Here is a 56483-nt window from a genome sequence, read left to right on the forward strand (position 1 = left end):
ATCCGCGCCTTCATCAACGGCTGGAACCAACGCTGCCACCCATTGGCCTGGACCAAGACCCCCGACGAGATCCTCACCAAATGCCAACCAAAAACAAACTAACGACACGCGACACTAGACTGGTTGGGTGCCAGCCCCAGACCTCCCGCGACGCCGCTCGCCGCTCGCGCGCGCCATCACGGGACTGACCGTGTTCATCGTGGGGATGGGTACCGTCGTCGGATTCGCCCCGGATCCTTACGGGCGCGCCCAGATGACGGTGCTGCTCATCATGGCCGGCCTCGTGGCCGCCTCCCTGTGGCTGCGGCGGCGGGACCGTCGTGTCTACGAGTGGCGCCTGGCGCAGGCGACGGCCGCGCGCGCCGTCGCCGAGGACCGCCTCGTCATCGCCCGTGAGCTTCACGACGCCGTCTCCGGCAACCTCGGCGCCATCACCGTGCGCTGCGCCGTGGCTCAGCGCCTCGAGACCACCCCCGAGGGCCTGCGCAGTGCCCTCAGCGACGTCGAGACCGCCTCCCGTCAAGCCACCGACGGGCTGCGGCGCATGCTCGCCGTCCTGCGCGACGAGAGCACGCCCCCGACGCCCGGAGCCGTGGCAGAGGTTGCGGCGGTCTCGGCAGCTGCGACGGCCGCTGTGGCCGGCGCGGACTCAGCGGGCGCAGCGGACGCGCCGGGCGGTTCGGGATCCCGGCCGGGTGAGCGGCGTGCCGAGGTGATCGCCGCCGACCTCACCGAGGTCGTCGACCGGGCTCGACGTGCCGGCGTCACGGTCGAGATCGATGCCGACGCCGGCGCAGGTGCGGGGGCGGACACCGATCCGAGCTCGGCGGTCCTTAGCCGTCTCCCCGCCCCAGCAGCCCGGGCCGCCGTCCGGGTCGTGGCCGAGGCGCTGGCCAACACGGCCCGCCACGCCGGCCCAACGTGTGCCCGCGTGACCCTCCGTCAGGGGGCGGGACTGCTGCGCATCGCCGTCGTCGACGACGGTCCGGTCGCCGACTGGAAACCCCAGCCCGGGGCCGGTCAGGGGCTGCGCGGGCTCCACGAGCGCCTGACCGCACTCGGCGGGACGCTGGCCGCCGGCCCCCGCACCGACGCCCCCGGCTTCGCCGTCGAGGCGTCGCTGCCTGATCTCGCGGTCAATGGCGGTCAGACCGTCGGGAGCGTCGGGCTGCCCGATCGGGGGCGGGTCGGGCCGGGGCGCCCGATTAAGGAGCCGCCGGGCTCCAGGTCCGTGTACGAGGAGAGATCCCATGACTGACCTCGTCCCCGGATCGACTGCCGTCCCCATCCGGGTCCTCATCGCCGAGGACCAGGCCCTCCTGCGCTCCACGCTGGCCGCCCTGCTTGAGGCCGAGCCCGGCATGAGCGTCGTCGGCCTGGCCGAGGACGGGGCGCGCGCTCTCGCCCTGGCCGGCGAGTTGCGCCCCGACGTCGTCCTCATGGACATCCAGATGCCCGGCCTGACCGGGATTGAGGCCACCACCCGGATCTGCGCCGACCCGGCGCTGAAGGCCACGCGCGTTCTCATCCTGACCATGTTCGAGATCGACGACTACGTCCTGGGCGCCCTGCGCGCCGGCGCCTGCGGCTTCCTGCTCAAGGACACCGACCCGCAGTCCCTCGTCGACGCGGTGCGCACCGTGCACGAGGGCCAGTCGCTGCTCAGCCCCCAGGTCCTGGCGCGCCTCGTGGCTCGCATGCCGCGTACGGCGGCCGGGGCCTCCGGCAGCGCCCGGGCCGAAGACGTCGAGGCTCTCACGCCCCGCCAGCGCGAGGTGCTCCTGCTCATCGCCCAGGGCCTGTCCAACAGCGAGATCGAGGCCGAGCTCGGCATCACGAGGGCCACCTGCCGCAGCCACATCACCGCGCTCCTGGCCCGCCTGGGTGCCCGAGACCGCGCCCAGCTCGTCATCGCCGCCTACGAGGCGGGACTCGTCAGCCCTCGCTGAAGCCGCCGACCGGTACCGTGGACGCGTCTCCCGACCCTCCGCACCCCGCAGCATGCCTTGCGGTCGTAGGGTAGGGCGCGCGGTCGTACCCTCTACCCCTCGAACGCGCGACCTACCCTACGAACTCAAGCATGAGAGCGCCGCGTCCTCGGGGCGACGCCGGCACATCGCCTCCGAGGACCCGGCCGCCCCAGGAGTACCCGCCGGGAGAGCCCGGCCGGTCGATCTCACCCCCGCTCTTTGAAGACCAGCCGGCGCTGCGCCACATAGCTGGCCACGTAGATGGCCCCGTCGCCCAGGATCTTCGCGATCCCCAGCGGGATCCCAATCGTGGTGAGCGCCTCGAGCATGAGGTAGCTGGCCGCCAGCAGGCTCACCGCCAGCACCACGTAGCGCACCGCCGTGCGCACCACGGTGCCGCGGCGGGCCCGGAAGACCCGGCGGTTCATGAAGAAGTTCGCGGTCCCGGAGATCAGCCGGGCCCCCACGACCGCCGCAAGCAGGTTGCCGGTCATCGCGAAGATCACCATGACGCCCAGCCAGTCGATCCCGAAGCTCGCCAGCGACGCCCCCATGAACCGCAGCAGCGGGGCGTAGATCCGCGCCGAGTCCTGCAACGGCCTGAAGTGCGAGGAGGTGTTGCCCGGCTCGTAGACCGTGGCGATCTCCACCTGCTCCACCACCAGCCCCAGCTCGTGGGCGCGCAGCAGGGCGGAGAGCTCGTACTCGTAACGGTCGCCGGGCACGCTCTGCAACCAGGTCAGGTGCCCGGCTGGGTAGCCGCGCAGCCCCGTCTGGGTGTCGCCCAGCCTCCAGCCGGTCGCGCCGCGGAACAGCAGCGCGGTCACGTCGTTGCCGATCCGGCTGCGCAGCGGCACCGGCCCGGTGAACCGGCGCACCCCCAGGGTCATGTGCCCGGTCTCGCGCACTCTCGCGGCCACGGCCTCAATGTCCGACGGCGTGTGCTGCCCGTCGGCGTCGGCGCACACCACGTCAGCCTCCGGCCAGGTGGCGGCCGCATGAGCCAGACCCGTGCGCAGCGCCTGCCCCTTGCCCCGGTTGACCGGGTAGCTGACCACCTGGGCGCCGCGGGCGCGCGCGGCGGAGAAGAAGGGCGCGTACTGCGGCCCCGAGCCGTCGTCGACGACGAGCACCGCACAGTCCGAGCGAGCCCCGCGCAACCGGGCCACGAGCTCGGCCAGACGCTCGTCGGGCTTGTAGGCCGGGATGAGGACCATCAGCGTCACCGCCGTCCGGGGCCGGGGCGCGCTACCTGTGCGCGGCGCCGCCTGGCTGCCGGTTGCCTGCTTGACGGCGGTCCGGTTGCCGGCGGTCCGGTTCGCCGGGGCGATGACCCGGGGCAGGATGCGCGGTGCCCGGTGAATGCTCGTTCGGGTGTCGGTGCCGTTCATCTCAGGATCCGTTCGCGATGTAGAGGATGTCGGAGGTGTCGCGCTCGCCCCCGTTGGAGGGCTGGTTGATGATCGAGCCGTTGAAGTACATGGCCGAGGAGCCGCCGCCGTCGATGTTGTAGGCGCAGGCGCACCCCAGGTCGGCCATGATCTGGGCGAGCTCGGTCATGGTCACGCCGCGCGAGTAGCCCTCGCTGCGGCCGTCGACGACGACGAGCTTCAGGTGGTTCGTCTCTACCCATCCCACGGCGGTGCGCGGCTGCTTGCCCTGGATGGAGTGGTTGCCGACGTTCGTGTCGACCTCGACCTGGTCGATGCCCGAGAGCACCTGGCCGCCGTTGACCAGCGCCGGCCCGAAGGACAGCGTGTTCCACACGCCCGCGTCCAGGAGCGTCTGCGCGTTGGTGGTGGTCTCGTCGTAGACCTCCACGCGCCCGTCGGTGTAGAAGGCCATGCCGTCGCGCTTGCCGCTGTCGCGGTAGACGACGCCGTTGCGGATGAGGATGCCGTCGCTGCGGAAGCCGTAGTAGTCGCCGTTGATGGCCAGGATCGCGTCGTGCTCGGAGGCGATCACGGTGGGCTTGGCGGTGATGTTGGTGCCGAAGGAGTTGTTGGCGAAGGCGCTGCGCAGGTCGGTGGCGTTGGTGAGCTTGACGTCGGCCACGTAGTAGGTGACCGTGTCGCTGCCCGAGCCGGTGGAGACCTGCTGGATCTCGATGCTCGTGTTGGACGAGGAGTAGGAGTTCTCCCCGACCGTCACGTTGGTGGCCGGGGCGGCCGAGGAGCCGGCGACGGCGCTCTGGGCCTTGGCCTCCAGGGCGGTGACGTCATCGACCTCGACGTGGTCGATGACGAAGCGGTTGAGCGCCCAGGCGCTGGTGCCGGTGGCGGCCAGACCCAGGACTGCGGCGCCGCCCAGGAGGAAACGACGGCGCGGGTGCTTGCGGGACGTCGCCGAACGACGGTTCCGGCCGGACTGGGAGTCCTGGTCCGCCTGGGGCGGCTCGGCCGGGCTGAGGGTGTCGGAGCTGTGCATGGCTCAACCGTGTCGAGGCCATGTGTGCCAGGCGTAGGTTGTCCTTGTGGGTCTCCTGTGAAGCTGTGCGGCTCGGGCCGATCCGTCATTGAAGGCCTCCCAGCCATGTCAACCTGTCCGTCGTCGCACCGGCTGGTCCGAGAGCCGGCGGCACGACGCAGGAAAATGACAGTGCGTCAGGTGTCAATACTTCCAGGGGGTGAGATCTGCGCGCCGAAGTAGTCCTCGAAGTGCTCTGATGTGGCGCGACCTGGGCCTAGGGTGGAGGGTGGGTGCGAGCAGCCGGCGCCCGCGACGTGAGCCTGTGAAGGAGGGGACCGCCGTGTTTTCGGATCGGGGTCGACGTATTTTTCGGATCTTCATCGTGGTGCTCAACTGCGTGGTGGCCGTCATCTCCTTCAGGCGGGGAGACGTGGCGATCGCGGGCCTCTTCATCGCTGTTGCCGCGCTCATCCTGTATCAGCTGATCCGCTCGTCCTCCGACGGCGGTGACGACGGTGACCGCCGTCCTCCCTCGGCCTCATGAGCGCCGTCGACGACGCCCCGGCCCCGCTCCTTGAGGTCGAGGGCCTGTCCGCCTGGTACGAGCGCGACCGACCGGTGCTCACCGACGTGTCCTTCACCCTTGAGCCCGGCGAGGCTGTGGGGCTCGTCGGCCTCAACGGTGCCGGCAAGACCACGATGCTCACCTCCCTGTGCGACGTCCATCGCGGGGCGCGCCTCGGCGCCCTGCGCTATCGGGGGCGGGACGTGCGCCCGGGCGACGAGCGCTTCAAGGCCGCCCGCTACCTCAGCCTGGCCGACGACGACTCCTTTCCCACCTGGAACCTGGAGGCCTTCATCGGCTTCCTGGAGCGCGCCTACCGCCAGCGCCCGGAGCGCGGCCGACTCGAGGAGCTGATCGAGGGCTTCGACTACGGCCGCTACCGAACCACCTCCTTCTCCCGGCTCTCCAGCGGCTCACGCAAGAAGGCCGGCCTCATCGCCGCCTTCTACCTGAGCACGCCCCTGCTCCTCCTGGACGAGCCCGTCGACTTTCTCGACTTCACCGCCACCGAGTTCCTGTACCGCGCCATCAACGAGGCCGCAGCGTCCGGCCGCTCGATCCTGCTCAGCTCCCACATCGCCGAGTCCTTCACCCGCTGCACCCGGCGCCTCTACGTGCTCTCCGCCGGCCGGATGACCGGCCCCTTCGCCACCCCCGAGGACTCCGATGCCGTGGCGTCGCTGGTCGGTTAGCCGGGCCGCCCTGACGGCGGTGACCGGCCAGTTCGTGGGGCGCCGGACCGCCCTGGGCGCCGTCATCCTGTGCGCCCTGGCCGCCTGGTTCGGGGTCTCGACCGGCGTGAGTGTCGATTCCCGCGTCGCGGTCACGGGGCTCGTCCTGGCCGCCGTCGGCCAGACGGCCACAATCACCTCGGCCTGGATCGGCTCCGGACGCTGGGACGAGCTGGCCCGCTTCCCGCTCCGGCGCGGCGAGCTCGCCCGAGCCACGTGTCTCGTGGCCGACACCGTCGTCCTGCTCGAGGTGACCGCGCCCATCACCCTGCTCGTCCTGCTGGCCGGGCGCGGTGGGGCCGGCGGGAGGCTCGACGCCGGCGCCGCGCTGCTGGCCGTCGAGATGCTCGCCGTCGGACTCGGGGCCGCGGCGCTGGGACTGACCCTGTGGGCGGGGGAGTCGAGCGGGCTGCGCGCCGCCGCCGGCGGGGCCCTCGCCGCAGGGGTGGCCGCCTGGTGGGTGGTTCCCGCGGCCTCGGCTGCTCTCTTCCTAGGTGCCGGCCTCGCCGCGATCACCTGCGCCAGTGGACTGCGGGCGCGGCGCACGCAGGTGGGCACCGTCCGGGGTGGTCGCCGCAGTCTGCTCCTGGGCGAGCTGGCGACCGTGCGCACTACGCAGGTCAACACCCTGGTCATGCTCGTCGTCGCGCTCGTCTTCACGTACACCATGACCGATCGCGGCCTGACGCTCCCGCTGCCCCTGGCCTTCGTCGTCGTCAACACGCCACTGAACGCCTACTTCTCCCGCTACCTCAACACGCGCGCCGTGGTGCTGGCCGCGCCCGGCTCACGGCGGGTCCTTGCGGCCTACGCCAGGGACCTCACGCTGTTGTATATGGCGTCCAATTGTGTTGTGGGTGCACTGCTCGTCTGGCGGGGCGGCAGTCTTGCTGAGAGCGTTGCGGCCGCAGTCGCGGCCTCGCTCGCCGGAGCGACGACGGCGGTCCTCCTGGAGGTCTACCGGCCGCTGACGAGCTGGAAGTCCGAGCGCGACGTCATGCGCCACCCGCGCAAGTACCTCCCGCCGCTCGCCGCGCTGCTCGCCGTCCTGGCCGTCCGCGCCGTCTGCTCCCTCGCGGCGCAGTAACGGGGCGTGTCGCTCGTGCTGCCCCCCGGGGGAAACATCCAGATAGTCCCTGCGTTATTTGTCCTGTCTTACTAAATTGAAGTTTATCCCTTGGCAAATTAACTGAGGTAACCCTAAGGTCCTAGGCGATCCGCTTCCGCCTTCGCGTCACCAAAGGACTCCTATGCGCCGTCGTACCCTGCTCATGGCCCTTCCGCTCACCGCCGTGCTCGCCGGCTGCGGAGTCACCTCCCGCGCCGGCAAGGGTTCCAGCAGCGGCGTGTCCGCAGGCGCCTCAGGCGGTGGCTTCGAGGTCACCGACGTCACCGGCCGCAAGGTCGCCTTCGAGACCCAGCCCACCAACATCGTCCTGAGCGAGTCCCGGCACGTCTACTCCCTGGCCTTCCTCAACAAGGCCAACCCCATCGACAAGGTGGTCGCCTGGGGCGAGGACCTGCAGAAGGCCGCACCGGACTTCTACGACAAGGTCGTCGCCGTCGCCCCCAAGGCCGCCGAGCTGCCGACCATCGGCTCCATCGCCAAGGACAACCTCCCCATCGAGACCCTCGTCAAGTACAAGCCCGACGTCTTCGTCATGACCCTGGACGTCTACAATGCGGCCAAGGAGAAGGGCTACCTCGACAAGCTCGACGGCCAGAAGATCACCTACGTCGTCACCGACTTCCGCCGCGACCCGGTCAAGAACACCGTCCCCTCGGTCACCCTCCTGGGCGCCCTGTTCGACAGGCGCAAGGAGGCCGAGGCCTTCGTCTCGTTCTACAAGCAGCACGTCGACCCCGTCGTCGAGAAGGCGAAGTCCCTGACCACCAGACCCACCACCTTCCTGTGGCGCGGCCCGGGAGTCAACGACCCCGGCTCCACCTACTCCACCGCCAACATGGGTGCGATCGTCACCGCCACCGGCGGCACCAACATCGCCGACAGCCTCCTGTCCGGCGAGGAGGGCGTCCTCACCCCCGAGCAAGTCATCGCCTCCAACCCCCAGAACATCATCGCCACCGGCGGCGAGTGGCAGAACCAGAAGATCAAGGACACCGCCCAGACCAGCTACGTCCACCTCGGCTACAAGGCCGACGACGCCTCCGCCAAGGCCAGCCTGGAGCAGCTGAGGAATCAGCCCGGATACGACCAGATCCAGGCCTTCACCGATCGGCGCGTCTACGGCATCTACCACCAGTTCTACGACGCCCCCTACAACTTCATCGCCTACCTCACCTTCGCCAAGTGGCAGAACCCCGAGGCCTTCGCCGACATCGACCCGGAGGCCGTCTGGAAGGACTTCCACGGGCAGTACATGCCGTGGAAGGCCGAGGGCGTCTTCTTCACCTCCATCTGATGGGCACCCCGAACACTCAGGTCCCCTCCGGTGACGCCGCTGGCGATGCCGACGACGTCGACGCCGCGGCCTCCGGGCTCGACGGCGCGGCAGCCGGCGCGGCCGAGCCGCCTGCTCAGACGACCGGGAGGGAGGCCGCCCCTGCGGACGGGTCGACCACTGCGTCGTCGGCCTACTCCGCCTACCGGCGTCGGACCCTGCGGCGCATCGCGACGCTGACCGGTCTGACGGGGCTGCTCCTAGCGGTCTTCCTGACGGCCCTCATGGTAGGGCCACTGGGGTTCGGCCCCGGACAGGTGCTCGGCTCCCTCTTCTACGCCGACTACGACCCGTGGGTGGCCAACATCGTCGTCAACCTGCGCCTGCCCCCGGCGCTGCTGGCGGTGCTGGTGGGCGGGGCGCTGTCGCTGGCCGGTGTCCAGATGCAGACGATTCTCGACAACCCCCTGGCCGAGCCCTTCACCCTGGGGATCTCGGCGGCCTCGGCCCTGGGGGCGGCGCTGGCGATCGTCACCGGGCTCGTGCTGCCGGTGGCCACCGGGGCGACCCTGCCAATCGCGGCGATGACGGCGGGGCTGGCGGCCTCCCTGGCCATCGCGATGGTCTCGCGCCTGCCCTCGGTGACCAAGGAGATGACGATCCTGCTGGGCATCGCACTGGTCTTCAGCTGCCAGGCGCTCCTGGCGCTCGTGCAGTACCGCGCCTCCACCGAGAGCCTCCAGCAGATCGTCTTCTGGTCGATGGGCTCCCTCATGCGCGCCACCTGGCCGGCCGTCATCACCGTGACGGTGGCGCTGCTCGTGGCCACCCCCGTCTTCTGGGTCAACGGCTGGCGGCTGACCGCCATCACCCTGGGGGAGGCCCGCGCCGCGGCCATGGGCATCAACGTTGCGCGCGTGCGCTCCTGGACCCTGGTCGGGGTGGCGCTGCTGGCCGCCCTGTCCGTGGCCTTCGTCGGGATCATCGGCTTCGTGGGGCTCGTGGGCCCGCACATGGCTCGCGGCCTGGTGGGGGAGGACCAGCGCTTCCTCGTACCCGCCTCGATCCTGGCCGGATCCACCCTGCTGACCGCCGCCCACGCCGCCAGTCAGATCATCGTGCCGGGCGTGGCCGTACCCGTCGGCATCCTCACCGCGCTGGTGGGCGTGCCGGTGTTCCTCGCCATCATCTTCGGACGCCAGCACTCGGCCGTCAGGAGCGGATCATGAGCCTGACCCTGGACAACCTCACCTTCTCCTACGGCAGGCGGGCGGTCCTCAAGGGCGTCGACGCCACCTGGGAGACAGGACAGATGGTCGGCCTGCTCGGCCCCAACGGGGCCGGCAAGTCCACCCTGGTCACCTGCGTGGCCCAGCTGCGCCGCTACCTGGGGGAGGTCACCTTCGAGGGCCACCGGGGCCGGGACCTGCGCGGCATGATCGGCTACATGCCGCAGGGCCTGCCCGGCGACGCCGCCCTGACCGCCCTGGAGTCGGTGCTCACCGCCTCACGGCGCGGCATGACCTGGCACACGAGCCGGGCCGACATCGACCTGGCCTGGGGCGCCCTGGACGAGCTCGGCGTGGCCGAGCTGGCCGACCGGCCGCTGGGCCAGCTCTCCGGCGGGCAGCGCCAGCTCGTCGCTCTGGCTCAGACGCTCGTGCGCCGCCCCGGGCTCATCCTGCTCGACGAGCCCACCTCCGCCCTCGACCTGCGCCGCCAGGTCTCGGTGCTCTCCCACGTGCGTCGGATCTGCCACCGGGATACCGGACGCCTCGCCGTCGTCGCCCTGCACGATCTCAACCTGGCGGCCCGCTTCTGCGACCGCCTCGCCGTGCTCGCCGACGGGAAGGTCCTGGCCGAGGGGCCGCCCGCCGAGGTGCTCCAGCCCGACACCCTCGCCGAGGTCTACGGCCTGCGGGTGCGGATCGTGCCCGACGGCGACCACGTCATGGTCGCCCCCGAGACCGATCAGGGTGCCTGAGCCGGAGGGCTTCTGCGGTCAGCTGCTCCGGCGTTGAAGGAGAGGCGCCAGCAAGATGCCGGCCCAGCCGAGCGCCAGGTGGGCAAGGCTGGCTCCTGCGACGCTGACGAGAACGACGTCGTCTCCCTGCATTGCCCGGATGACGCCGATGACGAAGCCGATCCAGAGCATCGGAACCGCTACGCCCCACAGCGCGAGATACCGATGCTGCCGAATGCAGGCGCGAAGCATCCGCAGGCAGCGGCCCCTGAAATAAAGATGGAAAGTCTGAATCCGCGTGATGGTCGCCCAGCATGTGAGGGTCGCCGTCAGAACCAGAGGGAGAAGAAGGATCCCGTTGGGTAGATTCGCCAGTCTGACCGGAACCAGGAGCGTCACTGCCAGTAGGGCGCACCAGAACTGCCCGACGTGAGGCACGCTCATGAACTTGATGAGGAAGGAGTTAACCGCGGTGCTTGCCCTGGCGGGGTTGGGGGCGTGGGCGGTGTAGGCGGCGAGGGCTTTGGCGGCCTCACGAGGGTTCACACCGCGATTGAGCATGTCGAACTGAAGCAAGAGGGCATCCTCGCACCGGGGATCGAGCCTGAGTGCCTCCTGCAAGGAGAGGTTGGCCGCCTCGGGATCGGACGATCTCAGTGCGGCCGCAAGGACCGCGTGGTTGTCGGCACTCTCCGGTGCGAGCCTGAGCGCCTCGCGGGCGTAGAGCAGGGCCTCCTCCGTACGTTCCATCCTGGTCAGCGCCGTGGCCATGAGGTAAAACGGTGAGTCATTCTCGGGGGACAGTTCCAGGGCGGTTCTCAAGGGTCGCTCCGCCTCCGCCTCCCTGTCCTGGTGGACCAGGGCGTAAGCGAGAAGCTGGTGGGCTTCGGACGCATGCGGTAGCTCCGCGATTGCTCTACGGGCCGCGGTCTCCGCATCCTCGAGTCGACCCGCCCCGCTGTAGGCGTATGCCAGAGCCATGTACGTGGCTCCAGCGTTGCTCGGGTGACTAGCAAGCAGGCGGGTGAGGATCTGCGAGGCCCGCTCATCCTGGCCGGCCTCGATCAGCCGGCTGGCCCGAGTGATTTCCTGGGTGTACACGTCATCGCTCATAGCAGGCGGTGCCGTTTCATCCACTTGCGCAGCTCCTCATACTCCCCGGAGGCATCGGAGTACTCGACGACCGCACGCGCCGTCTCGAACCAGGGGCCGGACGAGGGGCGGATCTCCTTGAGCGCCGCGTACATGTCCTGCATGGTCATGAGCCGAGGCCGGCCGGTGCGCACCGAGTCCATCAGCGCCTTCTCCGCAGCGGAGTCGCACACGTGCGACAGGTCCGCGCCGGTGAGCCCCTCGGTCTTGCGGGCCAGGGCCCGCAGGTCGATGCCCTCCACGGGGCGCTCACGCAAGTGGGTGTGCAGGATGGCGGCGCGCGCCGGCTCATCCGGCGGCAGGACGAGCAGCGTGCGGTCCAGCCGCCCCGGCCGGCGCAGCGCCGGGTCGATGTCCCAGGGGGCGTTGGTCGCCGCCAGCAGGTAGACGCCCTCGTTGTTGCTGCTCACGCCGTCGAGCTCCTCGAGAAGCTGATTGACGGTGCTGCGCATGCTCGAGCTGCGTGCGAGCGAGCGCTTGATGCCGATGGCGTCGAGCTCGTCGAGGAAGAGGACGCAGGGAGCATGGGCGCGTGCCTGCTGGAAGATGCTGTGGAGGTTGGCCTCGGAGTTGCCGATATAGGGGTCGAGGATGTCGGAGATCGTCACCGACAGGAATCCCGCCCCCATCTCACCGGCGATCGCGCGGGCGATGAAGGTCTTCCCCGTTCCCGGCGGACCGTACAGGAGCAGGCCGCCGCGCAGGCTCTTGCCGTAGAGGCGGCGCAGCTCGGGATTGCGCATGGGCGCCAGGAAGGAGGCCTCCAGCCGGTTCTTGACCTCGGTCATGCCGCCGACGTCGGCCAGGCAGACACCGGCGCGCTCCACCTCCCAGTCCGCCGGGCGGCTGTGGCCGTCGGCACTGACCGGGCGAGGCTCGGAGAGAGCCGGGTCAGAGCCGGAGGATCCGGACGGCACGGAGGATCCGGACGGCACGGAGGACACGAAGGGCGCGGCCGGTCCGCCGTCGAGGTCCTCCTCGGCCCGGCGCCAGTCGAAGTCCCCGGTGCCCTCCGATGGTGGCGAGCTGCTGGGAGCCGGAGCCTCCGGCGACCCGGACTCCGGGGGAACGGCGACCTCCAAGGGCGCCGGGGCGCCGGACGGCGCCTGCTCGCTGGGGACCTGAACGGCCTGCGGCGAGAGTGCCCTGGTCATGAGGGCGCGGGCGGCGTCGTCGGTAGGGGCGTGCTGAAGGGCGATGGCGCAGTGCGTGACCGCCTCGGCGTTGCGGCCGGCCCCGATGAGGAGCTCGGCCAGGTGGGCTCGTAGCCGGACGTCGTCGGGAGCGGCCTCGACGGCGCGTGTCAGAGAATCAATAAGCGGGTCGGTCACCGAGTCAGTGTAGGGGCGGGCAGTGACACGAATACCGGCCAGTACCTGTGGCGCTCGCCCGCTCCTGGCGTGCACTGCATCACGTGCTCGCGCACTGACGCACCGGCCGGAGACCTCCCTACCCTCGGGGCATGACACCATCGCCGGGCGCCCCCGCCGACAGTGGGCTGCGGGCGACCTTCCCCACCACGCTCCTCATCGCCCTGGCCGCGCTCGCGGCCGTCGCGCCCCTGGCCACCGACGCCTACCTGCCGGCCTTCGCCCAGATGGCCGACGACCTGGGCGTCTCCGCCTCCAGCGTCCAACTGACGATGACAACCTTCCTCGTGGGGATCGCGCTGGGCCAGCTGACCATCGGGGTCCTGTCCGACCGCTTCGGCCGGCGCCCCCTCCTGCTGTGGGGCAGCGTGCTGGCCCTGGCCGCCAGCATCGGCGCCGCCCTGGCCCCGAACCTGCCCGTTCTCCTGGGAGCCCGCCTCCTCCAGGGGCTCGGCGGGGCGGCCGGCATGGTCCTGGGGCGGGCGGTCATCTCCGACCGCTCCCGCGGGATCACCGCCGCCCAGGCCCTCAGCGTCGTCATGGCGATTCAGGGGATCGCCCCCGTGGTCGCGCCGATCCTCGGCGGGGTGCTCGTCGAGCCCATCGGGTGGCGCGGGATCCTGGGGGTCGTCGCCGCCTTCACCGGGGTGCTCGTGCTCATGGTCGCCCTCTGGGTGCCCGAGTCCCTGCCCCCCGAGCAGCGCCACGACGGCGGCCTGAGGATCCTCCTCGACGGCACCCGCGAGCTCGCGCGCGACCACGTCCTCGTGCGCCTGCTGCTCATCAACGCCCTGTCCTTCGGGCTGCTCATGGCCTACCTGTCCGCCGCGCCCTTCGTGCTGCGCAACGTCCTGGGCATGGGGACGGTGGCCTACACGGCGGTCTTCGGCCTGTGCGGGGCGACGGTCACGGTGACGATCGCGGTGGCGGCCTCCCTGGTGCGCCGCTTCTCCCAGGCCCGCCAGGTGCGCGTCGGGCTCATCGCGGTGCTGGCCGTCGACGTCGTCTTCGCCGCCGTCTGCCTCATCTGGCTGCGCGAGCCGGTGACGGGGGCGGGGCGGGTGCCGCTGACGGTGGCGGTCGTGGCGCTCTTCCTGGCCCACGTGGCCTGCCTGGGGCTGTCGATGGGCAACGCCCCGGCGCTCGCACTGGACCGCACCGGCCGGTGGGCGGGAACCGGCAGCGCGCTGCTCGGCTTTCTGCAGTTCGTCGTCGGCGGGCTCGTCAGCCCGCTGGTGGGACTGACCGGGGAGGCCAGCGGCGTCGCCTTCGGCGTCGTCATCGTGGTCCTCGGTGTCCTCGCCAACGCCCTGGCTGTCTTCGGGGTGCGCGACCGGGGCGAGAAGGAGCGCCTGGCGGCCCAGGAGTCCGAGCGCCGCACGCGCCGCCTGGGGCAGTGACGGCTCCGGTCCGTCGGCGCCCATCGACTGCATGAGGTTCTGTGCGTATGTCCGGCTGGAGGGGGCCTCTCCAGCCGTCGACGTCGCGGTCGTGCCTTAGGTCGTGCGGTCGAGGGGTAGAGGGTGCGACCGTGCGACCTGCCCTACGAACACGCGGACGCTCAGGGCGCTGCGCGCAGCCGCGTCGTCGGCAGAGGCAGCTCGATGGCGCCGACGAGGTCCACGGACTTGGCGATGCCGGCCGACAGGTCCTCCATCGCCCTGGACACGATCACGCGGTCCCGGTGGATCTCGCGGATCCTGACTCGCGCCCAGGTCTCCTCGCCCGTCTGCGGATCCTGCTCCTGAAGGAGCCAGTCCTCCGCCAGGAGCCGCAGACCGATCGCGTCCAGGACAGCCTCGGCCTCGTCGAGGTCCATTGCCGCGCCCCTGCGGATCCACAGCAGGTCGTACGGGACGAACCGGCCGTCACCGGTCATCTCGATGTAGCCCACGTGCTCGCCGTCCTCGCGGCGCAGGTGCTCGAAGATGTCCTCGGGCGCGGGAAGGTCGGCCTGTGCCTCGGACTGGGCGCTCATACCCGCGAGGCTACCGGACCCCATGAGTATGAAGCTGGTGACATGAAAGAAAGGAGGGGATGTCAGTGGGAGCCGGCCATGATCTCGACCCGTGCCCGGTGCCCACTTGTGTCGAGCTTCCGATCGCAGGTCACCAGAGGCGGGGCGAAGACGATCATCGCCTTGAGGTCCGCAGCACGTTGACAATGCGCTCGGCATCGGGACCCTCGGTTCGGTCCTGATGCCGCAGGCGGTCGGCGACCTGTGCATTGGTGGGACGGGCGGCAAGTGCGGCGACGTCGACCTCATCGATCATGACCGGCTCGTAGTCCTCGAAACGAGCGGCCAGCTCGTCGGCGTGCGCCAGAATCTCGGCCTCTCCCAGGCCGTGCTTCAGTGCCGATCGGGCAATGATCGGATCGTCCACAACTCCAAGGTAGCTTGCGATCTGCTCTTTGGTCGAGGGGTTGAGGTGTTGAGGCGGTGTTGGCGGTGGCTGCCATGTCCGCAGCAGATGCGCAGGTGTCACGACGGGCGACTATTCGGGAGCGGGGGCGGCGTTCGGTGGGGTGGATGTCGAGGATCTCGGAGGCATCTGTGCAGGTCGGAGGGCTCTGGGTGCGGAGGGGTAGTCATGGCTGGCTTCGAAAAGTCTCCCGTCGTGACACTTTCCGCAGGATCGCTGGGCTTTGGGGTGGGTGGGGTCAGGTGGGATGGCCCCTGGAGGGCTGGGATGGGCCGGGTCGGGGCGGCCTGGGGTGAGCTGCACCCGCATGCGTGCCGCAGGTCACTGAACCTTCCTGGAATGGATCGCTGGTCCCCGAGGTTGAGCCAGTCAGACTCAAGGTTGGGAGTCATTGAGTTGACAGAACCAGACTCAACCACAATCCTGAGTGCATACGACTCAACTTGAAGACGCCGGAGCCTCCGGCCTTCACCACAGACATCGACCAAGCAACACAAGGAGCACATCACATGGCACGCGCTGTCGGTATCGACCTCGGTACCACCAACTCTGCTATCGCCGTCCTCGAGGGGGGCGAGCCCACCATCATCCCGAACGCCGAGGGCGGCCGCACCACCCCCTCCGTCGTGGCCTTCTCCAAGTCCGGCGAGATCCTCGTCGGCGAGATCGCCAAGCGCCAGGCGGTCACCAACGTCGACCGCACCATCTCCTCGGTCAAGCGCCACATGGGCACCGACTGGTCCGTCGAGATCGACGGCAAGAAGTACACCGCCCAGGAGATCAGCGCCCGCATCCTGGCCAAGCTCAAGACCGACGCCGAGGCCTACCTGGGCGAGCCCGTCACCAACGCGGTCATCACCGTCCCGGCCTACTTCAACGACGCCGAGCGCCAGGCCACCAAGGAGGCCGGCACCATCGCGGGCCTGACCGTGGACCGCATCGTCAACGAGCCCACCGCCGCGGCCCTGGCCTACGGCCTGGACAAGGGCAAGGAGGACGAGCTCATCCTCGTCTTCGACCTCGGTGGCGGCACCTTCGACGTCTCCCTGCTCGAGGTCGGCAAGGACGACGATGGCTTCTCCACCATCCAGGTGCGCGCCACCAACGGCGACAACCGCCTGGGCGGTGACGACTGGGACGCCCGCATCGTCGACTGGCTGGTCAAGCAGGTCAAGAGCAAGGACGGCGTGGACCTGTCCAAGGACAAGATCGCCATGCAGCGCCTCAAGGACGCCGCCGAGCAGGCCAAGAAGGAGCTGTCCTCGGCGACCTCCACGAACATCAACCTGCAATACCTCTCCATGAGCGAGTCCGGCCCCATCCACCTCGATGAGAAGCTCACCCGCTCCAACTTCCAGGAGATGACCGCGGACCTGCTCGAGCGCACCAAGATCCCCTTCCACAACGTCATCAAGGACGCCGGGGTCAAGGTCTCCGACATCGACCACGTGGTCCTCGTGGGCGGATCCACCCGCATGCCCGCCGTCACCGAGGTGGTGCGCGAGCTGACCGGCAAGGAGCCCAACAAGGGCGTCAACCCCGACGAGGTCGTCGCCATCGGCGCGGCCCTCCAGGCCGGCGTCATCCAGGGCGACCGCAACGACGTCCTGCTCATCGACGTCACGCCGCTGTCCCTGGGCATCGAGACCAAGGGCGGGGTCATGACCAAGCTCATCGAGCGCAACACGGCCATCCCGACCAAGCGCTCCGAGGTCTTCTCCACCGCCGAGGACAACCAGCCCTCCGTGCTCATCCAGGTCTACCAGGGCGAGCGCGAGTTCGCCCGGGACAACAAGCCGCTGGGCACCTTCGAGCTGACCGGCATCGCCCCGGCCCCCCGCGGCGTGCCCCAGATCGAGGTCTCCTTCGACATCGACGCCAACGGCATCGTGCACGTCTCGGCCAAGGACCGCGGCACCGGCCAGGAGCAGTCCATGACCATCTCCGGCGGCTCGGCCCTGCCCAAGGAGGACATCGACCGCATGGTCAAGGAGGCCGAGGCCCACGCCGAGGAGGACAAGAAGCGCCGCGAGGACGCCGAGACCCGTAACGCCGCCGAGCAGCAGGCCTACTCCATCGAGAAGCTCCTCAAGGACAACAAGGACAAGCTGCCCGAGGACGTTCACTCCGAGGTCTCCGAGGCCGTCACCGACCTCAAGAAGGCCCTCGAGGGCGACGACATCGAGCCGGTCAAGACCGCTCAGGAGAAGCTGAGCTCGGTGGCCCAGAAGGTCGGTGAGGCCATCTACCAGGCCGACGCCGCCGCCCAGGGTGCGACCGACTCCGGCTCCGCCTCCTCCACGGGCTCCACGTCCTCCGACGACGAGGACATCGTGGACGCCGAGATCGTCGACGACGAGGACTCCAAGTGACCGCGGCCGGCCCCACCCCCGAGAACGAGGGCATCGACCCCGAGCTCCAGGCGGCCGTCGAGTCGGCCTTCGAGGAGGTGCCCGACGACGTCCGTGAAGGACTCGCCGAGGGCTCATCCGAGGGCGCGGCCGGCCAGTCCGACGCCGCCTCCCCCGACGGGGAGGCGGCGGGGGACGACCCCCTGACCCGGGCTCAGGCCCAGGCCGCGCAGGCGGCCGACGACCTGGCCCGGGCCCGGGCGGACCTCTACAACCTCCAGCAGGAGTACCAGGGGTTCGTGCGTCGGTCCCGCGAGGGCGCGGCCTCCCACCGGGACGCCGGCGCCGCCGGCGTCGTCGAGGCCCTCATCCCGGTCCTCGACGAGATCGAGCTGGCCCGCCAGCACGGCGACCTGACCGGCACCTTCGAGACCACGGCCGGCAAGCTCGAGTCGATCCTGGCCGAGAAGTACTCCCTGGAGCGCTTCGGTGCCGTGGGCGAGGTCTTCGACCCCACGGTTCACGAGGCCCTCATGGCCACCGAGTCCAGTGAGGTCACCGAGCCCACCATCGCCGCGGTCCTCCAGCCCGGATACCGCCTGGGCGAGCGCGTCGTGCGCGCCGCCCGCGTCCAGGTCGCCAACCCGGCCTGAACGGCGCCTGCGCGCCAACCACCCCGGTCCGACGTCGGACCCGGACCCGCCAGAGACGCTGGCTCGGGTCCGCCGTCGGCCGAGATGCCCCACGAGCCCTTCAGCTCAACAGCAACACGAAGCAGCAAGAAGTAACAAGAAGTAATCAGTAAGGAAAACCCACGATCACCCGGATAAGGAGGCGGTGACACGAACATGGCCAGTCAGGACTGGATGACGAAGGACTTCTACGCGGTCCTCGGCGTGAGTAAGGACGCCGACGCCGCCGCCATCAAGAAGGCCTACCGTACGCTCGCGAAGAAGTACCACCCCGACCGCAACCCCGACGACGCCGCGGCGGCAGAGAAGTTCAAGGAGATCGGGGAGGCGTACGCCGTCCTGTCCGACGAGGCCGAGCGCAAGCAGTACGACGCGATCCGCTCGATGGCCGGAGGCGGCGCCCGCTTCCAGGCCGGAGGCCCGGGCGGGGCCGGTGGCGCGGCCGGGTTCGAGGACATCTTCTCCTCCATGTTCGGCGGCCAGAGCGGAAACGTCCGCTTCGAGACCGGCGGTGCCGGTGCCCAGCCGGACCTCGACGACCTGCTGCGCATGTTCGGCGGCACCCCCAGCCCCACCCGCTCCGGCGGGCGCCCCGGCCCCTTCGGCTTCGGGGGCTTCGGCTCCCAGCCCCAGCCGCAGAAGGGCTCCGACGTCCTGACCTCGGCCGCGCTGGACCTGCGCGACGCCGTCGCCGGCACCACCGTGGAGCTGACCGCGGACGGACGCACCATGAAGGTCCGCATTCCCTCGGGCGTGCGCGACGGCCAGAAGATCCGCCTGCGCGGCAAGGGGCGAGCCGGCCTCAACGGCGGCGAGAACGGCGACATGGTCGTGTCCATCAGCGTCAACAAGCACCCGGTGTACTCCATCGACCCGGTCGACGGCGCCAACCTGCGCATGGACCTGCCCGTCACCCTGCGCGAGGCGGCCCTGGGTGCCACGGTCGAGGTCCCGTTGCTCGACGGCACCACCTCCAAGATCAAGATCAAGCCCGGCACCTCCTCAGGAACCGTCATGCGCCTGCGCGGCAAGGGCGCCACCACCCGGAAGAAGACCGGCGACCTGCTGGTCACCATCGAGGTGGCCGTGCCCAAGAAGCTCTCCAAGGCCGCCAAGGAGGCCCTTGAGGCCTTCGATGAGGCCATGGGAGACACCGACCCGCGGGCGACCCTCATGGAGGAGGCCGGCAAGTGAGCCGGCGTCGGGCCGGGCAGGGCCTGGGCTACCTGGCCGAGGACGCCTCCGAGCGCGCGGTCTACGTGGTCTCCGTGGCGGCCGAGCTCGCCGGGATGCACCCCCAGACCCTGCGCCAGTACGACCGGCTCGGACTGGTCAGCCCCGCCCGGACCCGCGGGCGGGGCCGGCGCTACTCCCACCGTGACGTCGAGCGCCTGCGCCGCATCCAGTCCCTGTCCCAGGAGGGCATCAACCTCGAGGGCATCCGCCGTATTCTCGACCTGGAGGCCCGTGTCGAGGAGCTCGAGGCCGACAACGCCCGCATGCGCAGCCGGGAGGCCGTCGTCCAGCGGATCTTCGCCGCGGCCGCCGACGGCGAGGTCCAGGTCGTCGCGCCCGGTCGACGGAGCCGCGGCCACGAGAGCCGTCGCCCCGAGCCGGGAGGCGGGCGCCCGACGAACCCGGCCGATGTCGCTCCCGGGACGAGCCCCGTGAGCACGGCGCTCGTCCCCACGAGGTCCGGGCGATTCCCGCAGCGCTGACGAGGACAGGGTCGGGTCTGCCGGGGGAATGATCCCCCAGGGGAATGATCCCCCAGGTGGGGGAGGAAGGCCGAGCCGTTTCAACCGTAAGGTGGCTGGCATGCGGATGACGACCTCCTTCACCGGCTCCCGGGGTGTGCGCTACCCCGCCCCCGACGTGGCCCGCGGTCTCATGCTCCTGCTGATCGCCGTGGCCAACGTCCCGTCATGGAACAGGATGCCCGACAACTTCCTCGGCACTCGCCCGGCATCAACAGCTGATACCTGGTGGGTGTTCGTCCGGGTGCTCCTCGTCGACCACCGGGCCTACCCGCTGTTCGCGATGCTGTTCGGCTTCGGGCTCATGACCATGATCAACCGGCGCATCGCCTCCGTGACGCAGGCCTGTCTCCGGTCCCTCCCGGGCGTGGACGCCGGCCGTGAGCCGACGCCGCAGGAGGAGGCCTGGGCCCGCGAGCAGGCCACCCTCGACGCCCGGCGCCTCGTGCGACGTCGGGGCTGGTGGATGATCCTGTTCGGGTTCGTCCACGGCATCATCTTCTCCGGCGACATCATCGGCGCCTACGGTCTGGTCGCCGTCATCCTCGCCGGGTGGCTGGCCCGCAAGAGGTACACCCATCTGTACGCCGTCGGTGCCATCATCATGCTGGTAGCCACCGGCAGCTTCCTGGCGATGGGCTTCGCCTCCCCGGAGAGCACCGCCGTGTGGTCCGGACAGCAGCAGAGCCCGGCCTTGACGGGACTTCCCTGGTTCGTCATCAACATCGAGGTGTGGACCATCGCTTTGTTCGCTCAGGTCCTGATTGTACTGATCGTGCCCGCGGCGGTGATCGGCGCGCGTCTGGCCGACACCGACCTCATCACCCAGCCGGATCGGCACCGCCGCCTGCTCGTCCTGGTGGGGATCGGCGGCCTGGTCATCGGGGCGCTCGGAGCGCTCCACAGCGCCCTGACCGGTGTGCTGCCCATCTCGGAGTGGCCGTGGGACGCCGCCGCCAAGGAGCTCTTCGGCATTGTTGGCGCCTGCGGCTGGCTGGCGCTGTTGGCCCTGTACGCCGGCGGCCCGCCGCCGGACGGGCGACTTACCGGTGTGCGCAGGCTCGCCTCCGCCGTTGGGCGCCGGTCCATGACCGTCTACCTGTCCCAGACGATCCTGTTCGGGACCATCTTCGTCCTCATCCCGATCCTGGCCACCGGCGAGCGCCTGTGGGTGGGGCAGGCCGCAGCCGCCCTCATTGCGCTGGCGGTCTGGGCCGTGACCGTGGTGCTGTGCGCGGTTCTGGAGCGCGGCGGTCATGCCGGGCCCTTCGAGACGCTGCTGCGCACCGCCGTGGCCCGCAGCGAGCGCAAGCGTCCGGTGACGGCGCCGCCTGCCCAGCCCGTCACCCAGCCGGGGGCGTAACCCTCCGCCTCAGCGCACACACCGCCCTGCCCGGGCCGTCCTCCGGAAGAATGGCCGGGGGACGGCCTCCACCTTTCGGCGGACGTGATCTCGGCGCTTAAGGCGGACGCCGCGTAGTGACCGGCTTTCATACGGTCGAGTCATGAACACGACGACCTCGCTCGCGACATCCTTCACCGGCTCTCGCGGCCTGCGCTACCCCGCTCCCGACGTCGCCCGCGGCTTCATGCTGCTCCTCATCGCCCTGGCCAATATCGGCTTCTGGGTCTCCGCGCCCTCCGACTCACAGGGGCGTGCCGTGCTGTCCGCGGCCGACAGGACCTGGGGCGTCCTCAACGCCCTGCTCATCCACCAGCGCGCCTACCCACTGTTCGCCCTGCTCTTCGGCTTCGGGCTGGCCACGATGATCAACCGCCGCATCGCCTCCGGCACCCGCGCCTACTGCCAGGGGCTGACCGGCGGGCTCCGGGCGCCGTCGGCCGCCGAGGTCGACCGGGCCCGGGAGCAGGCGATAGTCGACGCCCGCCGCCTCGTGCGGCGCCGCGGCCTGTGGATGGTGCTGTTCGGGCTGGTCCACGGCATCTTCTTCCCCTCTGAGATCATCGGCGCCTACGGCATCGTCGCCGTCGTCTTCGCCGGATGGATCGCCCGCAAGCACCACAAGCGCCAGCTGACGGTGTGCGTCCTCGTCCTTCTGATCCAGGTCGTGCCGGTGATCCTGTCGATGCTGTCCGCGCCCGACGCCGGAGCGGCCGCCTCCGCCGCAGGGAGCACCGTCCCGGCGGCCGCGGCCCCCACCGAGTCGGCTGAGTCGGCCGAGTCGGCACTGTCGACGCTGCCCTGGTTCGTGACCAACGTCGGTGAGTGGCTCAGCCTCGCCATCGGGGTGGCCCGCACCACGATGGTTCTTCCGGCCGCCTTCCTCGGTGCCCGACTGGCCGACTCGGGCCTCATCGCCCACCCGGAGCGTCACCGTGGTCCTCTGGCCGCCGCCGGGATCGGTGGGCTGGCCCTCGGGGCGCTCGGAGCGCTCCACGAGATCCTGGCTCCCCTCACAGGCTCTCAGCCCTGGGAGATCGATCCCACGTTGATCATGGTCCTGGGCCTGGCCGGAGGCTGCGGCTGGCTCGCCGTGCTGACCCTCTACGCGGGTGGACCGACGTCGGACGGCCGGCTGACCGGCCTCAGGTGGCTGCTCGCCGGCGTGGGACGCCGCTCCATGAGCGCCTACCTGTTCCAGACACTCATGTTCGCCACCATGTTCGTCGTCATGCCGAGACTGACCGGGACCTCCCTGACGCTGGGGCCTGCGGCGGCCGCCGGGGTCGCGGCGATGGTCTGGCTGACGATCGTGGGCGCCTGCGCCGTCATGGAACGACTCGGCATGCCCGGTCCCTTCGAGATCCTGCTGCGCACCGCCGTCGCCCGCAGCGAGCGTAGCCGCACGACCCCGCTCGTCGAGCGGGCTCCTGCCCGGAACGCGGCGGCGCCCCTCGTGCAGTCGGGGAACACGACAACGCTGACCGCCCATGCCCACGCGCAGGCTCCCGGCCGCCACGTGCTCGCGGGAGCCTGAACCGCAGCCGGTTGCTGGACGCGAGTCCTCGGCGAGGCGAGTGCGAGGATGAGGAGCCCTGGCCCTCCGGGAGGAGAGGCCGGGGCTCCGTTCATCCCCAGGGTGGAGCGGATCGGTGGGAGTGAACGGATCCTGCGGGGGAGGTGCGGATCACTGCCGATTCCTACCGTGGAGGACATGAGCCTCACGACCTCCTTCACCGCCTTCCGAGGCCCGCGCTTCCCAGCCCCGGACGTCTCCCGCGGCCTCATGCTCCTGTTCATCGCGCTGGCCAACACTCCCTTCTGGGTCGTCACCACACGCTCCTCCGCCCCCGGCGACGCCGTCGACACGGCCTGGCTGTGGGTGCGCACCCTCCTGGTCGACCACCGGGCCTATCCGCTGTTCGCGATGCTGTTCGGCTTCGGGCTGGCCACGATGATCAACCGGCGCATCGCCTCGGGGACGCAGGCCTGTCTCCAGTCCCTCCCGGGTGTGGACGCGGGCCGTGAGCCGACGCCGCAGGAGGTCGCCTGGGCCCGCGAGCAGGCCACCCTCGACGCCCGCCGCCTCGTGCGACGCCGAGGCCTATGGATGATCCTCTTCGGCGCCGCCCACGCCGTGCTCTTCTCCGGCGACATCATCGGCACCTACGGACTGGTCGCCGTCGTCTTCGCCGGATGGCTCTCCCGCAAGCACTGGAAGCGGGCCACGGCCGTCAGCGCTGTGGTCACCGCCCTCGTCATCACGACGATGTACACCATGGGCAGCTTCGTGGCGGCTCAGGGCCTGAGCGCAGCGGCGGGTGGGCAGCCGCAGGCCACCGGCGCGACCACCCCGCTGTCCCAGGCCGTCGCCAGCGTGACGTCCTGGGGCGGAAACACGGTGTTGACGGTGCTCCTGTCCATGGTGCTCCCGTCGATGTTCCTCGGTGCCCGCCTGGCCGACACCGATCTCATCGCCCACCCCGAGCGCCACCGCCGCCTCCTGGCCGCCGTCGGCCTGATCGGTCTGGGAGTCGGGGCTGCAGGAGGCGTGGGGTACGCCATCTGGTCCACGGGCGGGCACCTGGCCGCCTGGGCCGCTCCCCTTCACGAGGTCACCGGACTGGCCGGTGCCTGCGGCTGGCTCGCCCTGCTGGCCCTCTACGCCGGAGGGCCGACGTCGGACGGAACGGCTCGTCGAGAGCTGACGGGCCCGCGCCGGATGGCCTCCGCCGTCGGGCGGCGCTCCATGACCGCCTACCTCACCCAGACCCTGCTCCTCGCCGCTGTCTTCCTGATCGTGCCGGCCCTGACCGGGATCGAGCTTCACCTGGGAGAGGCACGGGCCGCGGGGATGGCGCTGGTGGTCTGGTTGGTGACCGTCGGTCTGTGCGTGGCGCTGGATCGCGGTGGTCACGCCGGTCCCTTCGAGACCCTGCTGCGCACCGCCGTCGCCCGCAGCGAGCGCCGACGCCGGCTCCCGGCGCCTCCCTCTCCGGCTGCCCCGGTGGAGCATGGTGTGTCTCCCGACGTCTACGAGCTGGTTCGCTGATGGTCGGAGACACGTTTCGGTGCGCGAGTCCATGGGGAGATCTTCCCCGGCGGTCATAGTGGACGCACCGCCCCCGTATTCCCCGGGGCTCCCGCATGGTGGAACGGCGGATAACCGCCCCAACAGCGCGAAATCTCCCCACATTCCGGGTGTTGTGAGTCGTCCTGCAAGATGTGAGGGTTGACCTTTCCGTTTCACAGGGCAGAGTAGACGCGGTAGCCTGCCTGCGTCCCCAACACTGAAGGAAGCGAACAGTCTCATGACTCAGCCCCCCAACCCCGGTCAGCCCTTCTACCCGCAGCAGCCCTCCGCTCCCTCCGCTCCGGCAACGGGTCAGCCCTACCCGCCCCAGCAGCAGTTCCAGGGCGGTCCCGGTGCCCCGGGTGGTCCCGGCGCCCCCGGTCAGCCCTTCCCGCCGGCGCAGGCAGGGGACAGCTTCATGGGTAACCTCTTCGACACGGCCAAGCCCTTCGCTGAGAAGTTCGGCAAGGTGTTCTTCTACATTGCCGCCGCTGCCCTGATCGTCAGCTGGTTCTACTCGGCCTACAACACTGGCGAGGCCAACGGCACCTATGACACCGACACTCTGAGCCGCAGCTTCAACTTCGGTCGGTTCCTTCTGAGCCTGCTCCTGGACGCCCCCTGGACCTTCGTGCAGATCGGTCTGGTCCGTCTCTTCGTGGAGCTGGTCATCAACTCGGGCAAGAAGAACTAGCAGCTCCCAAGCGACGCTCTCCAGCGGACCCTCGGATCCGCAGCCGGCCTCGTGCTTCTGACGGCCGCCAACCCGTGTGGTTGGCGGCCGTCAGCCGTTGATGCCCGGTGCGCCGGCGTCGGGTTCGGCCTCGCCTCCGGGCAGCTCGAGGACGGCGGTCAGTCCGCCGGCGGGGTTGGCGCTCAGGTGGAGGGAGCCGCCGTGGGCGGTGGCCACGGCCGTGACGATCGCCAGGCCCAGCCCGTGCCCGGATCCCCGGGTCCGCCCCCGTCCCTCACCGCGGACGAAGGGCTCGCGCAGGGACTCGACGCTGTCGGCCGGTACCATCGGGCCGTCGTTGCGGATCGTCAGTCGGACGCCGTCGGCCAGGTGCGCCATCCCGACCGTGATCCGGCCGCCCTCGACGTTGTAGCGGGCCGCGTTGCGCAGCAGGTTGGACACGCTCTGGCGCAGCAGCACCGGATCGCCCGGGACCCGGGCGGGCAGCAGGCGGGTGGACAGGTGCAGGTCGCGCTCGGCCACCTCCGGGGCGATGAGTCCCAGGGAGTCGCGGACCGTGGCCTCCATGTCCACGTCCTCGTGGGCCAGCCTGCCGGACTGGGCGTCGGCCAGGTCCAGGAGGGCGTCGATCGTCTCGCGGTTGGCGTGGTTGGTCTCCAGCACCCGGGTCAGGACCCGGCGCAGGTCCTCGGTCGAGGCCTGCGGGTCTGACAGGGCGACGTCGATCATCGTCTGCGTGGTGGCCAGGGGCGTGCGCAGCTCGTGGGAGGCGTTGGCCGCGAAGCGGCGGTGCACCGAGAAGGAACGCTCCAGCGAGGCCAGCATGTCATCGAAGGTGTCAGCCAGGTCGTGGATCTCGTCGCGCGGCCCGGACAGGGCCAGGCGCTGGCTGAGGTCGCCCGAGGCGGCGCGCTTGGCCACCGCGTTCATCGAGGACAGGGGCCGCAGCATCCGCCCGGCCAGCACCCAGCCGACCGTCCCGGAGACCACGGCCAGCAGCATGAGCGCCCCGACGGCGGAGCGCAGGATGGCGCCCAGCAGCTCGAACAGGTTCGTGTCCACCTGGGCGACCTGCGGCGTCGTCGGGTCGATCGCGGGATCCTGCTGGGGCGGGCCGAAGGCGATGGAGAGCGTGATGTAGCGGGTGTAGAAGTAGACCAGGACGATGAGGATCGCCCCCGAGAGCGTCACCAGGCCCGCGTAGGTCGCGGTCAGACGGGCCCGGATGCTCAGGTGCCGCGGACGGCGAAGCCGCTCCTCCGGAGCGCCGCCGGAGCCGGCCGGTGGATGGCCTCCGGCGCCTCCGCCGGTGCCCGTGCCCGCCCCGTCCTCGGGCTGCGGTCGAGCGGCGCCGGTCATGCGCTGAACCGGTAGCCGGCGCCGGGAACCGTCTGGATGACCCAGGGCTCGCCGAGCTTGCGACGCAGGTGCGAGATCGTCACCCGCGTGGAGTTGGTGAAGGGATCGGCGTTGGCGTCCCAGGCCTTCTCCAGCAGCGTCTCGGCGCTGAGGACCCCGCCCTCGGCCTCCATGAGCACCTGGAGGACCGCGAACTCCTTGGGGCTCAGCCGGATGAAGCGCCCGTCGCGGTAGACCTCCCGGCGGAAGGGGTCCAGGCGCACCCCGTGGGCCTCGAGGACCGGGGTGCGCGCCGGCTGGCTGCGCCGTCCCAGGGCCCGCAGCCGGGCCACCAGCTCGGGGAACTCGAAGGGCTTGGTGAGGTAGTCGTCCGCCCCCAGCTCGAAGCCGCCCACGCGTGCGTCCAGCGTCCGCGATGCGGTGAGCATGAGGATCCGCGTGCTCGGGTGCTCGGCGACCACCTGGCGGCAGACCTCGTCGCCGTGGACCACGGGCAGGTCCCGGTCCAGGACGAGGATGTCATAGTCATTGGTCGCCACCTGCTCCAGGGCGCCGGCCCCGTCGCCGACGACGTCGACGGCCATGGCCTCGCGCCGCAGGCCCGTGGCGATGGCCTCGGCCAGGTACTCCTCATCCTCCACGACGAGTACGCGCATCGTCCCGTCCTCCTTCTCGCTGCTTCTCTCTGTCTTCCACTGTGTGCCGGGCCCGTGGGCAGCCACTGGACGGTCCCGGCGGCATCATCCTTCTTCTACCCAACCAGGGGCCGTGTTACCAGCACATAAGCGAATTCCTGAAGGTTCTCGCAACGTCGGTCCCGGTTGGCTGGGGGACATCACCGGGCGTTGTACCGCACCCCGGCCGACCTCCCCGGCACTGACCGGTACCGAAAGGATCTCCCTAACCATGAAGAAGACGAACCTCTCCCTGCGAGCCCTTGCCCTTCTGGCCTGCGCGGCCTGCGCCGTCGGCATGACGGCCGGATGCAAGACCTCCGCCACCGACAACGCCAAGGAGGCGGCCTCCCAGGCGGCCTCGCAGGGGAGCAATGACGACTACCTGCTCAAGCTCACCCAGTGCATGCGGGGCAAGGGCATCGACGTCTCCGACCCCGACTCCAAGGGCAATGTCGCGATCCCCCAGAACGAGGCCGCCACCAAGGCCGCCCAGGAGTGCGAGAAGGAGGTCGGACCCGCCCCCGGCACCGAGGACCTCTCCAAGCCCGAGGTGCAGCAGGACCTGGTCAAGGCCGCCCAGTGCCTGCGCAAGGAGGGCTACGACGTCCCCGACCCCGAGGCCGGCAAGGGGCTCCAGATCAACGGCGAGATCCCCCAGGACGTCATGAGCAAGTGCGTCTCCAACCTGGGGAACAAGTGACCATGACGACGCACAGCACCCGGCGTCGGAGCTTCCTGGCCATGGGCGTCGGAGCCGTCCTGGCCGCCGGCGCCGGGGCCGGGGCCTTCGCCACCCGCTCCGGGCCCTTCGCTGCCAAGCCGCAGCCCACGACGTCGTCCTTCACCGGCGCCACCGACACCATCACCAAGGGCGACCTCCAGGGCGAGACCTCGGTGACCGGCACCCTGCGCTACGCCGAGGCGCGCAAGCTCAAGGCCGGCTTCGAGGGCGTCCTCATCCAGGTGCCCGCCTCCGGCACCGTCCTGACCCAGGGCGACGTCCTCTACCGCACCGGCACCGAGATCGCCTACCTCATGCACGGCTCCCTGCCCGCCTGGCGCAGCTTCGAGGCCGGTATGGACAACGGTGAGGACATCCGCCAGCTCGAAACGGTCCTGAGGGACCTGGGCTACTTCGACTACGAGCCCGACAACCACTTCAGCTGGGCCACCACCAGCGCCATCATGAAGTGGCAGAAGGCGGTCGGGCTGCCCCAGACCGGGACCATCCCCCTGGGGCGGATGGTCTTCGTCCCCGGGGACCTGCGCGTGGGAACGGTCAGTGCTCGTGTCGGGGACCGCGTCGCCGCCGAATCCGAGCTCTACGACGTCACCTCCACCACCCAGGTGATCGACGCCAACGTCAAGCTCTCCGACCAGAAGCTGGCCGCCGTCGGCACCGCCGTGACCATCACGCTGCCCGACGCCAAGACCACGACCGGCACCATCACCTCCGTGGGCACCCCCACCGAGAAGACCTCCGGCTCAGGATCCGGCGCGGGCGGCAACGAGACGAAGGAGAGGGTCATCCCCATCACCGTCACCCTCGCCGACGCCTCCGCGACCGCCAACTTCCAGGAGGTCTCGGTCACCGTGGCCCTGCCCAGCGAGAAGCGCGAGGGCGTCCTGTCGGTGCCCGTGGGCGCCCTGCTGGCCCTGAGCCCCAACGAGTACGGCGTCGAGATCGTCGAGTCCGGCGGCTCCACGCGCAAGGTGCCGGTGACCGTCGGACTGTTCGCCGGCGGGCGCGTGGAGATCTCCGGGGACGGCATCTCAGAGGGGCAGACCGTGGTGGTGCCCCAGACATGAGCCGCATCCTGTCCCTCAAGGACGTCCACCGCACCTACGGGGAGCCGCCCGTGGCCGCCTGCGCGGGCGTGAGCCTGGAGGTCGACGACGGCGAGTTCGTCGCCATCGTCGGCCCCTCCGGCTCGGGCAAGTCCACGCTCCTCAACCTCATCGGCACCCTGGACCGGCCCAGCTCGGGCACCGTCGAGATCGACGGCGTCGACGTCGGCTCCCTGTCCGACGCCAAGCTCTCGGCCCTGCGCGCCAGCCGCATCGGCTTCGTCTTCCAGCAGTTCCACCTGGCCGACGGCGTCAACGCGGTCGACAACGTGGCCGACGGACTCCTCTACAGCGGCATCCCCCGCTCCGAGCGGCGCCGCCGGGCCCGGGCCGCCCTGGAGCGCGTGGGCCTGGCCCACCGCCTCGACCACCGCCCCCATCAGATGAGCGGCGGCGAGCGTCAGCGGGTGGCCATCGCCCGCGCCGTCGTCGGCGAGCCGCCCCTGCTGCTGGCCGACGAGCCCACCGGGAACCTCGACTCCGCCTCCGGGGCCTCGATCGTCGAGCTCCTCCACGAGCTCCACTCCCAGGGAACCACCGTCATCGTCATCACCCACGACAACGAGCTGGCAGCCCAGCTGCCCCGGCAGATCGCCATCCGCGACGGCCGCGTCGTCGGGGACTCCAGCCGCAGGTCCAACCACAAGGAGGTCGATCGTGCAGACCACGCAGCCACTGCCGACGTCAGTGCCGTCCGCGCCGACGTCGCCGCCTCGGCCTGACCGGGCACCGGCCGGCAGGTCGCAGGAGGGCGGCAACGCCCACGGCGCCGAGCGTCCCGAGGCCTCGACGAGGCCGTTCCAGCGCTCGCGGCTGCGCCTGTCCGACGTGCTGCGCCTGGGGGGAACCGGGATCAAGGCCCGACCCACCCGTGCCTTCCTGTCCGCCCTGGGCATCGCCATCGGTATCGCCGCCATGATCGCGGTGGTCGGCATCTCCGCCTCCAGCCGGGCCCAGCTGGCCGCCCAGCTCGACTCGCTGGGGACCAACCTGCTGACGGCCTCCGCCGGGCAGGACCTGTTCGGCAAGTCCTCGTCCCTGCCGCAGGACACCGTCGGCAAGGTCCGGCTCATCGAACACGTCGAGAGCGCCTCGAGCACCGGCCTGGTCAAGAACGCGCTGGTCTACCGCAGCCCGCTCATCGACAAGAACGCCTCCGGCGGCATCACCACGATGGCCGCGGACCGCTCGCTGCTCGACGTCGTGGCCGGGCAGGTCGACCGGGGCACCTGGCTCAACGAGGCCACCAGCCAGTACCCGGCCACGGTCCTGGGGCACACGGCCGCCCAGCGCCTGGGCGTCGTCACGCCGGGCACCAAGGTGTGGATCGGCGGCAGCTGGTTCACGGTGGTCGGCATCCTCAAGCCGGTGGTCCTGGCCCCCGAGCTCGACTCGGCCGCGCTCATCGGCCAGGGGGTCGCCACCAACCTGCTGGGGCACGACGCCAAGCCGACGACGGTCTACACCCGCAGCCAGGACTCCGCCGTCGCCCAGGTGCGCCAGCTCCTGGCGCCGTCGATCTCTCCGCAGGCCCCCAGCGAGGTCAAGGTCTCGCGGCCCTCGGACGCGCTGGAGGCCAAGAACGCGGCCGACAAGGCCTTCACCGGCCTGCTGCTGGGCGTGGGCTCCATCGCCCTGCTCGTCGGTGGCATCGGGGTCGCCAACACGATGATCATCTCGGTGCTCGAGCGCCGTCGGGAGATCGGCCTGAGACGGTCCCTGGGGGCCATGCGCAGTCACATCCTCGTGCAGTTCATGACCGAGGCGCTGCTGCTGGCCACCCTGGGCGGCTCCCTGGGGTGCGTCATCGGCATCGGGGTGACGGCCGCGATGTCGGCCGCCAACGGCTGGCCCTTCAGCCTGCCGGTGGTGGCGATCGCCGGCGGGCTGGGCGTCACCATCGTCATCGGGGCCCTGGCCGGCGTGTACCCGGCCGTGCGAGCCTCACGCACTCCTCCGACGGCCGCGCTCAACGCGCAGTAGCGGCCGGGAAGGGCCGGGAGGCCCGAGGAGGAGGCGGATCAAGACGTCCCGGTGGGAGACGGCTGGGCCCTTGCGCCGACGGCGCCGGACTGCGGTGACCGGTGCAGGCGGCGCACGGGAGACGGGCTCAGATGGACCGGGACCGCGCGAGGGCCCCGCACAGCTCAGTGCGGGGCCCTCGTTCCTGCGATCAGAAGACCGCGGTGCCTGGGGTCAAGCAGGCTCTCAGCCGAATCACTCCGTGCCGAGCTTGCCGTCGACGGCGTCGCGGGCGGTGTCGATCTTGTCGTCGTACTTGCCGCCGGTCGCCTTCTTGGCCACGCCGGCTGCGGCGTCCAGCGCCTTGTCGCTGATCGCCTCGGCCTTGTCGGAGCTGAGAGCGTCACCGGCCTTCTTCGCCAGGTCATCAAGTCCCATGTGTATCTCCTTCCGTCGGGTGGCCGGACGTCGGACGACGACGGCCTCGTCCGAATAGTGCCAGGTTTGCGCCGGTACGTCACCTATGGGGGTGCCTCTCCGCCCGGGCGGAGGCAGGCTGCGCGCCACGCGGTCCTGGTCGGGGACGTTCGACGCCGTCGGGGACCTTTTCCTGCGGGCGGGGACGTTCTGCGCGGCCGGGGACGGAAAGCCTACACCCGCACGGGTGGAATGTCCCCGTTTGGAAGGCGGGTGCACCCGCACGGGTGGAATGTCCTCGGCGAGGACGCCTCGGTCCCTCACCACTGCCAGGTGGGGCGGGCGGGGGCGCCTGCGGCGTCGGCCAGGAGGACGGCCTCGCGCACCCGGCGTGTCAGCAGCGACAGGACGAGCCGGTAGGAGTCCTCCACCATGTCGGCGGCGGTGTCGGGCCGGTAGTCGGGGCTGGTGAGGTCGATGCTCGCCCAGTGCCGCTTGGACTGGTGGAAGCCCGGCTCCACCCAGCTGTAGGTGGACCGTACGGCGACGACGTCCTCGGGGTCGAGCTTGACGTTGGCCAGGAGGCGGCCGTCGGTGTGGGGGATGAGCAGCAGGAACAGGCGGGTCCCCACGGAGGCCACGGGGATGTCCCACTCGGGCTTGTCGCCGGCCCAGGCGCCGGGCAGGCCGGCCGCGTGAGCCAGGAGGTCGTCACGGCGGGTGGCCACGGCGTCGTCGTCGACGCGGGCGGGGCGGGTACCGCCGGGGTGGGGCAGAGGCTCGATCATCGACGTCGAGCCTACGTTGTCCTCCCGGCCGGGGACATTCGACGCCGTTGGGGACCTTCTGTCTTGGCCGGGGACATCTCGCGCGGCCGGGGACGGAAGAACTGCACCCGTACGCGTGACATGTCCCTGGCCGGGAGATTGCTGCACCCGTACGCGCAGGATGTCCCCGTACGTGTCGGCAGTCCTGGCAGGTCAGTCCGGGACGACCTCCAGGAGCTCGCCGACCGAGCAGCCCAGGGCCTCGCAGATGGCGCTGAGCGTGGAGTAGCGGATGGCCTTGGCGCGGTCGTTCTTGAGCACCGAGAGGTTGACGGTGGTGACCCCGACCTTCTCGGAGAGCTCCACGAGCGTCATCCCGCGGGCGGCCAGCAGCTCATCGAGGTGGCAGACGACGTGGCTCACACGAGTCCCTCGGTCTCTTCGCGCAGGGCGGTGTTCTCCGCGGCCAGGGAGCTGGAGCGCTGATAGAGGCGGTGCAGGGCGAGCAGCAGGTGCGTTGCGAGGATCAGGACGATGACTTCCTTGAGGGTCGGGATGTCGTTGCCGGTGGGGATCGACCCGCTCAGCTCTTCCGCTCCCGTGCGGGCGTTGGTGAAGTACTCGTCGGAGATCCCCAGGCTTGTAATCTGCAGCATCAGGGAGCTCAGCGTCTGTCCCAGCAGGAGCCAGAACAGGTGCCCGCCCCGGGTGAAGAGCTGGTCGACGAATCCCGGCCGGCCCGGGCGGATCGCGGCGATGAACCGGACGAAGGCGACGGCGCAGGCCGCGATGAGGACGAGGTGCACGGTGATGAACAGGCCGGTGAAGAACTGCGCGCCGCCGGACAGTCCGTGCACGGTCCCGTAGGTCGTCGAGTGGCCGGAGCTCATCTCCACCGTCGTATGACCGAAGGCCAGATGCTCCTCCGACACCGCGCTGCTATCCGTGAATTCCAGGAGCAGCCCGCGGCCGTTGACGAGATCCCACAGGTTCGATCCGAGCATGTAGAAGGGGGAGAAGCACAGCAGGGCCAGCAGGAATGAGGTGAAGGCAAGGCTGACGGGACCGACGCCGGCGTCCTGGCCGGCTGCGGCGTCGGAGGAGGCCTGGTCGGCGGCAGGATCGGCGTCGACGTCGGTGTCTTCGGTGTCTGAGGAGGCTTCGGTGCTTGCGGTCATGACGACGCTCCATATCGACTATCGATGTATCGATACTCGATATGGTGTGCCCGTGTGCCGTGCGCTGTCAAGTGCTTGGAGAAGGCGGAGATCGACGGCCTTGCTCATCTTCTTCCCGTCGGGGACATCTCGCGCGGCCGGGGACGGAAGAACTGCGCCCGTACGCGTGACATGTCCCCGGCCGGGAGATTGTCGCACCCGTACGCGCAGGATGTCCCCGGCCGTGCTCGAGGACGGTCCTGGTGGATGTCATGCAGCCGGTTGACCGCCGGACTCGGCGGCTCGACTCAGTCGACTCGGCACTCAGTGGATCGTCTCGATGACGGTTGTCTTCAGCTCGTCAATGGTCTGGCCGCTCGATCCGGCATTGATGGAGATGATGGCGAACTTCCCCTTCTCCTTCGTGGGGGCTGCGATCACGGCTCCATTGACCGTCTGACCCTCAATGCTGGCCGTGTAGCTGAGTATGGCGGCCTCGCCGTTGGCGGTCTGCTCGGTGGAGTATCCGGTCGAGGTTCCACCGGGGACCTGGGAGATGGCGGGGCTCAGCTCATCCTCGCTCGGGGCCGAGGTGGCGGGGATGAGGGTCTTGGAGACGTTGACATTGCCGAGGTACGGGGTGAAGCCGTTGTCGGGAGCCCGGTAGTAGATGTCTGACGAGGAGTCCAGGGGGGTGCTCTGCCAGTCCTCGGGAATCGCCAAGGCGACACCGGCGGTGGGGGCGGTCACCTCCTGGTATCCCGCGGGGGTCTCCTTGGGGAGGTCGTTCTTCGTGGCGCTGGCGGAGGCCTTGCCACCGTCCTTGTCGGTCTTGTCGGTCTTGTCGGCCTTGCTGTCCTTGTCATCGCTCTTAGTCGAGTCCGCCGAGCCGTCGGATGCGGCCGAGCTGGATGAGCCGGAGTCCGAGTTCGGTGTGCTCTGCGAGCAGGCGGTCAGAACGGGGGCCGTGGTCAGGGCGAGGGCGGCCAGCAGGGTCGCGGCGGTGCGTGCGGTTTTCATGATGCTCCTATAGGTGAGGAGGAAAGGCCTTATCAGAACACCATGCTTCGCTGGATATCTTCTATGGGGACGGCTCCCCGCCCCGGCGGAGCGGTCAGTGGGCCGTCTCGATGATGGTGGACACGATGGCGTCGACCTCCTCCGCGGTGCCGGCCGTCACGGCGATGCGGGCGTAGGTGCCGCCCGACGTCGGAACGGCGACCACCGCCCCCGGCGTCTGGATGCCCTGAATCGGCGCGGTCGAGGTGTCGATGGCGGCCTCGCCGTAAGTGGACTGCCTGGTGGCATAGCCCGTCGGTGTCCCGCCGCGCTGGGTGATGAACTCGTCCAGGCTCGCCTGGGACGGGGGCGTCGACGACGTCTCGGCCTCCTTGGCGACGGCCGCGCTGTTGAAGGAGCGACTGCCCGGCGAGAACAGCCCGTAGAACGCGTCGGTGCTGCTGAGCTTCTCGGAGAAGGTCGACGGGTCCACGCCCTGGACGCGGGCGATGAGCGTCTTCTGGGCCTCGGTGAGGGCGTTGAGGTCCTGCCAGTCCTCGGGCACGGCGAAGGTGATGCCGACCGTCGGGGCGGTGACTGCCTGGTGGCCTGCCGGGATGGAGGGGGCCACGCCGGCGCTGCCGGAGGCGCCTGCGCCGGGCTGCGTGGCCGCGCCGGCCCCGCTCGACGCCGTCGTCGCGGACGCGGGGGTGGAGGTGGTTGTTCCGGCGGGACCCGCCGACGAGGAGCCGCTCTGGGAGCAGCCCGCCAGGATGAGGACAGTGGTCAGGGCGAGGGCGGCGCGCGTGGCTCTCATAGTTTCTCCGGGTGGGGGCTTTATCGTGACGTGACCTTACCCGCGTCATCGAACGGCGGTGTTTCAAATGGTCGGTTGGCGTGCCGGGAGCATCATCAGCGGCATCGCGTCCAAGGGGATGCGGAGAAGTAGTCCACCTCACCGGCGGTTCAGAAAGTTGAGCGGAATAGACTCAACTCCGCGGCGGTTGAGGTGGCCAGAAGACGCAAGACGTTACCAACCTCGAAGGAGGTCCATATGGACACGAACTACACCACGAAGTCGCAGGAGGCGATCTCCGGGGCCATGCAGGCCGCAGCCGCGGCCGGCAACCCCCAGATCGAGCCGGCGCACCTGCTCGTTGAGCTCCTCTCCCAGCCCGACGGCGTCGCCGCGGGACTCCTGGCCGCCGTCTCTCCCGACGCCGCGGCCCGTCAGGCCGTCGGCGCCGCCGCTCGCCGCATCCTGACCCAGCTGCCCGCCTCCTCGGGCTCCTCGATGACCCAGCCCCAGCCCTCGCGCGCCCTGCTGGCCGCCCTGGAGGCCGCCTCCGCGGTCGCCAAGGAGCTCGACGACGAGTACATCTCCACCGAGCACCTGCTCATCGGCCTGGCCAAGGGCGACGCCTCCGGCTCCACCCCCGCCGTGGCCCGCATCCTGGCCGACGCCGGCGCCACCCCGGACGCCCTCATCGAGGCCCTGCCCCAGGTCCGCGGCTCCTCCCGCGTCACCTCGGCCAACCCCGAGGGCACCTACAAGACCCTTGAGAAGTACGGCACCGACCTCACCGAGGCCGCCCGTGAGGGGCGCCTCGACCCGGTCATCGGCCGCGACGCCGAGATCCGCCGCGTCGTGCAGGTCCTGTCCCGGCGCACCAAGAACAACCCGGTCCTCATCGGTGAGCCCGGCGTCGGCAAGACCGCCGTCGTCGAGGGCCTGGCCCAGCGCATCGTCGCCGGCGACGTGCCCGAGTCCCTGCGCGGCAAGCGCCTCATCGCCCTGGACCTGTCCGGGATGGTCGCCGGAGCCAAGTACCGTGGTGAGTTCGAGGAGCGCCTCAAGGCCGTCCTCAAGGAGATCAAGGACTCCGACGGCGAGGTCATCACCTTCATCGACGAGCTGCACACCGTCGTCGGAGCGGGCTCGGGCTCTGACTCCTCGATGGACGCCGGCAACATGCTCAAGCCCATGCTCGCCCGCGGCGAGCTGCGGATGGTGGGTGCCACCACCCTGGACGAGTACCGCGAGAACATCGAGAAGGACCCGGCCCTGGAGCGCCGCTTCCAGCAGGTCTTCGTCGGTGAGCCCAGCGTCGAGGACACCGTCGCCATCCTGCGCGGCATCGCCCCCAAGTACGAGGCCCACCACCAGGTGACCATCTCCGACGGCGCCCTCGTGGCCGCCGCCACCCTGTCCGACCGCTACATCACCGGTCGCCAGCTGCCCGACAAGGCCATCGACCTGGTCGACGAGGCCGCCTCCCGGCTGCGCATGGAGCTCGACTCCAGCCCTGTCGAGATCGACGAGCTGCGCCGCCGCGTGGACCGCATGCGCATGGAGGAGGCCTACCTCGACGAGTCCATCGAGGACGTGACCAAGGCCGACCCGGCCGACGTCGACCGCCTTGAGCGCCTGCGCGCCGAGCTGGCTGACGCCTCCGAGGAGCTGGCCTCGCTCAACGCCCGCTGGGAGGCCGAGAAGGCCGGCCACAACAAGGTCGGCGAGCTGCGCGCCGCCCTGGACGAGATGCGCACCCGCGCCGACCTGGCCGAGCGCGAGGGCAACTTCGAGGAGGCCGGTCGCCTGCGCTACGGCGACATGCCCGCCCTGGAGCGCCAGATCCGCGAGGCCGAGGCCGCCGACGACGCCGAGGAGGCCGTCGGTGACCCGATGATCGCCGAGAAGGTCGGTGCCCCCGAGATCGCCGAGGTCGTGGGCTCCTGGACGGGGATTCCCGTGGGCAGGCTCCTCCAGGGCGAGACCGAGAAGCTCCTGACGATGGAGGACGTCATCGGTGAGCGCCTCATCGGGCAGGCGGCCGCCGTGGCCGCCGTGGCCGACGCGGTGCGCCGCTCGCGGGCCGGCGTCTCCGACCCCGACCGCCCCACCGGCTCCTTCCTCTTCCTGGGCCCCACGGGCGTGGGCAAGACCGAGCTGGCCAAGTCCCTGGCCGAGTTCCTCTTCGACGACGAGCGCGCCATCGTGCGCATCGACATGTCCGAGTACTCCGAGAAGCACTCCGTGGCACGCCTCGTGGGCGCCCCTCCCGGGTACGTCGGCTACGAGGAGGGCGGCCAGCTCACCGAGGCCGTGCGGCGTCGGCCCTACTCCGTGGTCCTGCTCGACGAGGTCGAGAAGGCCAACCCCGAGGTCTTCGACATCCTCCTGCAGGTGCTCGACGACGGCCGCCTCACCGACGGCCAGGGACGCACGGTCGACTTCCGCAACGTCATCCTCGTGCTCACCTCGAACCTGGGCAGCCAGTACCTCACCGACCCGCTCACCAGCCCCGAGGAGAAGCGCAACGAGGTCATGAGCGTGGTTCAGTCCTCCTTCAAGCCGGAGTTCCTCAACCGCCTCGACGACATCATCATCTTCGAGGCGCTCACCAAGGAGGAGCTGGGCGAGATCGTCGAGATCCAGCTGGCGCGCATCGCCAAGCGCCTCAAGGACCGGCGCCTGAGCCTTCACGTGACCGACGCGGCCCGCAGCTGGCTGGCCGACGAGGGCTACGACCCCGCCTACGGGGCCCGGCCGCTGCGCCGCCTCGTCCAGCGCGAGATCGGCGACCGCCTGGCCCGCATGCTGCTGGCCGGGGAGGTCCTCGATGGCCAGCGGGTCATCGTCGACAGGGTCGACGGCGGTGACGGCCTGACGCTGCGGGCCGAGGGGGAGGCGCACCTGCCCTCCGCGGCCTCGGCGGTATCACCGGCCTGAGCCGGGACGGCCGCCGAGCCGGGCGGCGACCGGTCCGATCGGGTCGCACAGACAGCGAGGGGCGGATCCACCAGTGCGGTGGTTCCGCCCCTCGTGGCGTCCGTGGAGGCGCGCGCCTCAGCCGGGCTGGTTGTCCTGGGTGGGCCAGGCGTTGTACACGCAGCCGCCGGCTAGCTCGTGGCTCTGCTGGGCCATGAGAGGGGCCTTGAGGCCGGCGCCGGCGCAGAACTCGTGCTCGTGCCCGAGGAAGTGCCCCACCTCGTGGTTGGTGACGTAGGTGCGGTAGGAGTCGACGTCGGGGTAGGTGACGGAGCCCCAGTTCCAGCGGTCGGAGTTGATGACGACGTTGGTGGCGTTGCGGCAGCTCCACATGCCGCCGGTGTCCAGCGGCGAGCACAGGGCGTCGGCGGTGGGCGGCGTGGCGATGTTGAAGACGAAGTCCGCGGCGGCCGGGTCCGCCACCGGCTCGAAGGAGGTGTTCTGCGCGGTGGGCCAGCCGCGCTCGTCGTTGAGGGTGCTCTCGACGATGGGGGCGGCGGCCGCGGCGTCGACGTGGGTGCCGCCCTCGACCTGAAGCACGTAGCGGTAGACGGTCCCGGCCGCGGGCCGGGTGACGGGCACGGCCGGGGCGATCGTCCAGGTGCCGTCGCCGACGGCGTCGGAGTGCGCGAATCCCTCGGCGTCCAGTCGCGGAGCAGGCAGCGTCGAGGCCGACGGGCTTGGTGAGGCTGATGGGGCGGCTGTTGGCGAGGCCGCGTGCCTCGCGCTCGGTGGAGCGGATGACGGACCCGCCTCCGCCGGGGCCGGCGACGGAGTCTCAGTGGCGGCCGAGTCCAGCGGCAGGGCGAAACCGGGGTGGAAGCCCCAGACGCGTAGACCGACGACGATGAGGACCAGTGCCACCACCACGGTGGTGCCGTACAGCAGGCGGCTGCGACTGCGGCGTCGCTGACGTTCTTGCCGGGCGACGACGAGGGCCCGCCGGCTGGCGGGGTCGGGGCCTTCCGACGAATGGCGATGCGTGGAGTGCTGGCCGGCCGGGCTGCGGCGCAGAGCGGCGGGAGTCCTGCGGCGTCCTGAGGCCGACGACGAGGCGCGGCCGGGGCCCCGCCTGGAGCGGGAGGGACGCCGCGGCGGCTGCGGAGTCGAGGGGCTCATATCGCCATCGTAGGGTGTTCGGGCCCGGTTAACCTGCCGGGAGGTACCCCGGCGCGCGCAAGGTCACATGCGGCCTCCGAGTGCGCAAACGGCTCTCCGGAACGACTTTCGGTTGATTTACCAAGACAAAGGTCGTCCGCAGCCGGATGCCGGTCTAGATGATCTCGTAACCGATCTCGGGGGCCAGGGCGGTCAGCAGGGCGTAGAGCGTGGCGTCGGCCAGCGGAGCCGTGTCCCGGGGCAGTGTCGGCAGGCTGTCCTGCGCAGGGGAGAACAGCACCGTCATGTCCTGCCCGGTCATCGTGGAGCGGGTGCGCAGGCCGTCGACGTCGGGCAGCTGATCCCTGATGGCCCGGGCCCAGGCGCGACACGTCGACCGGGGAGCGCTGTCGAGACTGACTGAGGCTCCGTTGCGCAGGGCCCAGGTGCTGGTGAGGTCGAGCAGGCGCAGCGGGCGCGTCGCCTCCCACACCTGCAGGAGGGGCATGTCGCTGCGCGTGTCGATGAGGCGGGTGTCGGCGAAGACCTCTGCCACGCAGGTGAGCAGGTCGCCGGCGGTGTACAGGACGCCGCAGTCGGGGTGCTCTCCCGACGGCGGAGGGTGCGGGTCCCAGCGACACCGCGGGTGCGGCCCCCAGGTCCTCATCTCTCCCCAGGGCAGGGGGAAGCTGCTGGCCGCGAAGGCGATGCGGGCGAGCTCGGCGCGCTCCACGGTCAGTACGTCCTCCGGGCGGGTCTGGAACGCCGACGGCGGCCGCGGAGGATTCTTCGGGCGGGGGCTCACCGGTGGTCCGCGTCGGAGAGCCGCTGAACGACCTCCGCCGGGTCTCCGCCGGCGATCAGCCACTGCCTGGGGGCCATCCCGTCGAGCAGCTCGGGGTCCGCCGTCGTCATCCGGGCCTCGACGGTCGCCGGTGTCAGCCCCTCCCTCAGGGCCGGTAGGACCGTTGCCAGTCCCGGGAGCGGGTGACCGTCGTGGAACTGCCACGTCGGAAACCTCAGTGATCGACCCTCGGGATAGGCGTAGAGGGAGCGTCCGGCCGCGCGGGTGATCGTCGTCGTCGCGCGGCCGAGCAGGGTGGCGACCTGGCGCGTGCTCAGGGACCGCGCCAGGTCGCAGGCGGCCCGAACGGCCTCATGCTGGGCAGTGACCTGTTCGGCGTACGCACGGTCCGACAGGATCCGCTCAACCTCGCGGGCTGTGGCCTTGGTCCGTCCGCGGGGAGTGGTCCGGGTCAGGAAGTCGGCCATGTCGGCTGTCAGGGGGGCGACGCCGTCGTGTGACGTGCGGGCGGCGGCGTCGCGCATCGCATCAGCAAGCTCCTGGTCGCTGAGGTCGAGGTCATCGAGCAGTCCGGCGAGCGCAGTCATGGCATGAGTGTAATGCATCGAGTTCGCATGTACATGCATTCGTAATGCGTTTCGGGGTGCTTCTCAGTCGGTCCTGGGCGCAAGCCGCTTCTCGAAGCGGAACATGAGGTCGTCGTCCTTGTCGTCCGGGGCCACCGGACTCACAGTGCGGTCATGGGGGAGTGCTGCCGGGCTGACAGGCCGGCGCCCAAGAGTGGAGGCACGGAGCCCGGGCGACCCTGGGCGATCCCGGCAACAAGGATGAACGACAAGGACGACCGTCGGCGCAGCGGTAGAGCCCCACCGCACCGTCCGCCGTGCCGACCCTGCTGATCCGAGGAGATGCACCATGACCCTGTCCACACCGATCAACCCCGCCCAGTCCGTCACCTCCGGAGACGTCGCGCTGCGCAGCTGCGACCCGGGAGTCTCCTTCGCCATGAGACGCCGCAGCCTCCTGATGGCCGGCTTCGGCCTGGAAACCGCCGGACTCATTGCGGCCTGCAGCATCTCCGAGGCGGCGAGCGCCGCCGACTCCTCCGCAGGAGCCGCCGGCTCGGAGTCCTCCTCCGTCGCGGTGAGGACCGTCAACGGCGGAGCGGCCAGCGGGCCGACCTCGGGCGGCGTCACCGTCTCCTGACGTGGCGACGCGGTCTCGGCAGTGCCGACGGTGGTCCGTCTCATGTCGGCACGAGACGGACCACCGCATGTATTTGAACCGGAAACAAGATTTCCGTAAGTGTTACGAAACCGTGACCCGGATGGCCGTGCCATGCGAACCTGCGTATTCTCATAAGATCATCTGGGTGGTGGGTGGGCATGCGGGTGGGGGTGGATCCCAGTCGTTGCAACAGACCGCGCGGTCGGAGATCTCTACGCTGGTAGGGGCCGGTTAATTGTGTGAAAACAGAGATCAAGTCGTCACCCACGTCACGGGGAGGGCACGTGGAGGTCACACTTGAGCGGATTATTCCGATGAGCGCCATTCTGCCTTGCAATTCCCTTACTGGAAGGTGCCATGATTCGGCCATGAACACTGTCAGTACCCCGACTCCGCCTCCAGCTGCCCCGGCTAGGCGGCGCGGACCCGGGCGCCCCCGAGCGGGCAGTGAGGACAAGCGAGCACGCATCCTCAACGAAGCCGTGGTTCTCTTCGGAGAGCACGGGTATGCCGGCACCTCCCTGGCCGACATCGCCAACGCAGCAGACATTTCCAAGGCCGGGCTGCTGCACCACTTCTCCTCCAAGGACGAGCTCTTCGCCAAGGTGCTTGAGCGTCGTGACCACGAGGACGCCCTGAGCATCCTGGTGGAGTCCCCGACGGCCGAGGACGTCGCCGTCGAGGCCCCCGTGGACGCCGTCGGCAACGTGGACACCCTGGACGTCGCCGGTTCCGCCGCCGATATCGACACCGACCCGTGGGCGCTGCTGGACCGCTATATCGAGCTGCTTGAGCGCAACGTCGCCCACCGCGACCTCACGGCGATCTACACCGCCACGGCGGTCTCGGTCCTCGACGCCGCGCACCCCGCGCACCGTTGGATGGCCGACCACCTCAACGGCGCCGTCGAGCGATTCGAGGCCAGCTTCGAGGCCGGCAAGGCCGCCGGGCTCGTGGACCCGCAGATGCCCTCGCGTCTCGTGGCGCGCAGCCTGGTCGCCCTCACCGACGGGCTCCAGCTGCAGTGGCTGTGCTCGACGACGCCTGACACGGCGGCCTCGGAGTCCCTGGGTACCGACCTGGTGGCGGAGATCCGCCTCTACGCCGACTGCCTGCGCAGCCAGTGGGCCTTCCAGGAGACCCCGGAGACCCCGCAGCGACCCAAGGCGGCCTGAGACCGGCTGAGGCCGGCTGAGGCGGCCTGCTCCCCTCAGCCGAGCCGTTCGGTCCCAGTCCTCAACGAATCCCTACTCGTCCCATCCGGCTCGGGAGCCCCGCGGTTCCCGAGCCGGTCCTACGTGTGGCGGCACCGGCCGTGGGCGCGGTTGTCCGTCTTCCGTCCGCCCGCCTTGTCGGCGCGCGTCAGCGCTGCGCCCACAGCAGCAGGTGCGGGGTGATCGAGGCCAGGTCCGGGACCACGACGAGGCCGGGGTCGGCCGGGAAGTGCTTCTGCGCGCCGATCTGCACGACGTGGATCCCGTTGCCCCTGGCCGAGGCCGCTCCCGTCGGGGAGTCCTCGACGACGACGCAGTCCTCGGGCCGCAGCTCGAGGCGCTCGATGGCCGTGGCATAGGGCAGCGGGTCGGGTTTGGCGCCGACGCCGTCGTCGCCGGTGACCAGGACCGTGAAGACGTCTCCGAGCGCGGAGGCCACCTTCTCCACGATCCTGCGCGGCGAGGCCGAGACGATCGCCTGGGCCAGCCCCACCTCCGACAGCGCCGAGGTGATCCGCAGTGCCCCGGGCAGCAATGGTGGGGCGGCGGTCACGGAGGCCTCGACGTCGTGCGCGATCGCCTCGAAGGCCTCCTGCGTGGCCGGATCGTCCCAGGACGCCGTGGCGCCGGTGGCGGCGATGAGCTCACGGGCCTTGCGGATCGAGGCACCCGTCATCTGGGCGACGAGCTCGGGACGCGGGTCTCCGCCCAGGGCCTGGCAGTGGTGGATGAAGGCCTCGTCCCAGAAGGGCTGGGAGTCCATGAGGGTGCCGTCCATGTCCCACAGGACGGCGCGCACCGTGAAGTCGGGAGCGGGGGATGTCGTCATGGGAGTCAGCGTAGCCGTGAGGTGTCGTGGAGCACAGAGCGATGGGTGGGTTCCGGTCGGCGACCCGCCTGGCGGCGTTCAGGGTTATGTGCTGCGTCGTCGGCCTGGCAGACTGCCGCCAAGCCGCTTGATGGCGCACGTGCCGGATCCAGCCGGGGCGGCCGGGCGCGAGCGGGCGGTGGAGTCGGAGGGACCGGGAGGAGGCTGGGTGAACGACACCTACAGGCCCACCATGGAGGATGTGGCCCGGGCGGCCGGAGTCTCGCGCACCACCGTCTCCTTCGTCCTCAACAATCGCGATGGTGCCCGCATCGCCCTGGAGACGCGCGAACGCGTCCAGCAGGCGGCCGCCGAGCTCGGCTACCGTCCCCACGGTGGTGCGCGCGCCCTGGCCTCGCGTCGCTCCTCCCTCATCGGGCTGGTCTCCGAGATCGTCACCAGCCCCTTCGGCGCCGCCACCATCCGCGGAATCCAGGACACGGTCCGGCGCGCCGGCTACACCCTGTTCATTGTGCCGACCTCGACGGAGGCGACGATGGACTCCGAGGCCTTCGAGACGCTCCTGAAGTCCCGGGTCGAGGGCATCATCTACGCCACCGGCTGGAACTGCCGGGTCCGCATGCCGGCGCAGGCCCGCGAGATCCCCACCGTCCTGGTCCACTGCATCGACCCGGTCTCCGGCCTGCCCTGCGTGCGCCCCGATGAGGAGCAGATGGGGCGCCTGGCCGCTCAGGCCCTCCTGGAGGGACACCACCGGGACATCGGCGTCATCGAGCTGGACCCGAATGACGGTGAGGCCGCGCCGGGCCGGCGCGCGGGATGCGAGGCCTACCTGGAGCAGGCCGGCATCCCCTGGAGCACCGTGAGCGTCGCCGTCGGGCATGGCACCACCCGGGGCGGGTACGCCGCGGCCGCGCGCCTCCTGACGGACCACCCCTGGCTGACCGGTCTGGTGTGCGGCAACGACCGCATGGCCATGGGCGCCTACGACGCGATCCGCGAGCAGGGCCTGCGGGTGCGCGAGGACGTGGCCGTCATCGGGATCGATGACCAGGAGCTCATCGCCGACCAGGTTCATCCCGCCCTGACCACGGTCGCCCTGCCCTTCGAGGAGATGGGGCAGGTGGCGGTCTCCCATCTGCTGGACCTCATGGCCGGCGAGGAGGTGCCGGCCGAGACGCTCCTGCCGGGGCAGATCATCCGCCGGTCCTCGGCCTGAGCGCGCCGCCCATCGCGCGCCTGACCCCGTGGGGCGGACCTCCTGCCTGCCGACCGACGTGTCCCTGCCCATCCGGTTCACGGCCGGGGACATTTCGCGCCTACGGGTGCGCCCATTGTGCGGGCGGGGACGTTCCACGCGTGCGGGTGCGGAATTTCCGTCCCCGACGGCGTCGAATGTCCCCGCCCGCAGGAAATGGTCCCCGGTCGTGCAGGAAGTCCCCGCGAGTGGCGGGTCGCCGGGTGCCACAGGTCGCCTCGTGCATGCTCCCTCCACAGGGCGGGCCGACGCCGGTCGTGGCCTCCCGCAGACAGCCCCCACCCTGGTGCCATGACTACCGCCGTCCCAGAGCGCGTCCGCGCCGCCCAGCCACTCAGCGAGACTCCGACGCTGCCCCTGCTTCTCACCTCCGATCCGGTCATGGACGGGGTCTCCCATCTGTACGCAGGCTCGGGACTGACCCGCATCGCCCCGGGAACCTATGTGTCCTCCCAGGAATGGAAGGCGGCCAGGCCCGAGCTGAGGCACCTGACCCTCATCCGGGCGGTACTGGCCAAGACCCGCGGGGACGTCGTCCTGCTGGGCCCCTCGGCGGCGGTGTGGCTCGGGCTCCCGCTGGTGGGCCGCATTCCCAGGCGCGTTCAGTGCCTCCGACTCGGTGAGGCCCGCTCGCACACGGCCATGGTGCAACGCCGTCGTCGTCCAGGACTGGGCGGCCTGATAGAGAATGTCGGGGTCCACACCGCGAGCGTGGCCGACACGGTTGTTGATGTGGCCAGGTGGGGCGGGCTCACCCAGGGCGTGTGCGCCATGGACGCCGCCCTGGGCAGGCGCCTGTGCACCCACGCCGAGCTGGCCGACGCCGTCGACCGCCTCCCGGCCGGCGCCCGCGGCATCCGCAGCGCCCGCACCGCCGCCCACCTGGCCGACGAGCGCGCCGAGTCCCCCGGCGAGTCCGTCTCCCGCGTCCGCATGTGGCAGGCCACCCTGCCCCGCCCCGACCTCCAGCACGAGGTCCGGATCGACGGCGAGCTCTACCGCCTCGACTTCTTCTGGCCCCAGGCCATGCTCGACGGAGAGTTCGACGGCCACGTCAAGTACACGAGGAACAGCTTCGGCAAGGACACCGAACGCACCGTCTGGGAGGAACGACAGCGCGAGCTCGCCCTCATCCGCGCCGGCTACGACGTCGCCCGCTGGCTCTGGAAGGACGCCCGGCCCCACGACGCCACCGCCATGCACCACGAGCTCGCCCGCCACAACATCCACCCCACCGGCACACGATGGTGAGGACGTCCCCGCCCATCCGGCTCACGGCCGGGGACATTCTGCGTCTACGGGTGCGCCCATCACGCGGGCGGGGACATCCCACGCGTGCGGGTGCGGAATTTCCGTCCCCGACGGCGTCGAATGTCCCCGTCCGCAGGAAAAGGCCCCCGGCCGTGCAGGAAGTCCCCGGCCGTTAGAGGGCGCAGCGGTCATACCTGCCGACGGCGCAGACGCAGCAGGTAAGCGCCGGTCGTGGTGGCCGCCGTGGCCAGGACTCCCAGTGTCAGGGAGACGCCGGTGCGGGCCAGCGGGAACCCGCTCCCCTTGCTCTGACCGGCGGCGGCCGCGGCCGGGCTCGCCGACGCCGATGCCGCCTCGGCCTGGCCGTGGGCCGGCCTCTGGACGGCCGGCTGACCCGGGCCGGGGGAGTCCGGACCCTCGGCCGCGCCACCGGCGTCCTCGGCGGAACCCAGGTGCCACAGACTCAGGGAGTCCAGGTGGGCGGTGCCGCCCTCGGCGTAGAGCGAGACGTTCGTGGCGCCCTCCTTGGGGTAGGCCGTCTCGGTGATGACGGGGGTGCCATCGGCGGCGAAGACCTCCACGGAGTGGGCGTCGACGACGACGCGCAGGTGGACCTGCCCCTCACTGTCCGGCGACAGCGGAGCGGTGGAGCGGTCCGGGAACTTCGGGGAGAAGTCGGTGACCCCGGAGCGGGTGCGGTCCACGACGACCTGCTTGGCCTTGGCGTCGTAGCCGACGAGCGTGTACTGCTCGCCGTTGTCGAGGACCTTGAGGCCGGCGAAGGAGGACTTGCCCGGGCTCAGGTCGACGCTGATGTCCAGGGAGGTGCCCTGGGCGGCCTGGCCGAGCGAGGTGTCGCCCGCCGGGATGTCGGTGTCCTTGCGGGAGACCTCCTGGCCGGTGCGCAGGGACTCCAGGGCGGTGACCGGCTGGGCGGTCAGTAGCAGCTTGCCGTCGACCCGGGTCAGCCCCAGCTCGCGCACCGTCGACATGGCGGTGCGCCAGGTGGTGGTGGGCAGGTCGCGCACGTAGGCCCAGTTGCTCATCCAGCCCACCTGGTAGCGCTTGCCGTCGGGGGTGTTGTCCCAGGTGACGGCCGCGTAGTAGTCCTTGCCGTAGTCCAGGCGCGGGACGGCCTCGGCCCCGGAGAAGGCCCGCGTGTCGGACTGGATGATCTGGTCGACCATGAGATGGCCCCAGTCCTCGGCGTTGCCGTTGTGGTCCTCGATGACGAGGCGTGCCTTGCGGCCCTTGTAGGCCGAGACGTCCATGCTCGTCCAGTCCAGGGTCCCGGAGTTGTTGCCGGTGGCGGAGGCGACGACCTTGCCGTCGACGACGAGGCTGACCGAGGTGTTGTCCGCGAAGGGGGAGGCCTTCGTGTCCGAGGCGCGCACCTCGTCCAGCAGGATGTGGCCCCAGGAGCCGGTGGCCGTGTCAGTGACGACGATCTGGGCGGACTTTCCCTTGAGGTCGCTGACGTCCCAGCTCTGCCAGTTGAGCTCCTCCAGGTTGCGGCCGGTGGCCGAGCGCACCACCTTGCCGTCGACGACGAGCTCGACGACCGTCGCTCCGGCGCCCCCGTCGGCGCCTCCTTCGGGACGCGGGTTGTTGCCGCCGCCCATGAGGAGGTTGAGGTAGGTGGAGTCGATGGTGAAGGTCGGCGAGGTCGCGGTGCCGGTGGTGGCGTCCGAGCCCTGCCCGGTGGAGACGTCGAAGTAGGTGTTGATCAGCCCGGCGCTGGAGTGGTTGATCAGCGGCTGCTGCCCCGGGGTGGCGCCCTGTGGGGGCGTGGCCCCGAAGGCGGTGCCCTCCACGGTCCAGCCGTCCCAGGAGCCGTCGAAGCCGGCCAGGAGCCTGCCGCCGCCGTTGTCCCCGGTGGCCTGGGGGTTGTAGGGGTGCTTGCCGCCGGCGGTGCGCAGGTTGATGTAGGACGAGGAGACGGTGAATTCGTCCGAGGTCAGCGTGCCGGTATCGGCGTCGCCGCTGCCGAAGGAGTCCACGTAGGCCTTGCCCTGGTGGCCGGGCAGGTCCCCGGTGGCCGGGCCGGAGCCGAAGGCGGCGCCGTCGGCCCTCCAACCGGCGTAGCCGTTCTCGAAGTCGGCCAGGGTCGTGCCCTCCTCGCCGGTGTAGCGGGGGATGTCCTCGGGCGTGAAGGTGGAGCCGTCCCAGCTGCCCACGAAGTACTGGGCGGAGTCGGCCACGGTGACGACGAGGACCCACTTGACCTGCTTGGAGTCGCCGTCGACCGGCAGCGGGAAGAAGTCCGGGCACTCCCACACCGCCGAGGTGATGCCCTCACCGCCGAAGCTGGACTGCTCGGTCCAGTGGATGAGGTCGGGGGAGGAGTAGAAGGAGATGCGGTGCTCGGTGGCGTGGGAGACCACCATGGTCCACCGGCCGGCCGTCTCGTCCCAGAAGACCTTCGGGTCGCGGAACTCGTTGGAGCCGATGTCCAGCACCGGGTCGCCGTTGTTGTACAGGTTCCAGGTGCGGCCCTTGTCAGTGGAGTAGGCCAGGGACTGGGACTGGTTGCCGCCGACGTCGGCTCGCGTCCACAGCGCCACCATGGCCGGGTTGTCCGGGCTGCCCAGGCCGGAGGTGTTCTGGGTGTCGACGACGGCTGAGCCGGAGAACACGCCGTACTGGGAGGTGTGCGGGATCGCCACCCCCAGCTCCTCCCAGTGGACCAGGTCCTTGGAGACCGCGTGGCCCCAGGACATGTTGCCCCAGTCCGAGCCCTCGGGGTTGTACTGGTAGAACATGTGGTACTCGCCGTCGTAGTAGACGAGCCCGTTGGGGTCGTTCATCCAGTTCTTCTGCGGGGTGTAGTGGGTCTGCGGGCGCCACTGCTCACCGGCCTGGTCGGCGTTCGGGGCGGCCGGAGCCACCGGGGAGGCTGGGGCCGGTCGGGCCTGGTTGGTTGCAGCTGCGGGCATGGAGACCAGCGTAGAGCCGGCTGTGAGCAGGCAGAAAGCGGTCAGGGCGCTGAGCGGTCGGGCGATCCGACTCATGGCATGTCCTCCGGGAAACGGGCTCGGCGTGGATGGGTCTGGACGAGGGCGCGCATGAGCGGCGGAACGGTACAGGCCGGTTCGGCGGGGCGGTGAGTGAGGAGCTGGCGCTCCGCTTCCCGCCCACGTCCGCTAACGCGCGTTAGCTCCAGTAACAAAAGTACGCGGCCCCCCGGGCTCGAGCAAGCGCTCAGGGGCGCATCCCGAGAAACATCGGGGACTTCTCAGGGTGCTCCCCGATGGTGGGCGGCGGACCGTCTTCGCCAGACTTGTGGACATGACACAGCAGCAGTACCCCGGTCAGTTCAGCCAGTCCGCCCGTGACGGGGGCGAGACCGGATCCTCCTCCGACCGCACCGGTGAGTTCGGTCGCTTCCGCAGCTCGCTGCCCCATCGCTCCCGCGAGCACCGCATCCTGGGCGGCGTCTGCGGGGGCCTGGCCGAGGCCTGGGGCATGCCGGTCACCGCGGTGCGCGTCGGGGCGATCCTGGCCTGCCTCCTGCCCGGCCCCATGTTCCTGGTCTACCTCGCGGCCTGGTGCCTCATGCTCGACGAGCCCGCCCCCGCCCAGCACTGAGTCGGCACTGATCCGGTACTGATCCGGTGCTGGGCCGGCACCGCTCCATGCGGACCGGTCTCGGGTCGGCTCGAGTCGACTCAGGCCGGCTCGGGGGTGTCCGGGCCGGCCGAGGCCTGGACCGCGACGACTTTTCGGCGGCCTTTAGCGCCGCGGCAACATGACCCGTACCAGACTCAAGACCACTGAAACCCGCTGACAACCCTCTGACGGCGTCGGGCCGTCCACGTCTCAAGGAAGGTGATCGCCGTTTCCTCACTGCTCCTCTCCTGTCGACTGCGCCTCACCCGCTTTCTTCTGACCTATGCCCGTCCCGACCGCCACCGGTTCCAGGCGGTTCCTCGGGCGCATGCGTGAGGACAGGGCTGCGCCCACCTCGTCGCCCCCGGTTCCACGGGTGGCGTGGTGGACGCAGCCCGCTTCTCGGCGGGGACATTCCACGCGGCTGGGTGCGGTCGCCTTCTCGGCGGGGACATGTGACGCGTACGGGGACAGAATTCCCGTCCCCGTACGCGTGGGATGTCCCCGCCAGTGGTGGACCGCACCCGAACGTGCAGGATGTCCCCGCCGGTGACACGAGAGCGGCGGTCTCGCGGGAATCCGCGGTCAATGGGAGGATCGAGCCGTGACCGACCCCGTGACTGACGCCGTGAACACCCCTGTGAACACCCCCGTGACCGACATCGAGTTCCTCTCCGCCTACGGCCAGGGCTTCGCCCGCGTCGCCGCCGTCACCCTGCCGGTGGTGCCGGTCAACCCGGCCGCCAACGCCGCCGCGATCATCGAGCAGGCCCGGGCCCTGTCCGACGACGGCGTCTGCCTGGCCGCCTTCCCCGAGCTGTGCCTGACCGGCTACGCCATCGACGACCTCCTCCTGTCCGACGTGCTCCTGTCCGACGTCCTGGCCGCCATCGAGGCCCTGCGCGCCGCCAGCGCCGACCTCCTGCCCGCCCTCGTCGTCGGCGCCCCCCTGCGTCTGGGCGACCGCCTCTACAACTGCGCCCTGGTCATCCAGGGTGGACGGGTGCGCGGCGTCGCCCCCAAGTCCTACCTGCCCACCTACCGGGAGTTCTACGAGAAGCGGCACTTCGCCCCCGGGGACGCCCTGCCCGTCGGGGTGGAGGCCATCGAGCTGCCCGGCGTGCGCGGCGGCACCGACGGCTCCCACGACGACGCGGCCCCTGCCGCCCCCACGGCCTCCGCCGGGCCGGTCGCACGAGTCCCCTTCGGGGCGAACCTCCTGTTCGAGGTCGACGACGTCCCCGGCCTGACCTTCCACGTCGAGGTCTGCGAGGACATGTGGGTGCCCGTCCCGCCCTCGTCACTGGCGGCCCTGACCGGGGCGACGGTCCTGGTCAACATCTCCGGCTCGCCCATCACCGTGGGGCGGGCCGAGGACCGCGCGCTGCTGGCGCGCTCGTCGTCGGCCCGGGGCCTGGCCGCCTACGTCTACGCCGCCGCCGGGCAGGGCGAGTCCTCCACGGACCTGGCCTGGGACGGCCAGACCCTCGTCTACGAGAACGGTGAGCTGCTCGGCTCCACCGAGCGCTTCCCGGACGGGCCGCGCGCCACGGTCGTCGACGTCGACATCGAGGGCCTGCGCGCCGAGCGCCTGCGCCAGGGAACCTTCGCCGACAACGCCCGCACCCTGAGCGCCCCCGGCGCGGGCGGCCCGGCGCAGGCCACCACCTTCACCGACCCGGCGGCCTTCCGGCGCATCCGCATCGGCGCCGCAGACCTGGCGGCCCCCCGCACGGACATCGGCCTGCGCCGGCGCGTGGACCGCTTCCCCTTCGTGCCCGACGACCCGGCCCGCCTGGCCCAGGACTGCTACGAGGCCTACAACATCCAGGTGGCCGCTCTGGTCCAGCGCCTGGGGGCCATCGGCAACCCCAAGATCGTCATCGGCGTCAGCGGCGGCCTGGACTCCACCCACGCCCTCATCGTCGCCGCCCGTGCCATGGACCGCCTGGGCCGGCCGCGCTCGGACATCCACGCCATCACCATGCCCGGCTTCGCCACGAGCGCCGGCACCCGCCGCAACGCCGAGGACCTCGCCGTCGGCCTGGGCTGCACCTTCGAGGAGCTCGACATCCGGGCGACCGCCACCCAGATGCTCACCGAGATGGGTCACCCCTACGGCCAGTACGCGCGCACCGGCGTCCTTCCCGACGGCGTGAGCGAGCGCGACCTCTACGACGTCACCTTCGAGAACGTCCAGGCGGGTCTGCGCACCGACTTCCTCTTCCGCATCGCCAACCACCGCGGCGGGATCGTGCTGGGCACCGGTGACCTCTCCGAGCTCGCCCTGGGGTGGTGCACCTTCGGGGTGGGCGACCAGATGGCCCACTACGGCGTCAACGCCGGCATCCCCAAGACCCTCATCCAGCACCTCATCCGCTGGGTGGTGTCCGAGGAGCTGTTCGACGACGCCGTCGGGCGCACCCTGCTGTCCATCCTGGACACCGAGATCAGTCCCGAGCTGGTTCCGGCCGAGGCCGGCGGCGCCATCCAGTCCACCCAGGCCAAGATCGGGCCCTACGCCCTGCAGGACTTCACCCTGTGGCACGTGCTGCGCCGCGGCTCGCGCCCCAGCCGCATCGCCTTCCTGGCGCAGCGGGCCTGGTCGGACGCGGATGGCGGGGACTGGCCCGAGGGTCTGCCGCAGGCGGAGAGGGTCGCCTACGACCTCCCCGAGATCCGCCGCTGGCTCGAGCTGTTCCACCGGCGCTTCTTCACCAACCAGTTCAAGCGCTCCACCCTGCCCAACGGGCCCAAGGTGGTGGCCGGCGGCTCGCTGTCCCCCCGCGGGGACTGGCGCATGCCCTCCGACGCCGCGGCGACGGCCTGGCTGGCCGAGCTCGAGCGCAACGTGCCCAGCGGCGAACCCACCGACAAGAATCAGGACCATCGTCCTACGGCGTGATGTAAAACACAACCAACCGATTCCTGCATTCCCTGTTTGGGATTGATGTGTTTAAAACGCGTATTTACGCCAAAAAGTTGATATAGCGGGACGCTAACGCGAGTTAGCAGTGTTGGTTTTGTGTGCTTATGTGTGAAAATGGTGGCCGTCTCAGTGGTGGTGATCACGCCGATCGTCCCTATCGTCGCCATGTCACACACGTCGCTGTTGCCCAGGCCTCACGAATGCCTGGCGGCAGCCCGGATGGAAAAGGTTCCCGCCCATGGCTTCCCTGGTCATAGCTGCTCACGGACACCTGGCTGAAGGCCTCGTCGCCTCCGCTGCGATGATCGTCGGCCCCAGTGACGACGTCGTCGCCGTCACCTTCGACCCCTCGGAGGGCCCCGACGACCTGTTGGCGAAGTACGCCGCCGCAGTCGAGGCCTCCTCCAGTCAGGAGCACCTCATCCTCGTCGACCTCTTCGGCGGCAGCCCTTACAACGCCGCGGCCCGCTTCGCAGCGGGGCGCGACGATGCCGACGTCGTCACCGGCGTCAACCTGCCCATGGTCATCGAGGTCCTGTCCCGTCGCCTTGCCGGCGCCGGGCTCGCCGAGCTCGTAGAGGCCGCCCGGACGTCCGCCACCGACGGCGTCAAGGTCCTCTCCGAGGTCTTCACCCCTGCACCCACCACCACTTCCGACGATGAAGGAGACGAGCTCTGATGGATGTCAAGCTCCTGCGTATCGATTCCCGCCTGGTCCACGGACAGGTCGCCAACAACTGGGCTGGATCCCTTGGAGCCGAGTCCATCCTCGCCGTCTCCGACGGCGCCGCCAACGACGAGCTGCGCAAGACCCTCATGCTGCAGACCGGCGGCGGCAAGGTGAAGGTCCACGTGCTGGGCGTCGAGAAGGCCGCGCGCGTCTACAAGAACCCCAAGTACGAGAACCTCAAGGCCGTCATCGTCGTCGAGACCCCGGCCGACATCGTCCGCCTCCTCGACCTGGGTATCGAGGTCGACCAGGTCAACGTCGGCGGCATGACCTTCAAGCAGGGCACCAGCCAGGTCTCCCAGGCCGTCTACGCCAGCCCCGAGGATGTCGAGGCCTTCAAGGAGATCGACTCGCGCGGCATCAAGCAGTACATCCAGCAGGTGCCCTCCACTGCGAGCTCCGACCTCATGGGGGCCCTCAAGGACAAGGGCCTGCTCTAAGGGCCCGCAGGACGCCTCCGAGTCCTGTGGGCCTCCGACGCCGCCCGTCGCGTCCACTCCCCGCATCTCCCTCGACACTCCCATCCCGCGCCCTCCGGTGGCGGGAGCAGGAGGGGTGTCCTGTCAACCCTCACGTGAGAGAGACATACCGTGCAAGACATCAACCTGATCCAGATCATTCTGGTCACGCTCGTGGCGTTCGTCGCGGGTATGGCCAGTGTCCTGGACGAGCGGCAGTTCCACCGCCCGCTCGTCGCCTGCACCCTGACCGGTATCGCCATGGGCAACCCGACCGTCGGCATCATGGTCGGTGGCTCCCTGGAGCTCATCGCCCTGGGCTGGATGAACGTCGGTGCCGCCATGGCTCCCGACGCCGCGCTGGCATCCACGGTCTCGACCGTCATCGCCATCGCCTCGTTGGGTGACGCCAGCAGCACCAAGGCGGCCATCGACGCCGCCATCACCGTGGCGGTCCCCCTGGCCGTCGCCGGCCAGGCCCTGACGATCTTCGTACGAACGATCGCCATCTTCTTCGCCCACCAGGCGGATCGATACGCCGAGCAGGCCAACTACCGGGGCATCGCCATCATGCACTTCACGGCCCTGGGCCTCCAGGGACTGCGCGTGGCCGTCCCGACCGCCGCCGTCGCGGCCCTCGCCTCCGGTGACACGGTCAAGAACGCCCTCGATGCGATCCCGAAGGTCATCACCGAGGGCCTGGGGATCGCCGGCGGCTTCATCGTCGTCGTCGGCTACGCCATGGTCATCAACATGATGAAGGCGCGCAAGCTCATGCCCTTCTTCTTCCTGGGCTTCATCTTCGCCACCTTCGCCACCACCGTCGGCGGCACGGCGTCGGTCAAGGACCACAGCAAGGGCATCGCCAACTGGGTCATCGAGCTCGCCCCCAACGGCGCCACTCTCGTGGCCCTGGGCATCCTCGGTGCCTGCCTCGCCGTCATCTACGTCCAGCTCAACCCCGAGTTCCACGACTCCGTGCGTCTGCCCGCCGCCGCCTCGCCCGCCGCCAGCGGTGGCTCCGGCAGCGACCTGGACGACGACCTCGACGACGAGCTCGACTGAGCCGGAAGGAAGACTCTTATGACTACTCAGAACGCTCCGGCCACGTCGGAGAAGATGCTCACCACCCGTGACCTGCGCCGGATGTACTGGCGCTCCACCTTCCTGCTCGGCTCCTTCAACTTCGAGCGCATGCAGGCCATGGGCTTCTGCTACACGCTCATGCCGGCCATTCGGAAGGTCTACCGCGGTGACAAGGCCGCCGAGGCCGCCGCCCTCAAGCGGCACCTGGAGTTCTACAACACCCAGCCCTGGGTCTCCTCGGTCGTCTTCGGCGTCACCGCCGCCATGGAGGAGCAGAAGGCCAAGGGCGAGGAGATCTCCGAGGAGACGATCACCTCGGTCAAGGTCGGTCTCATGGGCCCGCTGGCCGGCGTCGGCGACCCCATCTTCTGGGGGACCGCCCGTCCCGTCCTGGCGGCGCTGGGCGCATCCTTGGCTATCTCCGGCCAGATCGTCGGCCCGCTGCTGTTCTTCGTCGGTATCAACCTTCTGCGTGTTCTCACCCGCTGGTACGGTCTGAAGTTCGGCTACGAGCGCGGCACCGAGATGGTTTCCGAGGTCGGCGGCGGCCAGCTCAAGAAGATCACTCAGATGGCCGCCATCATGGGTCTGTTCGTCATGGGTGCCCTGGTCTCGAAGTGGACCACCATCAAGTTCCCCACCGTGGTCTCAGAGGTACCTGATCCGGACACGCAGATCGTCAAGGTGACGACCGTCCAGTCCATCCTCGACCAGCTGCTTCCCGGACTGGCGGCACTGGGGCTCACCTTCCTGTGCATGTGGCTGCTCAACAAGAAGGTCAACGCCCTGTGGATCATCCTGGGCATGTTCGCCATCGGCATCCTGGGGCGCTGGACCGGCTTCCTGGGAGTCTGACGGCTGCATCCACCACCCGTCTGTGAGCGGGGAGGGCACCGGCGACTCACCTCCGGTGCCCTCCCCGTTCCGCGCGCTCGGTAGAATGCTCAAGGCTCCGCACGGACTCCACCGACACCCCGCCATTGCCCCGTCAGCGCTCTGTGGATGCTCGGTCGGCGCTCCGCCCCCGCCCTCCGACGTCGTCTCCCGACTTCCTGGAGAATCATCCCGACTGCCATGTTCCCGCTCCCAGCACCCCTTCTGCAGCAAGGAACCAGTGTGACCCGACTCCTCGTCACCGACCTGGACGCCACCATCGTCTTCGACCGCTCCGTCTCCCCGGCCGACCGCGCGGCCATGGCCCGTTGGCGGGCCGAGGGCAACCTCCTGGCCGTCGACACCGGCAAGTCCGCCTTCGCCATCCGCGACGTCCTTGAGCCCCTGGGCGTCGACTTCGACTACGGCATCGTCTTCACCGGGGCGGTCCTCGTCGACGGCGGCTACCGGGTGCTCTCCGCCCGGTACCTGCCCGACGGCGTCGCCCGGGACGTGGCCACCCGCACCGTCGACCTGCCGGGCGTGACCACCTACGCCACCACCATCGAGACCGACTACATCCTGGCGGACAACAACGACGAGATCTCCTCCATCCTGGCGGTCTTCGAGCAGCTGACCCTGGAGGAGATGGACACCCACCGCTTCATCGGTGTGCCCCTGCGCGTCACCGACGCCGCCCTGCGTGATCGCCTCCACCACGAGCTCTCCGAGCGCTGGGACGGCGTTCTGGACTGCCACCGCAACCAGGACTTCCTCGACTTTGTGCCCGCCGGGGCCACCAAGGGCGAGGGCCTGCGAGCCCTCCTGGACGGCCCCCTGGCCGGGAGGGACGTCGAGGTGTGGACCATCGGCGACTCCTGGAACGATCTGGACATGCACGCCGTCGCCGACCACGCCGTCGCCCTGCCCTGGTCCCCGCCGGAGGTGACGGCCGTGTGCGAGACGACCGTGGGCTCCATGGCCGAGCTCATCACCACGATCCTGGAAGGCGACCACGCATGAGCGAGAACAGCAAGACGAACAGCAACAAGTCGCTGGGCTCCCGGATGCGCGACTGGTTCAACGGCGGCGACCCGGATGGACGCGCCAAGATCCGCACCTGGGCCACCGGGGAGGACGGCCGCTGGCGCGGCTACACCCACTCCATGAGCAAGTACGTCACCTGGCTCATGGTCATCGCCTG

The 56483-nt window shown here is 70.2% G+C and carries 53 protein-coding genes and 1 pseudogene (1 of these 54 running past the window's edge); 35 read left to right on the forward strand and 19 right to left on the reverse strand.

Annotated features, from left to right (window positions below; translation table 11 throughout):
• The 3 genes and pseudogenes from HCR68_RS14230 to HCR68_RS08025 form a co-directional block, all read left to right on the forward strand.
• Positions 1-118, forward strand: a pseudogene (locus tag HCR68_RS14230) (IS630 family transposase); the annotation flags it as partial.
• A 9-nt stretch (positions 119-127) separates the two neighbouring features.
• On the forward strand, positions 128-1258 hold the full coding sequence (locus HCR68_RS08020; RefSeq protein ID WP_167148410.1) for a sensor histidine kinase: 1131 nt from the start codon (positions 128-130) through the stop codon (positions 1256-1258).
• Positions 1251-1949, forward strand: coding sequence for a response regulator transcription factor (locus HCR68_RS08025; RefSeq protein ID WP_167148412.1), 699 nt, complete (start codon positions 1251-1253; stop codon positions 1947-1949). The genes HCR68_RS08020 and HCR68_RS08025 overlap by 8 nt, the downstream gene beginning before the upstream one ends.
• Positions 1950-2176: 227 nt before the next feature.
• Here the strand turns inward: HCR68_RS08025 and HCR68_RS08030 are convergent, their stop codons facing one another.
• Together HCR68_RS08030 and HCR68_RS08035 are read right to left on the reverse strand one after the other, a co-directional pair.
• A complete protein-coding gene (locus HCR68_RS08030; RefSeq protein ID WP_167148414.1) occupies positions 2177-3361 on the reverse strand; it encodes a bifunctional glycosyltransferase family 2/GtrA family protein in 1185 nt (394 codons plus the stop codon).
• Between the two features lies 1 nt (position 3362).
• The gene (locus tag HCR68_RS08035; RefSeq protein ID WP_167148416.1) at positions 3363-4397 is read right to left on the reverse strand and encodes a phosphodiester glycosidase family protein; all 1035 of its coding nucleotides are present in this window, start codon (positions 4395-4397) and stop codon (positions 3363-3365) included.
• 322 nt (positions 4398-4719) lie between these two features.
• On the opposite strand from HCR68_RS08035, the gene HCR68_RS08040 reads away from it, so the two are divergent.
• The 6 genes from HCR68_RS08040 (at position 4720) to HCR68_RS08065 (ending at position 10061) form a co-directional block, all read left to right on the forward strand.
• Positions 4720-4923: a hypothetical protein gene (locus HCR68_RS08040; RefSeq protein ID WP_167148418.1), complete on the forward strand. Its 204-nt coding sequence runs from the start codon at positions 4720-4722 to the stop codon at positions 4921-4923.
• A complete protein-coding gene (locus HCR68_RS08045) occupies positions 4920-5636 on the forward strand; it encodes an ATP-binding cassette domain-containing protein (RefSeq protein ID WP_167148420.1) in 717 nt (238 codons plus the stop codon). The genes HCR68_RS08040 and HCR68_RS08045 overlap by 4 nt, the downstream gene beginning before the upstream one ends.
• Positions 5611-6762 (forward strand): hypothetical protein, encoded by a 1152-nt coding sequence (locus HCR68_RS08050; protein WP_167148422.1) that lies wholly within the window; start codon positions 5611-5613, stop codon positions 6760-6762. The genes HCR68_RS08045 and HCR68_RS08050 overlap by 26 nt, the downstream gene beginning before the upstream one ends.
• 163 nt (positions 6763-6925) lie before the next feature.
• Entirely contained in the window at positions 6926-8098 is a 1173-nt protein-coding gene (locus HCR68_RS08055; RefSeq protein ID WP_167148424.1) for an ABC transporter substrate-binding protein, read from the forward strand.
• Entirely contained in the window at positions 8098-9306 is a 1209-nt protein-coding gene (locus HCR68_RS08060) for an iron ABC transporter permease (RefSeq protein WP_167148426.1), read from the forward strand. The genes HCR68_RS08055 and HCR68_RS08060 overlap by 1 nt, the downstream gene beginning before the upstream one ends.
• A complete protein-coding gene (locus tag HCR68_RS08065; RefSeq protein ID WP_167148429.1) occupies positions 9303-10061 on the forward strand; it encodes an ABC transporter ATP-binding protein in 759 nt (252 codons plus the stop codon). Before HCR68_RS08060 ends, HCR68_RS08065 begins: the two co-directional genes overlap by 4 nt.
• 18 nt (positions 10062-10079) lie before the next feature.
• Here HCR68_RS08065 and HCR68_RS08070 read toward each other — a convergent pair whose 3' ends face one another.
• Complete coding sequence (locus tag HCR68_RS08070; RefSeq protein WP_167148431.1) at positions 10080-11153, reverse strand: tetratricopeptide repeat protein; 1074 nt, start codon at positions 11151-11153, stop codon at positions 10080-10082.
• On the reverse strand, positions 11150-12523 hold the full coding sequence (locus tag HCR68_RS08075) for an AAA family ATPase (protein ID WP_167148433.1): 1374 nt from the start codon (positions 12521-12523) through the stop codon (positions 11150-11152). Before HCR68_RS08075 ends, HCR68_RS08070 begins: the two co-directional genes overlap by 4 nt.
• Before the next feature lie 131 nt (positions 12524-12654).
• Here HCR68_RS08075 and HCR68_RS08080 point away from each other — a divergent pair, with 131 nt between their 5' ends.
• A complete protein-coding gene (locus HCR68_RS08080) occupies positions 12655-13962 on the forward strand; it encodes a multidrug effflux MFS transporter (protein WP_167148436.1) in 1308 nt (435 codons plus the stop codon).
• Positions 13963-14123: 161 nt separating this feature from the next.
• Here HCR68_RS08080 and HCR68_RS08085 read toward each other — a convergent pair whose 3' ends face one another.
• Positions 14124-14540, reverse strand: a complete 417-nt coding sequence (locus HCR68_RS08085) for a serine/threonine protein phosphatase (RefSeq protein WP_167148438.1) — start codon at positions 14538-14540, stop codon at positions 14124-14126.
• A 154-nt stretch (positions 14541-14694) separates the two neighbouring features.
• Positions 14695-14946, reverse strand: a complete 252-nt coding sequence (locus HCR68_RS08090; protein ID WP_167148408.1) for a hypothetical protein — start codon at positions 14944-14946, stop codon at positions 14695-14697.
• Between the two features lie 548 nt (positions 14947-15494).
• On the opposite strand from HCR68_RS08090, the gene dnaK reads away from it, so the two are divergent.
• The 8 genes from dnaK (at position 15495) to HCR68_RS08130 (ending at position 24954) form a co-directional block, all read left to right on the forward strand.
• On the forward strand, positions 15495-17357 hold the full coding sequence (gene dnaK, locus HCR68_RS08095; protein ID WP_167148440.1) for a molecular chaperone DnaK: 1863 nt from the start codon (positions 15495-15497) through the stop codon (positions 17355-17357).
• The gene (gene grpE / locus HCR68_RS08100; RefSeq protein WP_167148442.1) at positions 17354-17989 is read left to right on the forward strand and encodes a nucleotide exchange factor GrpE; all 636 of its coding nucleotides are present in this window, start codon (positions 17354-17356) and stop codon (positions 17987-17989) included. Before dnaK ends, grpE begins: the two co-directional genes overlap by 4 nt.
• A gap of 195 nt (positions 17990-18184) precedes the next feature.
• Positions 18185-19222: a DnaJ C-terminal domain-containing protein gene (locus HCR68_RS08105; RefSeq protein ID WP_167148444.1), complete on the forward strand. Its 1038-nt coding sequence runs from the start codon at positions 18185-18187 to the stop codon at positions 19220-19222.
• Positions 19219-19746 carry a helix-turn-helix transcriptional regulator gene (locus HCR68_RS08110; RefSeq protein ID WP_167148446.1) on the forward strand — a complete coding sequence of 176 codons (528 nt, stop codon included), beginning with the start codon at positions 19219-19221 and terminating at the stop codon, positions 19744-19746. The genes HCR68_RS08105 and HCR68_RS08110 overlap by 4 nt, the downstream gene beginning before the upstream one ends.
• A 100-nt stretch (positions 19747-19846) precedes the next feature.
• Positions 19847-21148 carry a DUF418 domain-containing protein gene (locus HCR68_RS08115; RefSeq protein ID WP_167148448.1) on the forward strand — a complete coding sequence of 434 codons (1302 nt, stop codon included), beginning with the start codon at positions 19847-19849 and terminating at the stop codon, positions 21146-21148.
• A 142-nt stretch (positions 21149-21290) separates the two neighbouring features.
• Positions 21291-22724 (forward strand): DUF418 domain-containing protein, encoded by a 1434-nt coding sequence (locus HCR68_RS08120; RefSeq protein WP_167148450.1) that lies wholly within the window; start codon positions 21291-21293, stop codon positions 22722-22724.
• Positions 22725-22901: 177 nt separating this feature from the next.
• Positions 22902-24239 carry a DUF418 domain-containing protein gene (locus HCR68_RS08125; protein WP_167148452.1) on the forward strand — a complete coding sequence of 446 codons (1338 nt, stop codon included), beginning with the start codon at positions 22902-22904 and terminating at the stop codon, positions 24237-24239.
• A gap of 259 nt (positions 24240-24498) precedes the next feature.
• On the forward strand, positions 24499-24954 hold the full coding sequence (locus HCR68_RS08130) for a collagen-like protein (protein ID WP_167148454.1): 456 nt from the start codon (positions 24499-24501) through the stop codon (positions 24952-24954).
• A 90-nt stretch (positions 24955-25044) separates the two neighbouring features.
• On the opposite strand, the gene HCR68_RS08135 is transcribed toward HCR68_RS08130, so the two are convergent.
• A complete protein-coding gene (locus tag HCR68_RS08135) occupies positions 25045-26313 on the reverse strand; it encodes an ATP-binding protein (RefSeq protein WP_167148456.1) in 1269 nt (422 codons plus the stop codon).
• Positions 26310-26969, reverse strand: a complete 660-nt coding sequence (locus HCR68_RS08140; protein WP_167148458.1) for a response regulator transcription factor — start codon at positions 26967-26969, stop codon at positions 26310-26312. Before HCR68_RS08140 ends, HCR68_RS08135 begins: the two co-directional genes overlap by 4 nt.
• A gap of 250 nt (positions 26970-27219) precedes the next feature.
• Between HCR68_RS08140 and HCR68_RS08145 the strand changes: the two genes are divergently transcribed.
• From HCR68_RS08145 to HCR68_RS08160, 4 genes are read left to right on the forward strand one after another with little or no spacing between them, the layout of a single operon-like run.
• Complete coding sequence (locus HCR68_RS08145) at positions 27220-27690, forward strand: hypothetical protein (protein ID WP_167148460.1); 471 nt, start codon at positions 27220-27222, stop codon at positions 27688-27690.
• A 2-nt stretch (positions 27691-27692) separates the two neighbouring features.
• Complete coding sequence (locus tag HCR68_RS08150; protein WP_167148462.1) at positions 27693-28799, forward strand: peptidoglycan-binding protein; 1107 nt, start codon at positions 27693-27695, stop codon at positions 28797-28799.
• Entirely contained in the window at positions 28796-29560 is a 765-nt protein-coding gene (locus HCR68_RS08155) for an ABC transporter ATP-binding protein (RefSeq protein WP_243859004.1), read from the forward strand. The genes HCR68_RS08150 and HCR68_RS08155 overlap by 4 nt, the downstream gene beginning before the upstream one ends.
• Positions 29496-30821 carry an ABC transporter permease gene (locus tag HCR68_RS08160; protein WP_243859005.1) on the forward strand — a complete coding sequence of 442 codons (1326 nt, stop codon included), beginning with the start codon at positions 29496-29498 and terminating at the stop codon, positions 30819-30821. The genes HCR68_RS08155 and HCR68_RS08160 overlap by 65 nt, the downstream gene beginning before the upstream one ends.
• Positions 30822-31055: 234 nt before the next feature.
• Here the strand turns inward: HCR68_RS08160 and HCR68_RS08165 are convergent, their stop codons facing one another.
• The 6 genes from HCR68_RS08165 to HCR68_RS08190 form a co-directional block, all read right to left on the reverse strand.
• Positions 31056-31238 carry an Rv0909 family putative TA system antitoxin gene (locus tag HCR68_RS08165; protein ID WP_167148464.1) on the reverse strand — a complete coding sequence of 61 codons (183 nt, stop codon included), beginning with the start codon at positions 31236-31238 and terminating at the stop codon, positions 31056-31058.
• Positions 31239-31537: 299 nt separating this feature from the next.
• A complete protein-coding gene (locus HCR68_RS08170) occupies positions 31538-32005 on the reverse strand; it encodes an MmcQ/YjbR family DNA-binding protein (RefSeq protein ID WP_167148466.1) in 468 nt (155 codons plus the stop codon).
• Between the two features lie 192 nt (positions 32006-32197).
• Positions 32198-32407: a helix-turn-helix transcriptional regulator gene (locus HCR68_RS08175; RefSeq protein WP_126414894.1), complete on the reverse strand. Its 210-nt coding sequence runs from the start codon at positions 32405-32407 to the stop codon at positions 32198-32200.
• Entirely contained in the window at positions 32404-33162 is a 759-nt protein-coding gene (locus tag HCR68_RS08180) for a hypothetical protein (RefSeq protein WP_167148468.1), read from the reverse strand. The genes HCR68_RS08175 and HCR68_RS08180 overlap by 4 nt, the downstream gene beginning before the upstream one ends.
• A 303-nt stretch (positions 33163-33465) precedes the next feature.
• Positions 33466-34161, reverse strand: a complete 696-nt coding sequence (locus tag HCR68_RS08185; RefSeq protein WP_167148469.1) for a hypothetical protein — start codon at positions 34159-34161, stop codon at positions 33466-33468.
• A gap of 94 nt (positions 34162-34255) precedes the next feature.
• The gene (locus HCR68_RS08190; RefSeq protein WP_167148471.1) at positions 34256-34957 is read right to left on the reverse strand and encodes a hypothetical protein; all 702 of its coding nucleotides are present in this window, start codon (positions 34955-34957) and stop codon (positions 34256-34258) included.
• Between the two features lie 237 nt (positions 34958-35194).
• Between HCR68_RS08190 and clpB the strand changes: the two genes are divergently transcribed.
• Positions 35195-37873, forward strand: a complete 2679-nt coding sequence (gene clpB / locus HCR68_RS08195) for an ATP-dependent chaperone ClpB (protein WP_167148473.1) — start codon at positions 35195-35197, stop codon at positions 37871-37873.
• A 117-nt stretch (positions 37874-37990) separates the two neighbouring features.
• Here clpB and HCR68_RS08200 read toward each other — a convergent pair whose 3' ends face one another.
• The 3 genes from HCR68_RS08200 to HCR68_RS08210 form a co-directional block, all read right to left on the reverse strand.
• Entirely contained in the window at positions 37991-39031 is a 1041-nt protein-coding gene (locus HCR68_RS08200) for a DUF3152 domain-containing protein (protein ID WP_167148475.1), read from the reverse strand.
• Between the two features lie 154 nt (positions 39032-39185).
• Positions 39186-39815 (reverse strand): RES family NAD+ phosphorylase, encoded by a 630-nt coding sequence (locus tag HCR68_RS08205; protein WP_167148477.1) that lies wholly within the window; start codon positions 39813-39815, stop codon positions 39186-39188.
• Entirely contained in the window at positions 39812-40402 is a 591-nt protein-coding gene (locus HCR68_RS08210) for a hypothetical protein (protein WP_167148479.1), read from the reverse strand. Before HCR68_RS08210 ends, HCR68_RS08205 begins: the two co-directional genes overlap by 4 nt.
• A gap of 328 nt (positions 40403-40730) precedes the next feature.
• On the opposite strand from HCR68_RS08210, the gene HCR68_RS08215 reads away from it, so the two are divergent.
• Both HCR68_RS08215 and HCR68_RS08220 read left to right on the forward strand, forming a co-directional pair.
• Positions 40731-41021, forward strand: coding sequence for a hypothetical protein (locus tag HCR68_RS08215; protein ID WP_167148481.1), 291 nt, complete (start codon positions 40731-40733; stop codon positions 41019-41021).
• A 389-nt stretch (positions 41022-41410) separates the two neighbouring features.
• Complete coding sequence (locus tag HCR68_RS08220) at positions 41411-42217, forward strand: TetR/AcrR family transcriptional regulator (RefSeq protein ID WP_243859006.1); 807 nt, start codon at positions 41411-41413, stop codon at positions 42215-42217.
• 187 nt (positions 42218-42404) lie between these two features.
• Here HCR68_RS08220 and HCR68_RS08225 read toward each other — a convergent pair whose 3' ends face one another.
• Positions 42405-43085 (reverse strand): HAD family phosphatase, encoded by a 681-nt coding sequence (locus HCR68_RS08225; RefSeq protein ID WP_167148483.1) that lies wholly within the window; start codon positions 43083-43085, stop codon positions 42405-42407.
• A gap of 208 nt (positions 43086-43293) precedes the next feature.
• On the opposite strand from HCR68_RS08225, the gene HCR68_RS08230 reads away from it, so the two are divergent.
• The gene (locus HCR68_RS08230; RefSeq protein WP_167148485.1) at positions 43294-44304 is read left to right on the forward strand and encodes a LacI family DNA-binding transcriptional regulator; all 1011 of its coding nucleotides are present in this window, start codon (positions 43294-43296) and stop codon (positions 44302-44304) included.
• A 330-nt stretch (positions 44305-44634) separates the two neighbouring features.
• Positions 44635-45594, forward strand: coding sequence for a hypothetical protein (locus HCR68_RS08235; RefSeq protein WP_243859007.1), 960 nt, complete (start codon positions 44635-44637; stop codon positions 45592-45594).
• Positions 45595-45782: 188 nt separating this feature from the next.
• Here HCR68_RS08235 and HCR68_RS08240 read toward each other — a convergent pair whose 3' ends face one another.
• Positions 45783-48530: a GH32 C-terminal domain-containing protein gene (locus HCR68_RS08240; RefSeq protein WP_167148486.1), complete on the reverse strand. Its 2748-nt coding sequence runs from the start codon at positions 48528-48530 to the stop codon at positions 45783-45785.
• Positions 48531-48882: 352 nt separating this feature from the next.
• On the opposite strand from HCR68_RS08240, the gene HCR68_RS08245 reads away from it, so the two are divergent.
• The 8 genes from HCR68_RS08245 to HCR68_RS08280 all read left to right on the forward strand — a co-directional run.
• A complete protein-coding gene (locus HCR68_RS08245; RefSeq protein ID WP_167148488.1) occupies positions 48883-49182 on the forward strand; it encodes a PspC domain-containing protein in 300 nt (99 codons plus the stop codon).
• 661 nt (positions 49183-49843) lie between these two features.
• Entirely contained in the window at positions 49844-52108 is a 2265-nt protein-coding gene (locus HCR68_RS08250) for an NAD(+) synthase (protein ID WP_208320541.1), read from the forward strand.
• 262 nt (positions 52109-52370) lie between these two features.
• Complete coding sequence (locus HCR68_RS08255; protein WP_167148490.1) at positions 52371-52811, forward strand: PTS sugar transporter subunit IIA; 441 nt, start codon at positions 52371-52373, stop codon at positions 52809-52811.
• On the forward strand, positions 52811-53302 hold the full coding sequence (locus tag HCR68_RS08260; RefSeq protein WP_167148492.1) for a PTS sugar transporter subunit IIB: 492 nt from the start codon (positions 52811-52813) through the stop codon (positions 53300-53302). Before HCR68_RS08255 ends, HCR68_RS08260 begins: the two co-directional genes overlap by 1 nt.
• Positions 53303-53452: 150 nt before the next feature.
• Entirely contained in the window at positions 53453-54385 is a 933-nt protein-coding gene (locus tag HCR68_RS08265) for a PTS mannose/fructose/sorbose transporter subunit IIC (protein ID WP_167148494.1), read from the forward strand.
• Between the two features lie 18 nt (positions 54386-54403).
• Positions 54404-55261, forward strand: a complete 858-nt coding sequence (gene manZ, locus HCR68_RS08270) for a PTS mannose transporter subunit IID (protein WP_167148496.1) — start codon at positions 54404-54406, stop codon at positions 55259-55261.
• A 261-nt stretch (positions 55262-55522) separates the two neighbouring features.
• Positions 55523-56302: an HAD family hydrolase gene (locus HCR68_RS08275; RefSeq protein WP_167148498.1), complete on the forward strand. Its 780-nt coding sequence runs from the start codon at positions 55523-55525 to the stop codon at positions 56300-56302.
• Positions 56299-56483: the 5' portion of a hypothetical protein gene (locus tag HCR68_RS08280; protein WP_167148500.1), read on the forward strand. It continues 457 nt past the right edge of the window; the window shows 185 of its 642 coding nt (coding positions 1-185); the start codon lies at positions 56299-56301; its stop codon lies beyond the right edge, outside the window. Before HCR68_RS08275 ends, HCR68_RS08280 begins: the two co-directional genes overlap by 4 nt.

This window comes from Actinomyces sp. ZJ308, assembly GCF_011752065.1.
Taxonomy (GTDB): domain Bacteria; phylum Actinomycetota; class Actinomycetes; order Actinomycetales; family Actinomycetaceae; genus Actinomyces.

Coding starts and splice junctions, on each gene's coding strand:
- HCR68_RS08045 (WP_167148420.1), top strand. CDS start 4,920: ATGAGCGCCGTCGACGACGCCCCGGCCCCGCTCCTTGAGGTCGAGGGC.
- HCR68_RS08190 (WP_167148471.1), bottom strand. CDS start 34,957: ATGAGAGCCACGCGCGCCGCCCTCGCCCTGACCACTGTCCTCATCCTG.
- HCR68_RS08210 (WP_167148479.1), bottom strand. CDS start 40,402: ATGACTGCGCTCGCCGGACTGCTCGATGACCTCGACCTCAGCGACCAG.
- HCR68_RS08055 (WP_167148424.1), top strand. CDS start 6,926: ATGCGCCGTCGTACCCTGCTCATGGCCCTTCCGCTCACCGCCGTGCTC.
- HCR68_RS08140 (WP_167148458.1), bottom strand. CDS start 26,969: ATGCGCGTACTCGTCGTGGAGGATGAGGAGTACCTGGCCGAGGCCATC.
- HCR68_RS08215 (WP_167148481.1), top strand. CDS start 40,731: ATGACCCTGTCCACACCGATCAACCCCGCCCAGTCCGTCACCTCCGGA.
- HCR68_RS08115 (WP_167148448.1), top strand. CDS start 19,847: ATGCGGATGACGACCTCCTTCACCGGCTCCCGGGGTGTGCGCTACCCC.
- HCR68_RS08220 (WP_243859006.1), top strand. CDS start 41,411: ATGAACACTGTCAGTACCCCGACTCCGCCTCCAGCTGCCCCGGCTAGG.
- HCR68_RS08060 (WP_167148426.1), top strand. CDS start 8,098: ATGGGCACCCCGAACACTCAGGTCCCCTCCGGTGACGCCGCTGGCGAT.
- HCR68_RS08240 (WP_167148486.1), bottom strand. CDS start 48,530: ATGCCCGCAGCTGCAACCAACCAGGCCCGACCGGCCCCAGCCTCCCCG.
- HCR68_RS08125 (WP_167148452.1), top strand. CDS start 22,902: ATGAGCCTCACGACCTCCTTCACCGCCTTCCGAGGCCCGCGCTTCCCA.
- HCR68_RS08255 (WP_167148490.1), top strand. CDS start 52,371: ATGGCTTCCCTGGTCATAGCTGCTCACGGACACCTGGCTGAAGGCCTC.
- dnaK (WP_167148440.1), top strand. CDS start 15,495: ATGGCACGCGCTGTCGGTATCGACCTCGGTACCACCAACTCTGCTATC.
- HCR68_RS08070 (WP_167148431.1), bottom strand. CDS start 11,153: ATGAGCGATGACGTGTACACCCAGGAAATCACTCGGGCCAGCCGGCTG.
- HCR68_RS08025 (WP_167148412.1), top strand. CDS start 1,251: ATGACTGACCTCGTCCCCGGATCGACTGCCGTCCCCATCCGGGTCCTC.
- HCR68_RS08035 (WP_167148416.1), bottom strand. CDS start 4,397: ATGCACAGCTCCGACACCCTCAGCCCGGCCGAGCCGCCCCAGGCGGAC.
- HCR68_RS08150 (WP_167148462.1), top strand. CDS start 27,693: ATGACGACGCACAGCACCCGGCGTCGGAGCTTCCTGGCCATGGGCGTC.
- HCR68_RS08235 (WP_243859007.1), top strand. CDS start 44,635: ATGACTACCGCCGTCCCAGAGCGCGTCCGCGCCGCCCAGCCACTCAGC.
- HCR68_RS08085 (WP_167148438.1), bottom strand. CDS start 14,540: ATGAGCGCCCAGTCCGAGGCACAGGCCGACCTTCCCGCGCCCGAGGAC.
- HCR68_RS08130 (WP_167148454.1), top strand. CDS start 24,499: ATGACTCAGCCCCCCAACCCCGGTCAGCCCTTCTACCCGCAGCAGCCC.
- HCR68_RS08080 (WP_167148436.1), top strand. CDS start 12,655: ATGACACCATCGCCGGGCGCCCCCGCCGACAGTGGGCTGCGGGCGACC.
- HCR68_RS08030 (WP_167148414.1), bottom strand. CDS start 3,361: ATGAACGGCACCGACACCCGAACGAGCATTCACCGGGCACCGCGCATC.
- HCR68_RS08165 (WP_167148464.1), bottom strand. CDS start 31,238: ATGGGACTTGATGACCTGGCGAAGAAGGCCGGTGACGCTCTCAGCTCC.
- HCR68_RS08145 (WP_167148460.1), top strand. CDS start 27,220: ATGAAGAAGACGAACCTCTCCCTGCGAGCCCTTGCCCTTCTGGCCTGC.
- HCR68_RS08245 (WP_167148488.1), top strand. CDS start 48,883: ATGACACAGCAGCAGTACCCCGGTCAGTTCAGCCAGTCCGCCCGTGAC.
- manZ (WP_167148496.1), top strand. CDS start 54,404: ATGACTACTCAGAACGCTCCGGCCACGTCGGAGAAGATGCTCACCACC.
- HCR68_RS08050 (WP_167148422.1), top strand. CDS start 5,611: ATGCCGTGGCGTCGCTGGTCGGTTAGCCGGGCCGCCCTGACGGCGGTG.
- HCR68_RS08120 (WP_167148450.1), top strand. CDS start 21,291: ATGAACACGACGACCTCGCTCGCGACATCCTTCACCGGCTCTCGCGGC.
- HCR68_RS08200 (WP_167148475.1), bottom strand. CDS start 39,031: ATGAGCCCCTCGACTCCGCAGCCGCCGCGGCGTCCCTCCCGCTCCAGG.
- HCR68_RS08105 (WP_167148444.1), top strand. CDS start 18,185: ATGGCCAGTCAGGACTGGATGACGAAGGACTTCTACGCGGTCCTCGGC.
- HCR68_RS08170 (WP_167148466.1), bottom strand. CDS start 32,005: ATGATCGAGCCTCTGCCCCACCCCGGCGGTACCCGCCCCGCCCGCGTC.
- HCR68_RS08135 (WP_167148456.1), bottom strand. CDS start 26,313: ATGACCGGCGCCGCTCGACCGCAGCCCGAGGACGGGGCGGGCACGGGC.
- HCR68_RS08180 (WP_167148468.1), bottom strand. CDS start 33,162: ATGACCGCAAGCACCGAAGCCTCCTCAGACACCGAAGACACCGACGTC.
- HCR68_RS08065 (WP_167148429.1), top strand. CDS start 9,303: ATGAGCCTGACCCTGGACAACCTCACCTTCTCCTACGGCAGGCGGGCG.
- HCR68_RS08260 (WP_167148492.1), top strand. CDS start 52,811: ATGGATGTCAAGCTCCTGCGTATCGATTCCCGCCTGGTCCACGGACAG.
- HCR68_RS08225 (WP_167148483.1), bottom strand. CDS start 43,085: ATGACGACATCCCCCGCTCCCGACTTCACGGTGCGCGCCGTCCTGTGG.
- HCR68_RS08155 (WP_243859004.1), top strand. CDS start 28,796: ATGAGCCGCATCCTGTCCCTCAAGGACGTCCACCGCACCTACGGGGAG.
- clpB (WP_167148473.1), top strand. CDS start 35,195: ATGGACACGAACTACACCACGAAGTCGCAGGAGGCGATCTCCGGGGCC.
- HCR68_RS08185 (WP_167148469.1), bottom strand. CDS start 34,161: ATGAAAACCGCACGCACCGCCGCGACCCTGCTGGCCGCCCTCGCCCTG.